Consider the following 51,392-nt stretch of genomic DNA (forward strand, 5'->3'; position numbering starts at 1 on the left):
TCCGGCCGGAACTGGAGTAGGGCATGCCGGGCCACGCCCTTATCCTAAACCCCGGCGGGGGCCAAACCGGGCTCCAGGTAAAGCTTGGGGTCGGCCTGGGGGAAGGGGTTGTCCTGCTCCTCCAAGGCCCTTAGCTCCTCGGGGGAAACCCCCTGGAGGAGGCGGAAGAAGCGCTCGGCGTGGGCGCGGTAGCGCTCCTCGGCGTAGGCCTTGGCCTGGCCGGTGTCGATCAGGAAGGGCCAGTCGGAGGCCTCGAGGAGGAGGAGTTCCCGCATGGCCTGCTGCAGCACCTTAGGGGGCAGGCTCCCCTGCCGGACCGCCTCCCGCATGGCCCCCTCCGCCCGGTAGACCAGGCGCCAGTAGTCCAGGGTGGCCGGGTTGAGCCAGACCCGGTGGTCCCCCCCCCGGCCCCAGGACCCCTCGGGCAGGGCGGTGCGCACCGCCTTACCCTGGACCGCCTCCTTGGCCGTCACCGCCTCCACCCCCGGGGTTCTGGCCAGGAGGCGGAGGACCTCCTCCAACCAGGCCATCCCCTCGTACCACCAGTGGCCGAAGAGCTCGGCATCGTAGGCGGAAAGGATCACCCCTTCCGGGTGGGCCCGGGAAAGCCCCTCCACCAAGGCGGCGAAATGGGCCGCGTGCTCCTTGGTCTTGGCAAAGGCCGCCTCGGGGTCGTAAGGGGCCTTTTGGGCAAGGTCGGCCTGGCGGTGGGTGACCCGCCAATGGTGCAGGCCGGAAAGGGGGTCCTTGCGGTGGAACTCCCGGTAAAGCCCCTCCCCCGGGTAGCCGTGGTCGGCGCTCCAGACCTGGAGGGCCGTTTCCTGGTTGCGGGCCAGGACCCTGAGGCCACTTTCCAGCTCGTGCACGTAATAGGTGGCCTCGGTGCTTTCCACCGGCCCCAAGGAGGCCTCCCCGTAAGGGGAAAGGGGCCTTCCGCCCTGGACCAGGTGGGCGTCCACGAAGGTGTAGCGGATCCCCGCCCGCATGAGGACCTCGTCCACCCCTGCCCGGAACCCTTCCGGCGCCCCCTCCACGGGAGGCTTCCAAGGGCCCCTAGGCCGGTAGGCCATCTCGGGGAGCCAGAAGCCCGTGGGGTCCTTGGCGAAGTGGCGGCGATAGGTGCTCATCCCCGTCTTCACCTGGGCCCACAGGGCCCCGTCGTGGCCCAGGAGGGGGGAGTAGCCGTGGGTGGCGTTGCTGGTAAGGAGCTCCACCTGGCCCCGGTCCTGGGCCCGCCGGAAGGCGGCGAGGAGGTCCCCCCCCAAGGCGTGGAAGTGGTCCAGGGTAAGCTCCCAAAAGGCCACCTGGTGGCGGGCGCTTTTCTCCAACTCCGTGCCGCCATAGCGCAGGTAGTCGCTTTGGGCCCGCTCCAGGCGGTCCTTGGCGTAGGCCAGGAAGCCGGCCTTCACCCTCGCATCCGCCAGCTGCTCGGCCAGGATGGGGGTGATGCCCAGGGTGAGGCGGGCCTCCACCCCCTCCTGCCAAAGCCTTTCCAGGGCCCGGAGGAGGGGGAGGTAGGTTTCGGCCATGGCCTCGTACAGGGTCTCCTCCCCAAAGGGCCACATCCCGTGGGCCCGCACGTAGGGGAGGTGGGCGTGGAGGACCAGGGCGAGGCGCGCCATGGGCCTAGCGTACCACGGTGCCCTCCCCCGCCAGGGCCCGCTGGATGGGGGCCTCCACCCGGCCATCGGCGAAGACCACCCGCCTCACCCCTCCCCTCACGGCCTCCACCGCCCCCATGACCTTGCGCTTCATCCGCCCTTGGGCCAGGGCCAGGTAGGCGGGCTCCTCCACCCTCTCCACCGGGATCTCCCGCACCAGGCTTCCCTCATCGGGGTAGTGGGCCAGGAGCCCGGGCACGTTGGAGAGGTAGACCAGGGCCTCGGCCCCGTAAGCGGTGGCCAGGAGGGCCGCCACCTGGTCCCCGTCGGTGTTGATGGCCTCGCCCTCGTAGCTGATGGCCGGGGGGGTGATCACCGGCAGGTAGCCGGCCTCGAGGAGGAGGTCCAAAAGGGCCCGGTTCACCCGCTCCACCGTGCCGGTGTAGTCCCCGCGGTGGATCTTCACCTTGCCGTCCTCCACGTACTTCACCGCGGTTTTGCGCCGCCCCTCCAGAAGCCTGCCGTCCAGGCCGGAAAGGCCTATGGCGTTCACCCCCTCCTTCTGCAGGAGCTCCACCAGGCGCTTGTTCCTCAGGCCGCAGTAGACCATGAGGAAGATGTCCAGGGTCTTGGGGTCGGTCAGGCGGCTCACCTGCCCCCCGGGATGGGTGAGGAACCGGGGCGGGTGGCCCAGGGCCTCGGCCACCCTGTTGGTCTCGGCGCTTCCCCCGTGGACCAGGAGGAGGCGCACCCCCTCCTTCCAGAGGGCGGCGGCGTCCTGGGCCACGGCCTGGTAGTCAATCCCCTCCGCACCCCCCACCTTCACCACGATCATGGGCACCTCCTAAGGGTGCAGGCCCGGGAAGTCCAGGCCCAGGGTTTCCGGCCAGCCCATGCGGACGTTGAGGGCCTGGAGGGCGTGGCCGGCGGTGCCCTTCACCAGGTTGTCAATGGCCGCCATCACCACCAGCCGCCCGGTGTCCTCCTCCAACTCAAAGCCGATGTCCGCGTAGTTGGTCCCCTGGACGAAGCGGGGGTCGGGGTAGCGGTGCACGCCCTTCTTCTGCTTGACCAGGCGGACGAAGGGCTCGCCCCCGTAGGCCTCGCGGTAGGCCTGCCACACGTCCCGCTCGCTCCAGCCGTCCAGGAGAAAGGCCTGGGCGGTCATGAGGATGCCCCGCACCCGGTCGGTGGCGATGGCCGTGAGGTGGACCTCGGGCCTCCCGGGGAGGTTTTCCACCACCTCGGCGGTGTGGCGGTGGCCCGTGGGCTTGTAGACCCTAAAGGAGCCTGCCCGCTCGGGGTGGTGGCTCGCTGGGCTGGGCTCGGCCCCGGCGGCGGAGGTGGAGATGAGGAGGGTGACGAAGATGGGACCTGGCTTCAGCACCCCGGCCCGCAGGAGGGGATGGAGGCCGAGAAGGGTGGCGGTGGCATTGCACCCGGCCCCCGCCATCCAGTTGGCCTCCTTCAGGGCCTGGCGGTGGAGCTCGGGGAGGGCGTAGACGAAGCGGCCCAGGAGCTCGGGCCGGGGGTGCTCCCCGTAGTACTTGCGGTAAAGCTCCGGATCCTTGAGGCGGAAGTCGGCGGAGAGGTCTATGAGGATGGGGGCCAGGGCCGCGTAGCGATCAAACTCACGGGCCAAGACCCCGTGGGGCAGGGCCAGGATCAGGATGTCCGCGGGCTCCAGGGCCTCCGGGGGGATGAACTTGAGGCTGGTTCTCCCCCGCAGGTTGGGGTGGACCAGGGCCACGGGCTCCCCGGCGAAGCGCCTCGAGGTCACCTGCTTGACCTCCAGGTAGGGGTGGGCCAGGGCCAGGCGCAAAAACTCCCCCCCCGCGTACCCCGAGGCCCCCACGATGGCCAGGGTCTTCCTATCCACGGGCCACCTCCCAGGCGTAGCGCAGGATCTCCCCGGGGATGTCCACCCCGGTGGTGTGCACGGAGTTCTTGAACTCCATGGTGTGGTTCACCTCGTTGACCAGAAGCCCCCTTTCGGACTCAAAGAGGTCAATGGCCACCACCCCACCCCCCACGGCCCGGGCCGCCTTCACGGAAAGCTCGGCGATCCCTTCCGTGAGGGGGCAGGCCTCCGCCTGGCCGCCCCGGGCGGTGTTGGTGATCCAGTGCCCGCTCCTGCGGTAGATGGCGGCGATGGCCCTCTCCCCCACCACGAAAACCCGGATGTCCCGCCCGGGTTTCCTCACGTACTCCTGCAGGTAGAGGAGCTGGTGCTGGAAGCCCCCCAGGACCTCCTTGTGCTCCAGGATGGCCTCCGCCGCTTCCCGGTCGGTGATCTTGGCCAGAAGCCGCCCCCAGCTGCCGATCACGGGCTTCAGGACCACGGGGTAGCCCCAGGCTTCCATGAGGGCCAAGGCGGCCCCGGCCTCGGTGAGGAGGGCCGTCTTGGGCTGGGGCAGGCCCGCCCGTTCCAGGGCCACGCTGGTGGCCCACTTGTCCCCGCAGGTCTCGATCACCTCGGGGCGGTTGACCACGGGGATGCCCAAGGCGGTAAGGTAGCGGGCCACCGCCAGGCCCCGGGACTGGCTCACGCACCGCTCCAGGGCCACCGTGACCCCCTCCAGCTCTTTGGGCTTTTCCCCCAAGACCATGGGCAGGGCCGGGGCGTAGACCTTTTTGTGGGGGATGCCCAGGGCCTCGGCCCGTTCAAAGAGCATCTTCTCGTCGGGGCGGATGCGGTCGTAGAGGATGGCCAGCATGGCGCTTTCCCCCTTTAGGGCTCCCCGACCGGGTTTTCCCGGTCGGGGTCCCTGAGGGAGGCTAGGCGGGGCTCACTCCCCCCAGTCCTCCGCCTCCTCGGGGGCGGCCTCGAGGCGCAAGGGGTCCAGCCCCACCACCTCCAGCTCCGCCCCGCAGTCCTCGCAGACCAGAAGTTCTCCCAGCTCCGGGTTTTCCAGGGTCAACTCCGCTCCGCACTCCGGGCAAGTGGCTACCATTCCTCGTCCTCCCCTTCTACCTCGCTCCAGTCAGGGACAAAGCTGAAGCCGCACTCCGGGCACTGCACCTCCTGGCCCTCGTCCTCCTCGGACACCTCAAAGGTGTACCCGCAACGGGGGCAGTCCACGAAGAAGCCCTCCAGGCCCTCCTCCGTCACCTCCACCTCCAGGGGGTCCAAGGAGGTCACCTCCAGAAAGGCCCCGCAGGCCTCGCACTCCAGCACGTCCCCCACCTCGAGGGTTTCCAGGTCCTCCGCCAGCACCACGCTGGCCTCGCCGCACACCGGACAGGTGATCTCCAGGTCCTCCATGGGTCCAGTCTACTCCCCCGGGAAGCGCCCGTGCTTCTTGTAGTAGTCCAGGAGGGAGCCCTCCTTGAGCGCCTCCAGGAGGAAGGGGGGTGGGGGGCGGAGGGCGAAACGCTCCCCGCCCCGCACCAGCACCCCCCGCTCCAGGTCCAGCTCCACCAGGTCGCCGTCCTCTAGCGCATCCACCACCTCCTCCGAAACGAAGGGCACGATGCCCAGGTTCACCAGGTTGCGGAAGAAGATGCGGGCGTAGCTCTTGGCGATCACCGCCCGCACGCCCAGGCGCTTCAGGGCCTCGGGGGCGTACTCCCGGCTGGAGCCCAGCCCCGCGTTGCGGCCAAAGACCAGGATGTCCCCGGGGCGCACCTCCTGGGCGAACCCGGGGCGCAGGTGGGCAAAGGCAAACTGGTGGAAGCGGTCCTCCCCCACCATGAAGGGGGCGTACTTCCCCGGCAGGATGTCGTCCGTGTTGATCTGGTCGCCGAACTTCCAAACCCTAGGCATGGACCTCCTCCAGATCCTCCGGGGTGGTCAGGTAGCCGGCCACGGCGCTGGCCGCCGCCACCCGGGGGCTTGCCAGGTAGATCTCCGCATCGGGGGCCCCCATCCGCCCGCGGAAGTTGCGGTTGGAGGTGGAGACGCACACCTCCCCCGGGGCCAGGACCCCCATGTGCCGCCCCATGCAGGGGCCGCACCCCGGGGTGCCGAGGGTAGCCCCCGCCTCCAGGAGGGTGAGGAGGGTACCGTCCTTGGCCGCCTCCTCCAGCACCTGGCTGGAGGCGGGCACCACCAGCAGCCGCACCCAGGGGGCCACCCGCCTTCCCTTAAGCACCTCCGCCGCCGCGCGCAGGTCCTCAATCCGCCCGTTGGTGCAGGTGCCGATGAAGACCTGGTCCACCCGCTTGCCCTTCACCGCGGCCACCTCGTGGACGTTGTCCACGTAAAAGGGCACGGAAACCCTGGGGGTGAGGGCAAAAAGGTCAATCTCCACCTCCCGGACGTAGTGGGCATCGGGATCGGGGTAGAGCCAGTCCGGCACCCGGTAGGTCTCCAGGATCTCCCCCGAGGGGACCACGAGCCCCGCCTTGGCCCCCGCCTCCACGGTGAGGTTGGCCAGGGTCATGCGCTCCCCGCGGGTTAGGGCCTCCGCCCCGTCTAGGAGGTGGATCTCCACCGCCATGTAGGTGGCCCCCTCGGCGGTGAGGAGGCGGACCATCTCCAAGGCGGCATCCTTGGCCGTAACCCCCTGGGGAAGCCGGCCCCGGAAGACCACCTTTACGCTTTCCGGCACCCTTAGCCAGGTGCGGCCGCTGGCCGCGGCCAGGGCGATGTCCGTGGCCCCCATCCCCGTGCCGAAGGCCCCCACCGCCCCGTAGGTGGTGGAGTGGGAGTCCGAGCCCACCACGATCCAGCCGGGCTGGGCCAGGCCCTCCTCCACCAGGACCTGGTGGCACACCCCCCGGCCCACGTCAAAGACCCGGATCCCGTGCCGCCTCCCCCACTCCCGGATCTCCTTCTGGGCCTTGGCCACCTCCAGGTTGGCCGCGGGGGCCACGTGGTCGATGACGACGGAAACCCGCTCCGGGTACCGGGGGGTGGCCTCCAGGTACTCCAGCCGCTTGAAGAAGCTCCCGGCGATGGAGTCCACCACCATCACCTGGTCCACCTCCACCACCACCAGCTCCCCCGCCCGAACCTCCCTTCCCGCCTTATGGGAAAGGATCTTTTCCGCCAAGGTCAGGCCCATCCCCACCTCCTTCACGCGGTGATCCACTCCCTCAGGATCCGGTCCAGCTCCTCGAGGGTAAGCTGCCCCCGGTCGGCCAGGGCCTTGATGTGCTGGGTGATGCGGGCCAGCTCCTCCTCCCCGTAGTGCAGGCCCAGCTCCTCGGCCCGGGCCCGGATGGCGTGGCGGCCCGTGAGCTTGGAGGCGATGATGAGCTTCCGCCTCACCCCGAAGACCTCCGGCGGGTAGGGCTCGTAGGACTCGGGGTTGATGTAGATGGCCTTGAGGTGCATCCCCGCCTTGTGGCTGAAGGCCGTCTCCCCGGTGATGTAGTTGTTGAAGGGGATCTCTACCCCCACCATCCTGGCCACCATCCGGTCCAGCTCGGGGAGCATCTCCAGCTTGTACTTGCCCCGCACGTACTCGGGCTGCAGGGTGTACATCCGGGCCAGGAAGCCCCCTAGGGGCGTGATCCCGTTCCGCTCGCCGATCCCCAAGACCGTGGTGTCCACGTGGGTAGCCCCGGCCTCAATGGCCTCAAAGGCGTTGGCGATGGCGCAGCCGGTGTCGTTGTGGCCGTGGAACTCGATGTCCACCTCGGGGCCAACCACCCGCCTCACCTCCCGCACCAGGGCGTAGACCTGCCGGGGGGTGGCGATGCCCACGGTGTCCGCCAGGCCCACCCGGTCCACGTAGGGGGCGATGGCCCCGTAGATCTCCAAGAGGTCGTGCTCGTCCGAGCGGAAGGTATCCTCGGCGGAGAAGCGCACCTCCACGTGGGGGGCCTTCTCGCGGATGTACTGGATCACCTCCCGGGCCTCCTCAATGATCCGGGGGATGTCCCGGCCATGGGCGGCCCGCAGGTACTTGCTGGTGCCAAAGAGGAGGTCAATCCCCTGCACCCCGGTCTCCACCGCCACCTCCGCCGCGTCCAGGCGGGTCTGGATGTGGGTCACCACCTTGGCCTTGAGGCCCAAGGAGGCCAGGGTCTCCGCGTCCTTGCGGGACTGGGGGGAGGCCATGGGGGTGGTGACCTCAATGTACTCAATCCCGAACTCGTCCAGGGCCTGGGCGATCAGGACCTTGTCCTGGGTGGTGAAGTTGGCCCGCTCAAACTGCTCCCCTTCCCGCAGCGTGGAGTCTATGATCCGCCATTCCCGCATGCGCCCCTCCCCAAAAGAAAACCGGCCCGAACTCGGGCCGGGGGATAAGGAACCCTACGAGGGCTATCCTACCCCCCGGCGGCCGAGTTTTTTCTCTAGGGCCAGCATCTTGCCTGTAAGGGTATACGAAGACCCCGTATTTTGTCAACGGCCAAACCGCCGCTCCCGGGCCTGGTAGCTCCTCAGGGCCCTGAGGAAGTCGATCTTCCGGAACTCGGGCCAGAGGACATCGGCGAAGTAGAACTCCGAGTAGGCGGACTGCCAGAGGAGGAAGCCGGAAAGCCGGATCTCCCCCGAGGTGCGGATGATGAAGTCAGGGTCAGGCAGGCCGGCGGTGTAGAGGCGCTGGGCGATGGCCTCGGGGGTCAGGGCCTCGGCCACCTGGCCGGGGGTGAGGCCCTGGGCCTCGGCCTCGAGGAGGAGCCGCTTCACCGCGTCCACGATCTCCTCCCGTCCCCCGTAGCCCATGGCGATGTTGAGGACCATGCCCCGGTGGTGGCGGGTCCCCTCCTCCAGGCGCTCCAAGGCCTTAAGCACCTCCGGGGAAAACCCCTCCCGCCGGCCAATGACCCGCACCTGCACCTGGTGCTCCAGGATGCGGTGGTCCTCGGCCATCCGCTCCGCCTCCCGCACGAAGAGGCGCATGAGCTCCTCCACCTCTTCCGGGGAGCGGTTGAAGTTGTCGGTGGAGAAGACCCAGACCGTCACCGTGGTGATGCCGAGCTCCAGACACCACTCCAGGACCTCGTAGGCCTTGTGCACGCCAAACTCGTGCCCCTTGGTGGGGGAAAGGCCCAGGGCCCGGGCGAAGCGGCGGTTCCCGTCCAGGATAAGGCCCAGGTGCCGGGGCATGGGCCCCCCCTTCACCTCCTCCTGGAGGCGCCGCTCATAGAGCCAGTAAAGGGGGCGGGAAAGGGAGAGGAGGCGGCGGAGCATACCCTATCCACCCTAAGGCGGTTGGGTGAGAAAGGGAAGGACCCCCTAGCGGTAAAGCTCCCGGGCGATGATGTGCCGCTGGATCTCCGAGGTCCCCTCGTAGATCTCCGTCACCTTGGCGTCCCGGTAGTACCGCTCCACCCGGTAGTCCCGGTGGTAGCCGTACCCCCCCAGGACCTGGACCGCCTCCCGGGTCACCTCCACCGCCACCTGGCTGGCGAAGAGCTTGGCGGCGCTGGCCTCGAGGGTGAACCGCTCCCCCAGGTCCTTCTTCCGCGCGGCCTCCAGGACCAGGGCCCGGGCGGCGGCGATCTTCACGTGCATGTCGGCCAGCTTGAAGGCGATGGCCTGGTGCTCGCGGAGCTTCTTGCCAAACTGCTCCCGCTGGTCGGCGTAGGCCTTGGCGATCTCGTAGGCCCCGCGGGCGATCCCCACCGCCTGGGCCGCCACCCCGATGCGGCCCGAGTCCAGCCCCGCCAGGGCGTAGGCCAGGCCCCTCCCCTCCTCCCCCAGGAGGTTCTCCTGGGGGACGAAGACCCCCTCGAGGCGGACCTCAGCGGTGTGGGCCGCGTGCAGGCCCATCTTCTCCTCAGGAAGGCCGAAGGAAAGCCCCTTAGCCCCCTTCTCCACCAAGAAGGCGCCGATGCCCCGCTCCGTGCGGGCCATGACCACGTAGAGGTGGGCCTGCCCCGCGGAAGTGATCCAGCTCTTCACCCCGTGAAGCTCGTACCCCCCCGGCACCCGGCGGGCCTCGGTGCGGAGGCTCGCGGCGTCGGAACCCGCGTGGGGCTCGGTGAGGCAGAAGGCCCCGATCCACTCCCCCCGGGCCAGGGGGAGGAGGTACCTCCGCTTTTGCGCCTCGGTGCCGAAGCGGAGGAGCATGTACTGGGGCAGGCCGCTGGTGACGGAAAGGATCACCGCCACGCTGGGGTCGGCGGCGGCGATCTCCTCCAGGGCCAGGGCCCAGGTGACGGAGTCCAGGCCCACACCGCCCCACTCCTCCGGGGTGGTCATGCCCAAAAAGCCCAGCTCCGCCAGGGCCCTAAGCTGGGGCCACGGGTACTTGCCCTCCCGGTCGTACTCCGGGGCCAGGGGGTAGAGGACCTCCCTGGCCACCTTGCGCACCGTGTCCAGAACCAGCCGCTGCTCCTGGGTCAGGGTCATCGGAACCATCGTATCACCGCAAGGCGGCAAAAAAGCGTCATTCCTCGCCGGGCAGGGCCTCCTCCCCCCAGCGGGGGGCCCGGCGGACCGGAAGGCCCAGGTGGTCCAGGATGCGCTGGGTGATGAAGCCCAAAAGATCCCCGATTTCCTTGGGGCGATGGTAGAACCCTGGGCTGGCCGGCAGGACCACCGCCCCGGCCTCCGCCGCCTGGACCATGGCCTTGAGGGTGGGAAGGGGCAGGGGGGTTTCCCGGGGGACCAGGACCAGGGGGCGGCGCTCCTTGAGGTGGACGTAGGCCGCCCGGGTGAGGAGGGTGTCCGCCAGGCCGTAGGCGATCTTGCCCAGGGTGGTGGCGGAGCAGGGCACCACCACCATCCCCCGGGTGGGGAAGGAGCCGGAGGCGATGGGAGCCCCCAGGTCCGTGTCCCGGTAGACCCGCTGGGCCAGGGCCTCGAGGTCCTTGGGGTGTAGGCCCATCTCCTCCCACAGGACCCTTTTGGCCCCTTGGGACACCACCAGGTGCACCTCGGCCTGCCCCTCTAGGGTCCTGAGGAGGTCCAGGGCGTAGGGCATGCCGCTCGCCCCGGAAAGGCCCACCACGATGCGGGGAGGTAGCGCCATCCTTCCCATCCTACCCGCCCCCCCTCGAGGCGCCCGTGGCCCAGCCCCCGAACCCGGCCCGTTTCCCCAAGGGAAAACCCCGGACCCCTTGGGCCCGGGGGGCACCCCGTGGGGCGGGGGCTTACTTCAGCTCCACCACCGCGCCCACGGCCTCCAGCTTCTTCTTGATCTCCTCGGCCTCGGCCTTGGGGATCCCCTCCTTGATGGGGCCGCCCTTCTCGGCCAGGTCCTTGGCCTCCTTGAGGCCCAGGCCGGTGATGGCGCGGAGCTCCTTGATCACCTCCAGCTTCTTGGCCCCCGCATCCTTGAGGATCACGTCAAACTCGGTCTTCTCCTCCACGGGGGCCGCGGCAGCCGCAGCCGCAGGGGCCGCGGCCACGGCCACGGGGGCCGCGGCGGTCACACCCCAGGTCTCCTTAAGCACGTCGATGAGCTGCTTGAGTTCCAGAACCGTCGCCTGAGAAAGCTCTTCCTTGATGCGTTCAATGTCCAAAGCCATCTTCTACCTCCTACGCCGCCTTCTTTTCCGCGTACGCTTCCAAGATGCCTACCAGTTCGCGGGCCACGCCGCCCAGGACCCCCACAAGCTCTGCCATGGGCGCCTGCAGGACCCCAAGAAGCTCCGCCCGGAGCTCGTCCATGGTGGGAAGCTCCGCCAGGGCCACCAGGTCCTTGGCCGTGAGCACCTGGCCCTGCAGGAGTCCACCCTTGGCCTCGGGGATGCCCTTGGGGTTCTTCTTGGAGAAGTCCACCAGGGCCTTGGCCGCGGCCACCGGGTCCTGGTAGAAGACCACGGCGCTGGGCCCCTGCAGGCCATCCAGCTCGGGTAGGCCAAGTTCCTTGAGGGCGATGCGGATCAGGGTGTTCTTGGCTACAAAGAGCCGGGCCCCCTTCTCCTTAAGGGCCTGGCGCAGGGCGTGGGTTTCCTTGGCGGAAAGCCCCTGGTAGTTCACCAGGAAGAAGGAGCCACGGGCCTGCTCAAGGTTCTCCTTGAGGGCGGCAAGAAGCTCAACGTTGCGCTTGTTTGGCACGCCTTCCTCCCTTTTCGGGGCAGGGGAACCCCGGCCGACTTTTTAGGGCTTTTGCGAAACGCTCCCCCTCAAGCGCCTCGGCGGGATGTTTAAGGCCTTTGCCCCCCGCTGTCTTGGGCCTGGGCGCCATCGCGCCCGGGGTGCCATATAGGAGTCTAAAAGGCCCGGGGCCTGGCGTCAAGGCCAGGCCCCAGGGCGCGCTTCCTTAGGAATGGGGGTTGATGCGCAGGCTCGGCCCCATGGTGGTGGTCACGTAGACCGAGCGCAGGAAAGTACCCTTGGCCGCCTCGGGCTTGCTGGCCTCGAGGGCCTTCAGGAAAGCGCGGATGTTCTCGGCGATCTTCTCCGGGGGGAAGCTGGCCTTGCCCACGGGGGCGTGGATGGCCCCGGTCTTGTCGTTGCGGAACTCAATCCGCCCGGCCTTGATCTCCCGGATGATCTCCCCGATGTTGAAGCCCACCGTGCCCGCCTTGGGGTTGGGCAGGAGGCCCCTGGGACCCAGGATCCGGCCCAGCTTGGAGCCCACCGCCCCCATCACGTCGGGGGTGGCCACCACGGCGTCAAAGTCCATCCAGCCATCCAGGATCTTCTGGATGATCTCCTCCCCGCCCACGTAGTCGGCCCCCGCCTCCTCGGCCTCCTTGATCTTCTCCCCCTTGGCGATGGCCAGCACGCGCACCTGGCGGCCTAGGCCGTGGGGAAGGGAAACGGTGCCCCGCACGTTCTGGTCGGACTTCCTGGGGTCAATGCCCAGCTTGGCATGGACCTCCACGGTCTCGTCAAACTTGGCCGTGGCCAGCTCCTTGAGAAGCCTGGCCGCCTCGTCAATGGAGTAGACCTTGTTGGGGTCCACCTTCTCCAGGAGGGCCCGGTAACGCTTGCCCGGCTTAGGCATCCTTCACCTCCGGCGCGCCCACCACCTCCACCCCCATGGACCGGGCCGAGCCGGCGATCATGCGGGCCGCGGCCTCGAGGTCGGTGGTGTTCATGTCGGGGAGCTTCTGCTTGGCGATCTCCACCACCTGCTGCCAGGTGATCCGCCCCACCTTCTCCCGGCCCGGCTTGTGGGCCCCCTTCTCCAGCCCCGCGGCCTTGCGGATCAGGTAGCTGGCAGGCGGGGTCTTGGTGACGAAGGTGAAGGAGCGGTCGGCGTAAATGGTGATCTCCACCGGGACGATGGCGTCCCCCATGTTGGCGGTGGCCGCGTTGAAGGCCTTGACGAACTCCATGATGTTGGCCCCGTGCTGGCCCAAGGCCGGGCCCACCGGGGGCGCAGGCGTGGCCTTGCCCGCGGGCAGCTGCAGCTTGACTACGGCAACAACTTTCTTCATTTTTCCCTCCTAGGCTCCCCCCAAGTTGGGGGTGCAGACGCCTTTAGGCCTTGACCACCTGGGAAAAGTCCAGCTCCACAGGGGTCTCGCGCCCGAAGATGGTGACCATGACCTTGACCTTGCCCTTTTCCGGGCTGATCTCGGTCACGGTGCCGGTGAAGTCCGCAAAGGGTCCGGAAACCACCCGCACCTGGTCCCCCTCCCGGAAGGCCACCTGGGCCTTGGGGGCCTCCTTCTTGCCCAAGAGGCCGGAGACCTCCAGGATGTGGCGCACCTCGTCCGGGGAAAGGGGTACCGGCCGGTTGCCCGCCCCCACGAAGCCGGTGATGCCCGGGGTTCCCCGGACCACCTCCCAGGCCTCGTTGGGTTCCTCCTCGTCCCCCAGGTCCATCTGGACGAAGAGGTACCCGGGGAAGAGCTTCCGCTTGACGACCTCCTTCTTCCCCCCCTCGCGGAGTTCCACCACCTCCTCCGTGGGGATAAGGACCTGGAAGACCTTGTCCCCTAGGCCGAAGGCCCTAACCCGCTTTTCCAGGTTAGCCTTGGCCTTCTCCTCCTGCCCCACGTAGGTGTGGACCGCGTACCATTCAATGCTCATCGCAAGAGCCCTATGAGGAAGCGGAAGACCAGGTCGTAAAGCCCCAGGACCACCATGGCCACCAGGGTGAAGACCAGGATGGCCTGGGTACCCTCCACCACCTGCTCCCGCGTGGGCCAGGTAACCCGGGCGAGCTCGGCCCGGGCCTCCTGGAAGTAACGGACAATCCGGGCGAACATCAGACCTTCACTTCCCGGTGGGCGGTGTGCTTATCGCACCAGGGGCAGTACTTCTTCAGCTCCAGCTTGGAGGTGGTGTTGCGCTTGTTCTTCTCGGTGGCGTAGTTGCGGCGTTTGCACTCCGTGCACTCCAAGAGGATTTTGATGCGGACCTCGCTGGCCATGCCTCACCTCACAAAGGGGGGAGGAAGCCCTCCCCCCAGGGCTTACTCCAGGATCTTGGTGACCACGCCGGCGCCCACGGTCCGCCCACCCTCCCGGATGGCAAACCGCAAACCCTCCTCCAACGCCACCGGCTTGATCAGCTCCACCACAAACGTCACGTTGTCCCCAGGCATCACCATCTCCACCCCCTGGGGCAACTCCACCACCCCCGTCACATCCGTCGTCCTAAAGTAAAACTGCGGACGGTACCCCGTGAAAAAACCCGTGTGCCGCCCACCCTCCTCCTTCTTCAAGATGTACACCGAAGCCTCAAACTTCGTGTGCGGCGTAATGCTCCCAGGCTTCGCTAAAACCTGCCCCCGCTCCACCTCGTCCCGCCCTACACCCCGCAGGAGCAAACCTACATTGTCCCCAGCTATCCCCTCCTGCAAAGTCTTCCGGTGCATCTCTACACCGGTCACCACCGTCTTCCGCGTCTCCGGAGCAAGGCCCACAATCTCCACCTCGTCCCCAACCTTCACCTTGCCCCGCTCAATCCGCCCCGTGGCTACCGTCCCACGACCCGTGATGGTAAACACGTCCTCCACCGGCATCAAGAACGGCTTGTCCACGTCCCGCTGCGGCGTGGGAATGTACCTGTCAATGGCGTCCAACAGCTCCCAAATCCGGTCCACCCACTCGTTCTCCCCTCGCTTCGTCTGGGGGTTCTTGTGCATCTGCTCCAGCGCCAAAAGCGCACTCCCGCGAATCACCGGAACCTCATCCCCAGGAAACTCGTACTGGTTCAAAAGGTCCCTCACCTCCATCTCCACCAGGTCCAAAAGCTCGGGGTCGTCCACCATGTCCACCTTGTTCATGAACACCACGATGTACGGAACCCCCACCTGCCGCGCCAACAAAATGTGCTCCCGCGTCTGCGGCATCGGCCCGTCCGCCGCCGACACCACAAGAATCGCCCCGTCCATCTGGGCCGCACCCGTAATCATGTTCTTGATGTAGTCCGCGTGCCCAGGACAATCCACGTGGGAGTAGTGCCGCGCCGCCGTCTCGTACTCCACGTGCGCCGTGTTGATGGTAATCCCCCGCGCACGCTCCTCCGGCGCCTTGTCAATCTCCCCGTAGTCCTTCACCTCCACATTGGGGTTCTCCGCCGCCGCTACAAACGTCAGCGCCGCCGTCAGCGTCGTCTTCCCGTGGTCCACGTGCCCAATCGTCCCCACGTTCACGTGGGGCTTCGTGCGGATAAACTCGCCCTTGGCCATGGTTCCTCCTTCTTGCTTGCACGCAAAGGCCGCCCTGGGAGCCTGAGGCCCAGGGCAGACAAAAAGATGGAGCTCGCGGCCGGGCTCGAACCGGCGACCTCACCCTTACCAAGGGTGTGCTCTACCTGCTGAGCTACGCGAGCTCGTGGAGCGGGAGACGGGACTCGAACCCGCGACCCTCGGCTTGGGAAGCCGATGCTCTACCAACTGAGCTACTCCCGCATGGGGGTGTGCTGGGCACACCTGGTGGGCAGGGCTGGATTCGAACCAGCGTAGGCATACGCCAACGGTTTTACAGACCGTCCCCTTTGGCCGCTCGGGCACCTGCCCACGCACCACCTCTTGCTGGAGCCACCCAGGGGAGTTGAACCCCCAACCCCCCGATTACAAGTCGGGTGCTCTGCCAGTTGAGCTAGGGTGGCAGGACGGGGGATAGGACCCTGTCCGAGGGATTAGGCTAACACACCAAGGGGAAAGTGTCAAGATAAAGGCATGCGCATCGTACCTTTTGGCGCCGCCCGGGAGGTGACGGGCAGCTGCCACCTCCTCCTGGCCGAGGGGCGGCAGGTCCTCTTGGACTGCGGCATGTTCCAAGGACGGGAGGAGGGGAAGAACCAGGAGCCCTTTGGCTTCCAGCCTTCCCGCTTGGCCGCGGTGGTCCTGAGCCACGCCCACCTGGACCACGTGGGCCGCCTGCCCAAGCTCTTCCGCGAAGGGTACCGGGGACCGGTCTACGCCACCCGGGCCACGGCCCTCCTCATGCGCATCGTGCTGGAGGATGCCCTCAAGGTGATGGAGGAGCCTTTTTTTGACGAGGAGGACCTGGAAACCCTCTTTCGGCACCTAAAGCCCCTGGAGTACGGAGAGTGGCTGCGCCTGGGCGACCTCACCCTCTCCTTGGGCCAGGCAGGCCACCTGCCGGGAAGCGCCTTCGTGGTGGTCCATGGGGAGGGGAAGACCCTGGTCTACAGCGGGGACCTGGGGAACCGGCAAAAGCAGGTCCTTCCTGACCCTTCCCTTCCCCCCAAGGCGGACCTGGTCCTCTCGGAAGGCACGTACGGGGACCGGCCCCACCGGCCTTTCCCGGAAACGGTGGCCGAGTTCCTAGGGATCCTGGGGCACACCTTGGCCCAGGGGGGGAAGGCCTTCATCCCCACCTTTGCCGTGGAAAGGGCCCAGGAAATCCTGTACGTGCTCTACCAGCATGGCCACCGCCTGCCCCGGGCCCCCATCTACCTGGACTCCCCCATGGCCGAGCGGGTCCTGGAGCTCTACCCCCACCTGGTGCGTTACTTCAGCGAGGAGGTACAGCTTTACTTCCTCCAGGGGAAAAACCCCTTCCGCCCCCCGGGCCTTCAGGTGGTGGAGAGCGCGGAGGTTTCCCGGGCCCTGACCCGGGAGGAGGGGCCCATGGTGGTCCTGGCCGGCAGCGGCATGCTCACCGGGGGACGGATCCTGCACCACCTCAAGCACGGCCTGGCCGACCCCAAAAACGCCTTGATCTTCGTGGGCTACCAGCCTCGAGGGGGGCTGGGGGCGGAGATCATCGCCAGGCCGGAAAGGGTGCGTCTCCTGGGCCAGGAGGTGCCCTTGAGGGCCAGCGTCCACACCCTGGGCGGTTTCTCGGGGCATGCCGGCCAGGACGAGCTTTTGGCCTGGCTGGAAGGCCAGCCCCGGGTGGTCCTGGTCCACGGGGAGGAGGAGAAGCTCCAGGGGCTGGGCGCCCTTCTGGCCTCGCGGGGCCAGGAGGCCAGCCTGGCCACCTTTGGGGAAGGGGTGGAGGTGTAGGCCTAGGGGGCGGCGCGGAAGCCCAGGCGCTCCAAGACCATGCGGGTGGCAGGGCTTTTGTTGAGGGTGTAGAAATGCACCCCCTCCACCCCCGCTTGCAAGAGCTCGGCCACCTGGCGGGCGGCGTGTTCCACGCCGATCTCCAGGATGACCTGGGGGTCGTTCTGGTGGCGCTCCAGCTGGGAGAGGAGGGGCCCGGGGATGCTGGCCCCGCAGACCTCGGTGAAGCGGCGGAGCTGGGGGTAACTGGTGATGGGCATGATGCCGGGGAGGATGGGAATGCCGATCCCTACCCGCCGGGCCCGCTCTAGAAAGCCAAAGTAGTGGGCGTTGTTGAAGAAGAGCTGGGTGATGGCGAAGTCCAGCCCTGCCTCCACCTTGGCCTTGAAGTGGCGCAGGTCGGCCTCGAGGCTTTCGCTTTCCGGGTGGCCCTCGGGGTACGCCGCCCCCCCCACGGAAACCCCTTCCCCGTAGCGCTGACGGATGAAGGCCACCAGCTCAGCCGCGTAGCGGAAGCCCTGGGGATGGGGCCGGAAGACCCTCTCCCCTTGGGGGGGGTCGCCGCGGAGGGCCAGGAGGTTTTCCACCCCCACGGCCACGAACCGCTCCAACACCCCCTCCACCTCCTTCCGGCTCTGGCCGGCCACGGTGAGGTGGGCCAGGGGCAGAAGGCCCAGGCGGCGGATGCGCTCCGCCCAGGCCACGCTCCTTTCCCGGGTGCTCCCCATGGCCCCATAGGTGATGGAGACAAAGGCTGGACGGAAGGCCTTCAGTTCCCCCATGGTGCGGAAAAGCGCCTCCTCCCCTTCCGGGGTCTTGGGGGGGAAGAACTCAAAGGAAAAGAGGGGCCCCCTGCCCGCCCTAAGGAGGTCCCGGATTTTCATGCGACCGAGTGTAGCCCCTCCCCCACCCCCGGTCAAGGGTGGCAGAATGGGGCCATGGTGGAGGTTCCCGAGATCCCCAAGGCGGCCAGCCTGGAGCTTCCCGCCAAGGAGACGGCCCTCATCGTGGTGGACATGCAAAACGACTTCGCCCACCCCCAAGGGGCCCTCTTTGTGCCCGAGGCTCCCAAAAGCGTCCCCGCCATCAGGCTCCTCCTGGAAAGGGCCCGGGGGGCGGGGGTGCGGGTGGTCTACACCCAGGACTGGCACCGCGAGGACGACCCCGAGTTCCAGATCTGGCCCCGGCACGCGGTGGCCGGCACCTGGGGGGCAGAGATCCTGGAAGAACTCCGCCCGGAGCCGGGGGACCTGGTGGTGCAGAAGGTGCGCTACGACGCCTTCTACGGCACCCCCCTGGACCACTACCTGCACCTTTGGGGGGTGAAGCACCTGGTGGTCACGGGTACGGTGGCCAACATCTGCGTGCTGCACACCGCGGGATCGGCTGCCCTCCGCTGGTACAGCGTGGTCCTCCCCGAGGACGCCACCAGCGCCCTGACCCCCTTTGACCTCCAGGCCGCCCTACGGCAGATCACCTTCCTCTACCAGGGGAAGGTGACGCGGGCCGAAGGGGTGCGGTTTGTTTGAGCGCCCTGTCCTGCACGGCCTTCCGGAAGGCTTGGACCCCGCCCCCTTCCCCCAGCAGGATCCTTTCTGGGTGCTGGCGGAAAGCCTCCCGGCCGAGGCCCCAGACCCCGAAGGGGTCCGGGGGCTAAAGCGGGCGCGGGGGATGGGACCCTGGAGGGGGAGGATGCCTTGGGCCTTCGGCCTGGGATGGCCCGAGGCCTGGCCCGTGGACGACCTGGGGGCAAAGCGGGCGGCCTGGGCCCCCTTGGGGGTGGGAAAGGCCGGGCCTTTCGCCCCTGGCGAGGCCTTCCCCCCCTACCGCAGCCACCTATGGCCGAGCCGGGTCTAATCCCCTTGGCCATGGCGGCCCCCCTAGGGGAGGTGGGCCTCCTCCAGCGGGCCCAAGTCCTGGGCTTTCCCCTGGCGGAGACCTGGGTGGAGGGGCTTTGGGAAGAGTTCAGCCGCCTCAACAACCTGCCCGACCGCCTGGGGCGGCTCTTCCAGGGGGTGTTCGGGGTCCGGGTGGACGAGGAACGCCTTCTCCTGGCCGCGGAGGAGGCGCAAAGGGCGGTGCGGGAGAGCTACCTCCTCCCCGAGCGGGCGGAAGCCTTCCTCCGCACCCTGGGCCCTGGAGGCTTCCTCCTGCGCCGGGCGGGAGAGGAAGGCTTCCACAAGGCCTCCGGAGCCCAGGAGGCCCTCTTCGCCCTCAAGCGCCTGTGGGCGGAAGCCTTCCGGGTGGAGGCCATCCTGGCGCGCTCCCCGGACCTCCTGGCCCAGCCCGCCCCGGTCCTGGTGCAACGGGCGGGAGGGGCCGAGGAGGACCCCTTCCTCTCCCTGGACCTGAGCCGGGCCCTGGGCCAGCCTGTGGTGGCCTACGCCTGGGAGGGACACCTGGTGCGGATAGAATCCTCCCATGGTGGATAGCCACGTCCACACCCCCCTGTGCGGCCACGCGGAAGGGGCCCCGGGGGAGTACCTGTTCCAGGCGCAAAAGCAGGGGCTAAAGGGCCTGGTCTTCACCGACCACAGCCCCATGCCCCCCTGGTACGACCCGGGAAGCCGCATGGGCCTGGCCGAGCTTCCCTTCTACCTATTGGCCCTGGAACGGGTGCGGGAAACCCATCCGGAGGTCTACGTGGGGATTGGCCTCGAGGCCGACTTCCACCCCGGCACCGAGGACTTCGTGCGCACCCTCCTCCGGAGCTACCCCTTGGACTACGTGATCGGGAGCGTCCACTACCTGGGGGCCTGGCCCCTGGACCATCCCGACCACCAGGGGGAGTACGCCTGGCGGGACCTCAAGGAGGTCTACCGCGCCTACTTCCGCGAGGTGGCCAAGGCGGCGCAAAGCGGCCTCTTCCACGCCATCGGCCACCTGGACCTACCCAAGAAGTTCGGCCACCGCCTGGAGGAGGAAGCCCTTCTGGAACTGGCCGAGCCTGCCCTCCAGGCGGTGGCCGAGGCGGGGCTCTTTCTGGACGTGAACACCGCCGGCCTACGGAACCCGGCCCAGGAGGTCTACCCCGCCCCCGTCCTCCTCCAGCGGGCCCGGGAGCTGGGCATTGGGGTGGTCCTGGGCTCGGATGCCCACCGCCCGGAACAGGTGGGCTTCGCCTTCAGGGAGGCCTCGGCCCTCCTCCGCCGGCTGGGCTACAGGGAGGCCCACTATTTCCAGGAAGGTAAGCCCCGGGCCTACCCCTTGTCCAGGGCCCCGTAAACCCGCTCCCCTTCAGGCCCCAGATCCAGGTGGGAACGCTCGCCCCCAGCCGCCTCGTAGGCCCGTACCGCCGCCACCAGGCGGGCAAAGGCCTCGGCGCAGGGGTCAGGGGCCGGGGCTTCGTACTCCATGTAGGTCACCCGTTCGTACTCGGGGCCATACTCCTGGGCCTCCTCCTCCACGCAGGCACGGTAGCGGCGAAGGGCCTCCTCCACCCGTTGGCGCGCCTCTTCCACGGGGGTCATACCCATCCCCTCCTTAGCCTGATTATATTAGGTTTTCTTACTGCGAAATCTAAGGCTAGCCGCGGGAATGGGCCCTTCCTGGAAGCGCTCCTCCCGCCAAGGATCCCCCCGCCAGTGGTAGCCCAGCCTCTCCCAAAACCCCAGCTCCAGGTGGTCCAGAAGCTCTATGGCCTGCACCCACTTGGCGCTCTTCCAGGCATAGAGGTGGGGGACGAGCAGGCGCACCGGCCCTCCCCGCTCAGGGGGAAGGGGCCGGCCGAAAAGGGTGTGGGCCAAAAGGACATCCTCCCGCAGGAGGTCCTCCAGGAGGAGGTTGGTGGTGTAGCCCCCGTAGCTGTGGACCAGGACCGCCACCGCCTCCGGCCTGGGCCTGGCCCGTTCCAGGAGAACCCGGGCCTGTACCCCCTTCCAGGCCACGTCCAGGCGGCTCCAGCGGGTTACGCAGTGGAAATCCCGCACCACCTCCACCTGGGGTAGGGCCAGGAGGTCGGCGTAGCCGAGGACCAGGGGGGCCTCCACCAACCCGCGCACCTCCAGCCGCCAGGTTTCGGGGGAAACCCTAGGCTCTTCCCCATAGGTGAGGATGGGGAAGCGCTGGGTGAGGATCTGCCCCGGGGGTACCCTGTCCATACGCCTTTAGGATAGGCCGGGTACCTGCAGGCAAAAGCGCCCTAGCTCACCGGCTCTGGTAACGGATTACCCGCACCCTTTCCAGGGTGATGAGCCCCTCCCGCACCATCCCCTCCAGCACGGGCAAGAAGGCCTGGATCTTCTCTTCGGTATCCACGATCTCCACCAGCACCGGAAGGTCTTGGGAAAGCTGCAGGATCTTGGCGGTGTGGATGCGGGAATGGGCCCCAAAGCCCATGAAGCCCTTGAGCACCGTGGCCCCGGCCAGGCCCGAGCGTTTGGCCTCCAGCACAATGGCCTCGTGGAGGGGCCGCCCCTCGTGGCGGTCGGACTCGCCGATAAACACCCGGAGGAGAAGGGCCTCGCCTTCCAGCTTCATGCCCCTAGGCTACCAGCGCCCCCCCGAGCCGGTAGCCCAGGAGGACCAGGAAGAGGCCCAGGGCCAGGCTGGCCCCCACGTAGAAAAGGGCCTGGACCACCTCCCCTTCCTGCAGAAGGGCGAGGGTTTCGTAGCTGAAGGTGGAGAAGGTGGTAAACCCTCCCAGGAGCCCCACGGCCAGGAAAAGCCGGGCCTCGCCGGAAAGGGCCCCCTCGAGGGAAAGGCGGACCACCACCCCGATGAGGAAACTCCCCAGGGCGTTGACGAGAAGGGTGCTGTAGGGGAAACCGGGTCCGGTCAGGCCCTGCACCCAGGCCCCTAGGCCATAGCGCAATAGGGAGCCCAAAGCCCCGCCCAAGGCCACCAGGAGGTAGCGTTCCACCCCCAAAGTATAGTGAGGCCATGAAACCCAAGACCTTCTCCCCCATCCTCACGGCCAAGGGGGTGCGCCTGGCCATCGCCGTGGGCCGCTTCAACGAGCGGGTGACCAAGCTCCTTTTGGAGGGGGCCCTCGAGGCCTACGCCCGGCTGGGGGGGGACCCTGCCGAGGTCCTGGTGGCCTGGGTGCCGGGTTCCTTTGAGCTCCCCCTTATCGCCAAGCGCTTGGCCCAGAGGGCCGACGTGGATGCGGTGGTGGCCCTGGGGGCCGTGGTCCGGGGGGAAACCCCCCACTTTGAACACGTGGCGGGGCAGGCAGCCAGCGGCCTCATGCAGGCCATGCTGCAGACGGAAAAGCCCATCGTCTTCGGGGTTCTCACCACCAACACCCCGGAGGAAGCCCAGGAAAGGGCCGGGGGCAAGGCGGGGAACAAGGGGGCGGAGGCGGTCTTCACCGCCATTGAGATGGTGCGCCTCTTGGAGGCTATTTCCCGGTGAAAAAGGCCCGGGCGTAGCGCAGGTGCAGGTAGAGGAAGCACCCCAAACAGAAGCCGAAGGCCAGGTTGACCAAGGCCAGGAGGGCCACCAGCAGGGCCAGGCCGTAGCCCAGACCCTTTAGGCCGAGCAGGAGGCAAAGGGAGGCCAACCCCAGGAAAACCGCCCCCAGGCTCCGGGCGAAGCGGTGGGGCCTTGGGTCCTCTTCGGCCAGCCTTGGGGGTACCTGGAGGAGCCGCTTCAGGGCCACCATCAGGTCCCAAGGGGTGTGCTGGCTCAGCATGAGGAGGAAGAGCAGGTAGACGAGAAGGGGAAGGTCCAGAAGGGCCGCCAGGGGGAGAAGAAGGGTCAGGAGGGCCTGGTTGAAGCGGAGCTGGTTCCGGTCCGTCCTCATGGCCCCACTATACATATGAGCCTATGAAGCATAGGGGTAAGGTGCACACTCGGGCCAGGACAGGGGAGAATGAGGGCATGGTCCCCCTGCTCACCACCCCCCTTCCCGTCCCCCACGGCTTCACCACCCGGGAGGGTGGGGTTTCCCAAGGGCCCTTCGCCAGCCTGAACCTCTCCCCGGCCACCGGGGATGACCCCGAACGGGTAGCGGAGAACCAGCGCCGGGTCCTGGAGGCCTTCGGCCACCCTCCGGTGGCCGCCTTGAAGCAGGTGCACGGCACCCAGGTGCACCGGGTGACGGGCCCGGGGACCTGGGAGGGGGATGGCCTCCTCACCCAGACCCCAGGCCTCCTCCTCCGGGTAGGGGTGGCGGACTGCTACCCCGTGCTCCTCTACCATCCCCAAGGGGCCGTGGCCGCCCTCCACGCGGGCTGGCGGGGGGTGGTGGGGGGGATCCTGCCCCGGGCCCTGGAACTGCTGGCCGGGCTGGGCCTGGACCCCCAGGAGGCCCACCTGGCCCTGGGCCCGGGCATCGGGGGGTGCTGCTACCAGGTGGGGGAGGAGGTGGCGGCCCGCTTCGCCGAGGCGGGCCTTTCCACCTTCGCCCAAGACCCTAAGGCCCCGGGCAGGTACCTCCTGGACCTAGAAGGGGCCCTCCTCCTCCAGGCGCAAAGGTGGGGGATCCCCAGGGAACGGATCCACCGGGTGGGCCTTTGCACCCGCTGCACCCCCACCCTCTTCTCCCACCGCCGCGATCGGGGGCGGACGGGGCGGATGTGGGGGCTGGTCATGCTCCCCCCGCGTTAAGGGAGGGTTCACCCCGGCGTGGCACAATGAGGCCATGCTCTTCCCCCGGGCCGTCCTTCCCTCCCTCCTCCACCTCACCCCAGCCTGGCTGCGGGCGCGGGGCCTCCAAGGGGTGATCCTGGACCTGGACAACACCCTCCTCCCTTACGGGGAGGAAGACCCCCCTCCCCCCTACCGGGCCTGGCTGGAGGACCTCAAGGCCGAGGTGCCCATCTACCTCCTCTCCAACGCCCTCCCCGAGCGCTTCGCCCGGGTGCAGGGAAGGCTTGGCCTCCCGGGCCACGCCCCGGCCCTCAAGCCGTGGCTGGGCTTCCGCAAGGCCCTGAGGGCCCTGGGCCTCCCCGCCCGGGAGGTGGCGGTGGTGGGGGACCAGGTCTTCACCGACGTCCTGGGGGGCAACCTGGTGGGGGCCTACACCGTGCTGGTGCCGCCCTTGCGGGAAAAGGAATTCTTTTACACGCGTTTCATACGGATGCTGGAGACTCCGTTTAGGAAACCCTGGGGAGGGTCGGCATGAGCGTGCTCACCATTGGCGACAAACGGCTGGGGGCCATCCTTTTGGACGCCGGGCTCCTCACGGACGAGGAGCTGCAGATGGCCCTGGAGAAGCACCGGGAAGTGGGGGGAAGCCTGGCCGAGGTGATCGTGGACTCGGGCCTCCTTTCGGAAAGGCGCATCGCCCAGGCCATTGAGGACCACTTCGGCATCCCCCTGGTGGAGCTGCACACCCTGGAGATCCCCCCCAAGGTCAAGGCCCTGCTTCCGGCGGAGAAGGCCAAGGAGCTCCAGGCCATCCCCTTCGCCCTGGACGAGGAGGCCGGGGTGGTGCGGGTGGCCTTCGTCAACCCCTTGGACACCCTGAGCCTCGAGGAGGTGGAGGACCTCACCGGGTTGGTGGTGGAGCCCTACCAGGCCACCCGCAGCTCCTTCCTCTACGCCCTGGCCAAGGGGTACCCGGAGCTCAACCTCCCCCTGCCCCCCTTACCCACAGGCCCCACGCAAGGGGAGCTGAAACTGGGCGAGCTCCTTCTGGAAAAGGGCCTCCTGGACCGGGCCACCCTGGAAGAGGCCCTGGTGGAGCAGGAGAAGACGGGGGACCTCCTGGGGCGGATCCTGGTGAAGAAAGGCCTGCCCGAGGGAGCCCTCTACCAGACCCTGGCCGAACAGAAGGGCCTGGAGTTCCTCCCCTCCACCGAAGGGATCTCCCCCGACCCCGCAGCCACCGCCCTCCTCCTCCGCTCCGACGCCCTGCGCTTTAGCGCCGTTCCCGTGGCCTTCCGCGAGGGCAAGGTGGAGGTGGTCCTGGCCGACCCCCGGCACAAGGAGGCGGTGGAGGAGCTCCTGGGGCGGCCGGGCCGCTTTTACCTCACCCTGCCCAAGGAGTGGGAGGCCCTGTTCCACCGGGCCTACCCGGAGAAGGGCCGCTTGGGGGAGGTCCTGGTGCAGGAGGGCCGCCTGAGCCGGGAGCACCTGCGGGAAGCTTTGGAGGTGCAAAAGCGCCTTCCCAAGGCCAAACCCCTGGGGGAGATCCTGGTGGAGCTGGGCCTGGCCCGGCCCGAAGACGTGGAAGAGGCCCTGAAGAAGCAGCGCCAGGGCGGGGGGCGTCTGGAGGACACCCTGGTCCAGTCGGGCAAGCTCAAGCCCGAGGCCCTGGCCCAGGCCGTGGCCGCCCAGCTGGGCTACGCCTACATCGACCCCGCGGAGAACCCCCCTGACCCCGGGGCGGCCCTCCTCATCCCCGAGGACCTGGCCCGCCGCTACGGCATCTTCCCCCACCACCTGGAAGGGAGGAACCTGGTCCTCCTGATGAAAGACCCCAGGAACATCCTGGCCCTGGACGACGTGCGCCTGGCCCTCAAGCGCAAGGGGCAAACCTACGAGCTGGTGCCGGCGGTGGCCACCGAGGCCGCCATCACCAAGCTCATCGAGCGCTTCTACGGCAAGGAGGAGCTGGGGGAGCTGGCCAAGGAGCTCTCCAAGGGGTACCAGGAGGAGGAGGCCACCCCCACCGAGCTGGACGAAAGCGCCGCCCAGAAGTTCGTCAAGCAGGTGATCCGGGAGGCCTACCTGCAGGACGCCTCGGACATCCACGTGGAACCCCGGCAGGCCGACGTCCTGGTGCGCCTCCGCATCGATGGGGCCCTGCGCCAGTACACCACCTTGCCCAAGGGGGCCCTGAACGCCATCATCAGCGTCATCAAGATCATGGGCGGGCTCAACATCGCCGAAAAGCGCCTGCCCCAGGACGGGCGGGTGCGGTACCGCGAGGGCTCCATTGACCTGGACCTGCGCCTTTCCACCCTGCCCACGGTGTATGGGGAGAAGGCGGTGATGCGCCTCCTCAAAAAGGCCAGCGACATCCCGGAGATCGAGGGCCTGGGCTTTGCCCCCGGGGTCTTTGAGCGCTTCCAGGAGGTGATCTCCAAGCCCTACGGGATCTTCCTCATCACCGGGCCCACGGGAAGCGGCAAGAGCTTCACCACCTTCTCCATCCTGAAGCGGATCGCCACCCCCGATAAAAACACCCAGACCATCGAAGACCCCGTGGAGTACGAGATCCCCGGGATCAACCAGACCCAGGTAAACCCCCAGGCTGGCCTCACCTTCGCCCGGGCCCTTAGGGCCTTCCTGCGCCAGGACCCGGACATCATCATGGTGGGGGAGATCCGGGACTCGGAAACGGCCAAGATCGCCACCGAGGCCGCCCTCACCGGCCACCTGGTCATCGCCACCCTGCACACCAACGACGCCGCCCAGGCCGTGACCCGCCTGGACGAGATGGGGGTGGAGCTTTTCAACATCTCCGCCGCCCTCATCGGCGTTCTCTCCCAGCGCCTGGTGCGGCGGATCTGCGACCACTGCAAGGTGGAGGTCAAACCAGACCCCGAGGTCCTGCGCCGCCTGGGCCTCACGGAAGGGGAGATCGCGGGGGCCAAGCTCTACAAGGGCATGGGGTGCGAGCGATGCAGCGGCACCGGGTACAAGGGCCGCTACGCCATCCACGAGCTCCTGGTGGTGGACGACGAGATCCGCCACGCCATCGTGGCGGGAAAGTCGGCCACGGAGATCAAGGAGATCGCCCGCAAAAAGGGCATGAAAACCCTGCGGGAGGACGGGATCTACAAGGCCCTCCTGGGGATTACCACCCTCGAGGAGGTCCTGGCGCGTACCATTGAGTGAAGGAGGCACGCATGCCCAAAACCCCCGATATCGTAGACCTTTTGACCCTGGCCGTGGAGCGGGGAGCCAGCGACCTGGTGATCACCGTGGGCCTTCCCCCCATGATCAAGGTGGACGGGGAGTTCCACCCCACGGAGTACGAGCCCCTCTCCCCCCAGGACACCCGCCGCCTCATGTACGCCCTCATGGACGAGAAGCAGCAGCGGATCTTTGAGGAGGAGAAGGAGCTGGACTTCTCCTTCAGCCTCCCGGGCAAGGGCCGCTACCGGGTGAACGTCTTCCTGCAACGGGGGAGCGTGGGCGGGGTCCTGCGGGTGGTGCCGGCGTCCATCAAAAGCTTTGAGGAGCTGGGCCTGCCCAAGGCCATCGCCGAGATCGCCATGGCCCCCCGGGGCCTGGTCCTGGTCACCGGGCCCACGGGAAGTGGCAAGAGCACCACCCTGGCCTCCATGATCGACTACATCAACGAGCGCAAGCCGGTGCACATCGTGACCATCGAGGACCCCATTGAGTTCTTCCACCGGCACAAGAAGGCCATCATCAACCAACGGGAGATCGGGGCCGACACCCACGGGTTCCACAAGGCCTTGCGGAGCGTCTTGCGCCAGGCTCCCGACGTGATCCTGGTGGGGGAGATGCGGGACTACGAGACCATCGCCGCCGCCATCACCGCCGCCGAGACCGGCCACCTGGTCATGGGTACCCTGCACACCAACTCCGCCCCGGAGACGATTGACCGGATCATCGACGTCTTCCCCGAGGTCCAGCAGGAACAGGTCCGGGTCCAGCTCTCCAACAACCTGGTGGCCGTCCTCACCCAGCAGCTCCTGCCCAAGGCCTTTGGAGGCGGGCGGGTCCTGGCCTATGAGCTCATGATCGCCACCCCGGCGGTGCGGGCCCTGATCCGGGAGGGCAAAAGCCACCAGCTCCGAAGCGTAATCCAGACGGGAGGCCAGTTCGGCATGATCACCATGGACGCCTGCCTGGCCGACCTGTACAAGCGCAAGCTCATCACCTACGAGATGGGCCTGGCCCGGGCCGTGGACCCCAAGGAGTTCATGCGCCTGGCGGGGGTGGAGGAGGGCACCCGGCGCTAGAGCCCCTGGTAGACTGGAGGTCATGTACGAAGCCGTCATCGGCCTCGAGGTCCACCTCCACCTCAAGACCCGGACCAAGGCCTTTTGCGGCTGCGAGGCGGAGTACTTTGGCCAGGCGCCCAACACCCACACCTGCCCGGTCTGCCTGGGCCTCCCGGGAAGCCTGCCCGTACCCAACCGCAAGGCGGTGGAGTTCGGCCTGAAGCTGGCCCTAGCCCTGGGAAGCCGGGTTCCGGAAAGGCTCCTCTTCCACCGCAAAAACTACTTCTACCCCGACCTGCCCAAGAACTACCAGATCAGCCAGTACGACCTGCCCCTGGGCCAGGGGGGGAGCCTGCCCTTGGGGGGACGGGCGGTGCGCATCAAGCGCCTGCACCTGGAGGAGGATGCGGGCAAAAGCCTCCACCTGGAGGGGCGGACCCTCTTGGACCTCAACCGGGCCGGTAGCCCCCTCATCGAGCTGGTCACCGAGCCGGACCTCCATACCCCCGAGGAGGCCCGGCTTTTCCTGCAACGCATCCAGGCCCTGGTCCAGACCCTGGGCATCTCCGAGGCCAGCCCCGAGGAGGGGAAGCTAAGGGCCGACGTCAACGTGTCCCTGCGCCGCCCCGGGGAGGGCTTGGGCACCAAGGTGGAGATCAAGAACCTCAACTCCTTCAAGAGCGTCCAGCGGGCCCTGGAGTACGAGATCCGCCGCCAGACCGAGATCCTGCGGCGGGGGGAAAGGGTCAAGCAGGCCACCTTGGGCTTTGAGGAGGGGAGCGGCAAGACCTACCCCATGCGCACCAAGGAGGAGGAGGCCGATTACCGCTACTTCCCCGAGCCCGACCTCCCCCCAGTACCCCTCCCCCGGGCCTGGCTGCAGGAGATACGGGCCAGCCTGCCCGAACTCCCGTGGGAAAAGGAGGCCCGCTACCAGGGCCTCGGCATCAAGCCCCAGGACGCCGAGGTGCTGGCCTACACCCCGGCCCTGGCCCGCTTCCTGGACCAGGCCCTGGCCCTAGGGGAAGCCTCCCCCCAGGCCCTGGCCAACTGGCTCCTGGCCGACGTGGCCGGGCTTCTCCGCGAGCGGGGGCTTGCCCTGGAGGAAACCCGCCTTACGCCCAAGGCCCTGGCCCGGCTGGTGGCCCTCTTTGAGCGGGGGGAGGTCACCAGCCGCGTGGCCAAAACCCTCCTGCCCGAACTCCTGGAAGGCCAAGACCCCGAGGCCCTGGTGCGGGAGCGAGGCCTAAGGGTGGTGGCCGACGAAGGGGCCCTGCGCCGCGTGGTGGCCGAGGTCCTGGCCGCCATGCCCGAGGCGGCAGAGAGCGTCCGCCAGGGGAAGCTCAAGGCCCTGGAGGCCCTCCTTGGCCAGGTGATGCGGCGGACCCGGGGCCAGGCCAAGCCCGAGGTGGTGCGCCGCCTCCTCCTGGAGGCCCTTGGGGTAGGATAGGGCCGATGCGCTACGAGGAGGCCGGGGTCAACATCGAGGCCAAGGCCGAGGCCCTGAAGCGGGCCAAGGAGGCCATCGCCGCCACCTATACCCCCTCGGTCCTTAGGGGCCTGGGGGCCTTTGGGGGGCTTTTCGACGCCATGGTCTTGAAGGGAATGGCCCATCCCGTGCTGGTGGCCACCACGGACGGGGTGGGGACCAAAACCCTCTTGGCCCTCGAGGCGGGAGAGGTTTCCGGCCTGGGGTTTGACCTGGTCCACCACTCGGTCAACGACCTCCTGGCCCAGGGGGCTACCCCCCTCTTCTTCCTGGACTACCTGGCGGCAAGCCGCCTGGAGGAGGGGGTGCTCTCCGCCCTCCTCACCTCCTTGGCCGAGGCCTGCAAGGCCCTTTCCATCCCCCTCCTGGGCGGAGAGACCGCGGAGATGCCCGGGGTCTACCGGGAAGGGGCCTGGGACATCGCGGGCACCTTGGTGGGCGTGGTGGAGAAGGGGGAGATCCTGGGGCCGGAACGGGTGCGGGAAGGGGACGTGCTCCTGGCCCTTCCCTCCTCCGGACCCCACACCAACGGCTACTCCCTGATCCGCAAGGTGGTGGCCGGCCAGGACCTGGAGGCCTTCATCCCCGAGCTTGGGGAAAGCCTAAAGGCCGCCCTCCTCCGGCCCCACCGGGCCTACCTGGCGGAGTTTCTCCGCCTGAAGGAGGCCGGGGTGGAGATCCACGCCATCGCCCACATCACCGGGGGTGGGCTTCCGGAAAACCTGCCCCGGGCCCTCCCCCCGGGCCTGGGGGCCGAGGTCTACCGGGGAAGCTGGCCCGTGCCCCCCGTCTTCCCCTACCTGCAGGGCCTGGGGAATATCCCGGAAGAGGAGATGTACCGCGTCTTCAACATGGGCCTGGGCCTCCTCCTCATCCTCCCCGAAGGGGAGGCGCAACGGGCCCTTACCCTGGTGGAGGGGTTCTTGGTGGGGAAGGTGGTCCGAGGCGCGGGCGTGGTTCTGCTATGAAGGAAATCTGGCTCATCCGCCACGGTGAGACGGATTGGAACGTACAACGGCGCTTCCAAGGCCACCTGGACGTGCCCCTATCCCCGGTGGGCATCGGCCAGGCCTTCCGCCTGGCCCAGCGCCTGGGCAAAAGCCAACTGGCCTTCCAGGGGCTTTTCTCCTCGGACCTACGCCGGGCCAAGGAAACCGCGGAGCCCCTGGCAAGCCTCTTGGGCCTCCCCCTATCCCCCACCCCCCTCCTGCGGGAGATCGACGTGGGGGCCTTGGCCGGGCTTAGCCGGGCGGAGGCGGAGGCTAGGTACCCGGAGTTTTTCCAGAAGGCACAGGAAGACCCCTGGCACACCCCAAGGCCAGGGGGGGAGAGCATGGCCCAGGTAGCCCGGCGCCTGGAAACCTTTTGGGAAAGCCTCCCCCCGGGGCGCCACCTGGTGGTGACCCACGGGGGGATCGTCCGTGCCGCCCTCAAGCTGGTCTTGAACCTCGAGGGCCAGGCCTGGCGGCGCTTCCACATCCCCAACACCTCCATCACCCGCATCCTCCTGCCGGCAGGGGAGGTGCTGACGGTTTCCGACACCGCCCACCTGGAAACCTGGGCCGACTGGCTTTCCGACGAGAGCCTAAAATAAAACCCCCCGGCATGGTGCCGGGGGGCCAGGTTGGAGCGGGAGACGGGACTTGAACCCGCGACCCCGACCTTGGCAAGGTCGTGCTCTACCGACTGAGCTACTCCCGCAAGGAAAAATCCCCCGCACCGACCTACTCTCCCAGGACCCTGCGGTCCCAGTACCATCGGCGCTGGCGCGTTTCACTTCCGTGTTCGGAATGGGAACGGGTGGTTCCACGCCGCTATGGGCACGGGGGATTCTCGTGTTTTGCTTTTCAAAATCCCCGCACCGCCCTTGGGGGCGGGGGATCCCGGCTGGGGTGGCACCATCAGGGCCATAAGGGTCAAGACCTCGGACGATTGGGACCGGTCGGCTCAACGCCTCGCGGCGCTTACACCCCCGGCCCATCCACCGGGTGGTCTTCCCGGGTCCTTACCGGCTTTACACCGTGGGAGGCCTCATCTTGGGGCAGGTTTCCCGCTTAGATGCTTTCAGCGGTTATCCCTCCCGCACATGGCTACCCAGCCTATGCCCCTGGAGGGACAGCTGGGAAACCAGAGGTGCGTCCCTTCCGGTCCTCTCGTACTAGGAAGAGCCCCCCTCAAGCCTCCTGCGCCCGTGGCGGATAGAGACCGAACTGTCTCACGACGTTCTGAACCCAGCTCGCGTGCCGCTTTAATGGGCGAACAGCCCAACCCTTGGGACCTTCTTCAGCCCCAGGATGCGACGAGCCGACATCGAGGTGCCAAACCTCCCCGCCGCTGTGGACGCTCGGGGGAGATCAGCCTGTTATCCCCGGGGTAACTTTTATCCGTTGATCGATGGCCCTTCCACACGGAACCACCGGTTCACTAGGCCCGGCTTTCGCCCCTGCTCGGCTTGCAGGCCTCACAGTCAGGCTCCCTTCTACCCTTGCGCTCTCCGGCGGATTTCCGTCCCGCCTGAGGGAACCTTTGGGCGCCTCCGTTACCCTTTAGGAGGCGACCGCCCCAGTCAAACTGCCCGCCAAGCGCTGTCCCCAATCCCTTGGGTTAGGCCCCCAGCCGCATCAGGGTGGTATTTCACCGGCGCCTCCACCGCCCCCGAAAGGGCGGCTTCACAGGCTCCCACCTATCCTACGCAGACGCGACCAAGAGCCAACACCAGGCTGCAGTAAAGCTCCACGGGGTCTTTTCGTCCTGCCACGGGTAGGCCGCATCTTCACGGCCAGTTCAATTTCACCGGGTCCCTCGCCGAGACAGCGCTCCGGTCGTTACGCTTTTCGTGCAGGTCGGAACTTACCCGACAAGGAATTTCGCTACCTTAGGACCGTTATAGTTACGGCCGCCGTTCACCGGGGCTTCGGTTCAGGGCTTGCACCCCTCCCCTTGACCTTCCGGCACCGGGCAAGCGTCGCTCCCTATACCTCCTCTTACGAGTTCGCAGAGAGCTGTGTTTTTGGTAAACAGTCGCCAGAGCCTGTTCACTGCGGCTCCCCTAGGGCGCCCAAAGGACGCCCCGAAGAGCACCCCTTCTCCCGAAGTTACGGGGCTAACTTGCAGAGTTCCTTGGCGAGGGTTCTCCCGCGCGCCTTAGTGCTCTCGCACCCGCCCACCTGTGTCGGTTTCCGGTACGGGTTCCCGTGGGTTGTGCTTAGAGGCTTTTCTTGGCTCCCTGGCTTCGGAGGGTTGTCACCCTTACGGGCTTCCCCACCACGCAGAGCTTCTGGGAAGCGGATTTGCCTACCTCCCACCCTGCGCTTCTGGCCGGGCTCAGCCATGGCTCCGGTCCCCCTAGCCTAGAGCGTCCCCCCATCGCACCCACGGGAAGGGCCGGAATATTAACCGGCTGCCCTTCGGCTACGCCTCTCGGCCTCACCTTAGGTCCCGCCTAACCCTACGCTGACGACCATTGCGTAGGAACCCTTGGGCTTACGGCGACAGGGATTCTCACCCTGTTTATCGTTACTCATGCCGGCATTCGCACTTCCCTTACCTCCAGCCGCCCTCACGGGTCGGCCTTCATCGGCATCGGGAACGCTCCCCTACCGCCTGAGGGTTGCCCCCCAGACCCGCAGCTTCGGCGCTGGGCTTAAGCCCCGATCATTTTCGGCGCAGCGTCACTCGACCAGTGAGCTATTACGCACTCTTTAAAGGATGGCTGCTTCTAAGCCAACCTCCTGGCTGTCTCAGCGACGCCACATCCTTTCCCACTTAGCCCAGACTTCGGGACCTTAGCTGGCGGTCTCGGTTGTTCCCGCGCTTGGACGCGGACGTTATCGCTCGCGCCCTCACTCCCAGGCTCCACCTGGGACCCTTCGGAGTTTGACAGGGTTTGGTAGGCTGGTGGGCCCCCTAGCCCTATCAGTGCTCTACAGGCCCCAGTCAGCACCTGAGGCTGACCCTAAAGTCATTTCGGGGAGAACCAGCTATCTCCGGGTTCGGTTAGCTTTTCACTCCTAACCCCAGCTCATCCGAGGGGTTTGCATCCCCCACCGGTTCGGGCCTCCACTGGGTTTCACCCCAGCTTCACCCTGGCCAGGGCTAGCTCACCCGGTTTCGGGTCCACGGCCGCGGACTGCGCGGGCCGCACGCGGCCCGCCTCCGCCCTCTTCGGACTCGGTTTCCCTACGCCTCCGCCTCCTCGGCTTAAGCTCGCCCACGACCGTGAGTCGCCGGCTCATGCTTCAATAGGCACGCCGCAACCCGCAAAGGGGCCGCGACTGCTTGTAAGCCCACGGTTTCAGGCTCTATTTCACTCCCCTCCCGGGGTTCTTTTCACCTTTCCCTCACGGTACTGGTTCACTATCGGTCACCCGGAGTACTTAGCCTTAGGCGGTGGTCCGCCCAGATTCCCCCATGGCTCCACGAACCACAGGGTACTCGGGTACCCTCACCTATCCCTTAAGCCTTTCGCCTACAGGGCTTTCACCTTCTCTGGCGCTGCTTCCCAGCAGCTTCGGCTAGACCAGGGATTCGGTATCCGAGGGCCCCACAACCCCGCCCGGACAAGCCGGACGGTTTAGGCTCTTCCCCTTTCGCTCGCCGCTACTCAGGGAGTCGCTTTCGCTTTCCTCTCCTCTGGGTACTGAGATGTTTCAGTTCCCCAGGTTCCCCCCGCCAAACGGCGGTGACCTGTGTTCCCACAGGCCGGGTTCCCCCATTCGGACATCCAGGGATCTGTGCCCGCTACCGGCTCCCCCTGGCTTATCGCAGGTAGCCACGTCCTTCATCGGCTCGGGTGCCAAGGCATCCACCGTGGGCCCTTAGCATCTTGACCCTACAAAGCCGCACTGCCGTACGGCTTACAACCGCATCACTCGCCACCCCAGCTTTCAAGATCCCCCGCCGCCTCCCAGGCAGCGCAAAGAAAAAACTACCAGACCTAAAGACCCCTGTCAAGGGGGGAGGGTAGAATGGGGTTAGCCGGGTATGGAATGACCCTCCAGGCCACCTTGCGGGAAGCGGATCTGGTGCGCCCTTTGCCCAAGGGCTACGTGCAGTGCCGGGCCTGCGCCCACTACTGTGCCCTTCCCCCAGAAGGGGTGGGCAAGTGCGGGGTGCGGCGCCACCTAGGGGGCAGGCTTTACCTGGTGACCTATGGCAAGGCCGCCGCGGTCCACCTGGATCCGGTGGAGAAGAAGCCCCTTTACCATTTCCACCCGGGGGAAGGCATCCTTTCCGTGGGCACCGTGGGGTGCAACCTCTTCTGCGCCTTCTGCCAGAACTGGCGCATCTCCCAGTTGCGCGGGTTCCGGGTGGATGCCGAAGGGCACCTGGACCGGCCCATCGGGGAGGACTGGCCTCCGGAAAGGATCGTGGCCCAGGCAGAGGCCTTGGGGGTGCGGCTTCTGGCCTACACCTACAACGAGCCCGCCGTCTGGATCGAGTACGTCCGGGACACCGCCCAGCTGGCCAAGGAACGGGGCATGCAAAACGTCTTGGTGACCAGTGGGTTTGAGACCCGGGAAGCCTGGAGCTACATCCGCCCTTATCTGGACGCCGCCAACGTGGACCTGAAGGGGTTTAGCGAGAGGTTTTACCGGGAGATCTGCGGGGCCCGGCTGAAGCCCGTTCTGGAAACCCTCGAGCACCTGGTGGCCCAGGGGGTCTGGGTGGAGGTGACCACCCTCCTCCTGGAGGGGTACAACACCCAGGAGGAAGAGGTGCGGGCCATGGCCCGCTTCCTCCGGGGGCTTTCCCCCGAGATCCCTTGGCACCTCTCCGCCGCCCATCCCGATTACCGCATGCTGGACCTAGAGCCCACCCGGCATGCCACCCTGGTACGGGCCTACGAGATCGCCAAGGAGGAGGGCTTGCGCTTCGTCTACCTGGGAAACGTGCTGGACGAGGCCCGAAGCTCCACCTTCTGCCCGGGGTGTGGCGCCCTCCTCATCCGGCGGCGGGGCTATTGGGTGGAGCCCCGTTGGGAAACCCCGGGCCTCTGCCCAGGGTGCGGCAGGAGGATCCCCGGCGTATGGACCTGGTAAGGCCTCCAGCGGTAGCCGGCTACTTCTACCCCCAGGAGGGCAGGGCCTTGGAGCAGGAGGTGGCAAGGCTCCTCGGCGAAGCCGCCAGCCCCCCCGGGCCCAGGATCCGCGGGCTTCTCCTGCCCCACGCCGGCTACCGCTACTCGGGGCGGGTGGCGGCCAAGGGGTTTGCGGCCCTCCTCCCCTGGCGGGGAAGGGCAAGGCGGGCCATCCTCCTCGGGCCCAGCCACTTCCTGGCCTTTCGGGGCGTGGCCTTCTACCCCTACCGGGCCTGGGCCACGCCCTTAGGGGAGGTGGCCGTGGACCTGGAAGGGGGAAGGCGGCTTCTCCGGCTGGGCCCCCCCTTCCGCGAGTACCAGGAGCCCTTCCTGGAGGAGCACAGCCTCGAGGTCCTCCTCCCCTTCCTGCAGGCGGTCCTCCCCCACACCCCCATCCTCCCCCTCCTGTTCGGGGAGGTGGACCCCGGGGAGGCTGCCCGGGGCCTTTTGGAAACGCTGGGCCCCGAGGACCTGGTGCTGGCTTCCAGCGACCTCTCCCACTACCACCCCGACCCCATGGCCCGCACCCTGGACGCCAAGACCCTGGAAAGGGCCCTGGCCCTGGACGCCCAAGGGGTGGCGGGGGCCGAGGCCTGCGGCCGCCTTCCTTGGGCTACCCTCACCCTCCTGGCCCGAGCCCAGGGCTGGCGGGCCCAGCTTTTGGCCTACGCCACCAGCGCCGAGGCCTCCGGGGATGCGGGGCGGGTGGTGGGGTATGCGGCGGTGGCCTACCTGGCCTAAAGGCGTAGGAGGGGCCGGAACCAGGGGATGGAGAGGAGAAGGAGGAGAAGGGCCAGGGCGAAGAGGAGCCGGGCCCGGGGCTTGCCCTTCCGGGCCTGGCCTAAGCCGGCATGGGCCAGGCCCAGGGCCACAAGCCCCCCCACCCAGTGTTCGGCCACGAAGTAACGGGCCTCCCCCGGGGTCTGCAGGGTAGCCTCCAGGGCGGCCAAGGCCCCTTGGAAGAGCGGGCTAGCGAAGGCCAGGAGCACCCCCAGGACCACCTGCAGGGTGAGGGCGTGGGCGAAGAAAGCGCCTGGCCGGGGCTCGGGGCGGACCAAGGCCCAAAGGCCGAAGGCCAGGACCAGCCAGCGCACCAGGTTGTGGAGGAAAAGCAGGGCCTCGTGCATGGCAAAAGCCTACCCCAGCCCCCCGCGGGACCTGGGGAAGGAACACACAAAAAGCAGGCCGGAAAGGATAAAGGGCAGCCCGGTCAGGAAGAAGGCCACCCCAGGGGCCCGGCCAGGGCTGCAGAGACGAGGCCAAAGGCTATGCCTCCAGCCAGGAGAAACCATCCCCCAAGGCGGGGCCGCCGCCAGGCCAGGAGGAAAATCCGCGCCTCCTTTCCCCTGACCCCAGGGCCCCGGCAAAGAGGAGAAGGAGCCAAAAGGCTGCGGCCAGACCGGAAAGAAGGCGGGCCACAAGGCGCACTACCCCTCCAGCAGGGCCAGGGCCTGGCGGAGGTCCTGGACCTCGAGGTGGGCGGGGTAGCGGGGGTCCCGGGGCCGGTGGCCCCGGTCCACCCACACCGCCTTAAGGCCTGCGAGCAGGGCCCCCTGCACGTCCCGCTCGGGATTGTCCCCCACCATCACCGCCTCCTCCGGGGCCACCCCGAAGGCGCAAAGGGCCATGCGGAAGAGCCTAGGGTCGGGCTTGCCCAGGCCCACCTCCCCGGAGATCAGGGTGAGGGAAAAAGCTTCCCCCAGGCCCGCCCCAAAGAGCTTCTCCCGCTGTAGGTCCGGCACCCCGTTGGTGAGGAGGAGCAGGCCTGCCCCCTTGGCCCGTAGGGCCTCGAGGAAGCCCGGCACCTCGGGAAAAAGGGGGTAGCGGCGCCTTTCGTGGAAGAAGGCCTCGGCCAACTCCCGCGCCCGCTCCACCGGCCCGCCCAGGAGCCCAAGGGCCTCGCGGAAGACCCGCTCGCGAAAGGGCCAGGCCCAGGCGGCCAGGGCCTCGAGGCCCGGGGTGGTGTAGCGGGCCCAAAGGGCCTCCAGGGCCGAGTGGCCGATGCGCTCCGCCCAGGGGTAGAAGGGGGCTTGGCGGAAGAGGGCCTCGGCCCGGGCCTTCACCGCGGGGAAAAACCCCTTTACCCCCACCTCCTGCCCCAAGGCCTCCAGTACCCCTTGGCTCACCCCGTGGTCCTGGAGAAGGGTATCGTCCAGGTCCAGAAGCCAGAGCCTCATGCCCCCTCCTGGACCAAAAGGGGGTTCTCCCCGGGGTCAAAGAGCAGGAGGTGGTCCCCGGCCTCGCGGAAGGCCAGGCCGTACTTGGCCAGGCGGAGCTTCTCATGCTCCAGGCTTTCCACCAGGAAGACCAGCCGGCCTTCCCAGAAGCGGAGGCGGGCGAAGCCCTCCCCCTCGGGCCGGGGACGCTGGGGCCCCCGCTCCACCCCCCCGGGGCCGGGGCGGAGGAGGAGCAGGGGCCCCTCCTTGGGCACCAAAAGGGCCTCCTTCTCCGGAACCAGCTCCTCCAGGGCCAGGCCCAAGGCCTGGTAGAAGCTCACCCCCTGGCCCAGCTCGGGCACGTACAGCAAAAGGGTTTCGCTCATAGGCTTCGCAGGAAGCGGCGCAGGTCCTCCTCGTCCTCCACCACCTGGAGGAGGGCCAGGTCCTCGGGGGCGATCTCCCCCTGGGCCCGGAGGAAGGCCAGCCAGTAGGGGTCCACGGCCAGGGGCCGCCCCAGGCCCCGCCGCAGGTAGAGGAGGTTCCAGGCCAGGGTGAGCTCCGCCAGGGTGCCCACCCCCCCGGGCAGGGCCAGGTACCCCGCCCCCAGGTCCAGAAGCCGCCCGATGCGCTCGGGCAAGGTGGCCGCCGGGAGCTCCAGGTCCACGTGGGGGTTGGGGCCCGTGCGGTCGGGGAAGAGGGCTGGGGCGGTAACCCCCACCACCACCCCGCCCTTGGCCTTCACCCCCCGGGCCAGGGCCTCCATCCCCCCCTTGTACCCGCCGCAGGCCAGGCCAAACCCCTCCTCGGCCAGGACCTCCCCGTAGCGGACCAGCCTGGGGTAGAGGGGGTCGGCTGGGGAGAGGCGGGAGGAGACAAAAACGGCAAGAAGGCGCATCTAGCGGCAGCGCACCACCAAGACCGGCACGGAAACCCGGTGGAGGACCCCCTCGGTCACCGAGCCCAAGAGGAGCTTGTCCAGGCCCGTCCGCCCGTGGGTGCCCATCACCAGGAGGTCAAAGCCCTTGGCCGCCTCCACGATGGCGGGCACCGGCACCCCCTCCTTCACCTCCCCCGTGGCCTCCACCCCCTTGGCCTGGGCCAGGGAGAGGGCCTTGGCGATGGCCTCCTCCCCCGCCTTCCTGAGGTCCTCTAGGAGCTCCAGGCCGTAGGGGACGCTTTCTGGGGCAATCCAGATGGCCTGGGCCGGGTTCTCCAGCACGTAGAGGAAGTGGACCTTGGCGGAGAGGGCCTGGGCCAGCCCAAGGCCATGCTCAATGGCCTGGAAGCTGCAGGGGCTCCCGTCCGTGGGCATAAGGATGGTTTTGTACATAAGGCCTCCTTCGTTTTCATCATACCCTGGGGCGTAGACTAGGGGCGTGTGGATCTACGGGCGGAACCCGGTCCTCGAGGCCCTGAAAACCGGCCAGGCCCGGCGGGTCCTGGTGGCCCGGGGGGTGGAGGGCTGGTTCCTAAGGGAACTGGAACGCCTGGGGGCGGAGTACACCCTGGTGCCCCGGATTGAGCTGGACACCCTGCTCCGCACCACCCACCACCAGGGGGTGGCGGCGGAGGTGGAAGAACCCCGGTACGCTCCCCTGGAGGAAGCCTTCCGCCTGGCGGAGGCCCGGGGGGAGCCTCCCCTTTTGGTCTTCCTGGACGGCATCACCGACCCCCGGAACTACGGGGCCATGATCCGCAGCGCCCTGGCCCTGGGGGCCCACGGGGTGGTTTCCGAGGCCCGCCGAAGCGCCCCTCTTTCCCCCCTAGCCCTGAAGGCCAGCGCCGGTGCGGCCCTAAAGCTCCCCGTGGTCAAGGTGACCAACCTACCCCGGGCCCTGGAGGAGGTGAAGGCCCGGGGGCTTTGGGTCTACGGCCTGGACCTCCGGGGGGAGAAGACCCCAAGGGAGCTGGACTTTAAGCGGCCCCTGGCCCTGGTGGTGGGCTCGGAAGGGGAAGGGATGCGGCGGCTGGTGCGCGAGGGATGCGACGAGCTTTTCCGCATCCCCATCCGCCCCGAGGCCGAGTCCCTGAACGCCTCCGTGGCCTTGGCCATCGCCCTCTATGCCGCCCGGGAGGCCCGGGGTGCCCGGGGTGTAGGATAGGGGCGTGGACTGGGTCCGGCTCCTCTCCCGCCTCCTCCAGGCGGAAAGCCTCCCCGGGCAGGAAGGGGAGGCGGCGGCCCTGCTCCTCGAGGCCCTGAAGGGCATGGGCCTCCCCGCCTGGTTGGACGAGGCGGGCAACGTGGAGGCCCTCCTGGGGGAGGAGGAGCCCGAGGTGGTCCTGGCGGGACACCTGGACGTGGTGCCCGTGGGGGACCCTGGGCGCTGGCCCTACCCCCAAGGGGCCGTGGCGGAAGGGGCCCTCTGGGGCCGGGGGGCGGTGGACATGAAAGGCCCCCTGGTGGCCATGCTCCTGGCCCTGGAGAACCTTGCCCAAAGGCCCCTTCGGGGAAGGGTGCGCCTTTTGGCCGCCGTGCAGGAGGAGGTGGGGGGGTTGGGAAGCCGCCACGCCGCGCCAAGGCTTTCCCCCCGGGCCTTCATCCTGGGGGAGCCCTCGGGACGGCGGCTCATGCGGGGGCACCGGGGCCGGGCCGAGGTATGGGTGGACCTGGAGGGAGAGGAACGGCACGCCGCCCTGGCGGGCGAGGAAAACCCCCTTTACGAGCTGGCGGAATACCTCCTGGCCCTGCGCGACCTCCCTCCCCTTCCCGGCCTCCACCTCACCCCCACCCGGGTGGACACCTACCCCGGGGCCAAGAACCAGACCCCGGGGGTGGTGCGGCTTTACCTGGACGTGCGCTACGAGCCTGAAGCAGACCCGGAGAGGCTTTTGGAAAGGCTGCGGGCCCTAGGGGGGGCCTCGGTCTACATCCCCGAGGAGGAACGGGGCTCAGGGGAGGTGCGGATGCGGCTTTCCGCCCTCTGGCCCCCCTACCGCCTGGGGGAAGACCACCCCCTCCTCCTCGAGGCCCTCAAGGCCTTGGGCCAGGAAAGGGCTGGGCTCTGGCCCTTCACCACCGATGCCCCCTACCTGGGGGCCAAGGCCCCGGTGCTGGGCTTCGGCCCTGGGGACCCCGCCCTGGCCCACACCCCCAAGGAGCACATCCCCCTGGCCGAGGTGGAAGCCGCGGCCAGGGACTACGTCCGCCTGGTGGAGGCCCTATGGAGCGCCGCACCCTAGCCGGAACCCCTTACCGCAAGCTCCTCACCGCCCCCCGCCCCGTGGCCGAGGGGCTCAAGGCCAGGCTGGAGGCCAAAGGCATCCCCGTCTTTCTGGAAACCCCCTTTTCCGGCCTCCCCGAGGCGGCCCTGGGCACCTACATGGGGGACGTGGGCCTCTGGGTGCCGGAAGCCCTCTTGGGGGAGGCCGAGGCCTTGCTGGAGGAGGAGATCCCATGAGGGTGGTGGGCCTGGACCTGGGAGGCACCAAGATCGCCGCCGGGGTGTTTGACGGGGAGGGCCTGCGTTCCCGGGTGGTCCTCCCCACCCCCAAGGAAGGGGGGGAGAAGGTGGTGGCCGCCCTGGCCGAGGCCGCCCTCCAAGCGGAGGCCCAGGCCGGGGCAAAGGCCCAGGCCATCGGCCTCGGTACCCCCGGCCCCTTGGATTTCCAGCGGGGGATCATCCGCTTCACCCCCAACATCCCTGGCCTGCAGGACTTCCCCATCCGCCGCCTCCTGGAGGAGGCCACGGGCCGGCCCGTCTACCTGGAAAACGACGCCAACGCCGCCGCCTTGGCCGAGCACCACCTGGGGGCCGCACGGGGGGAGGAGAGTTCCCTTTTCCTCACGGTCTCCACCGGGATCGGGGGTGGGGTGGTCCTTAAGGGCAGGGTGCTCCGGGGGGAGCGGGGCCAGGGCGGGGAGCTGGGGCACACCACCCTCCTCCCCGGGGGGCCGGTGTGCGGCTGCGGCCTGGAGGGGTGCCTCGAGGCCCTGGCCGCCGGCAGGGCCCTGGAACGGGAGGCCAGCTACGCCTACGGGCGCCCCGTGGACACCAAGGAGCTCTTCCGCCTCTTCGGGGCGGGGGAGGCCAAGGCCAGGCGTCTGGTGCTCCAGGCGGCCCGGTACGTGGGCATCGGCCTGGCTAGCCTGGTCAAGGCCTTTGACCCCAGCGTGGTGGTGGTGGGCGGGGGCCTGGCCCTGAACGCCCCCATGGGGTACTGGCAGGCCCTGGAAGAGGCCTACCGCCACTACCTGGCCGGCTGGGAGGTCCCCCCCCTGCGCCGGGCCCTTCTGGGGAGCGAGGCTGGGCTTCTGGGGGCAGCCCTCACCGCCTACCTGGAGGTGCAAGGTGGCGGCGGGTAAGGTTCTGGTCCTGCTGGGGCTTGTCCTGGTGGCCCTAGGCCTTCTGCTCCTTTATGCCCCCAAGCTCTTCGCCTGGTTCGGCCACCTGCCCGGGGATATCCGAATCGAACGGGAGGGGTTCCGGCTTTACCTGCCCCTCACCTCCTCCTTGCTGCTCTCCCTGCTCTTGAGCCTGGTCTTGGCCCTGGTGCGGCGCTAGGAGGAAAACCCGCTCCTTGCCTGCCCTGGGGCGGTACAGGCGCAGGGAAAAGGCCACCACCCCCAGGCCGCTCACGGAAACCCGCCAGGGCCCTGGGGGCAGGAGGGCCAGGTAGCGGAAGGGTTGGCTACGGGCAAAGCCCAGGGTCAGGGCGCCTCGAGGGGTACCTAGGGTCAAGAAGGGCCCCTCCCCTGGCCCCGGGCTGTAGGCCTCCCCCTTCACCTCCAGCACCAGGCTCTCCTCCAGGGGGGCAAAGTCCAAAAAGGCCTCCTCCCCCGGCTCCAGCAAGGCGGCGGCAAACCCCTCGGGTGCCGCCTCCAAGCCCCTGCCCTCCCCGGGGAGCAGGGCCTGCTCCCGGCCCAGGCCCAGGAAGCGGTAGGGAAAGGCCTCGGGGGAAAAGGCCTGCCGCAAGGGGGTAGGAAGGAGGGACCACGCCTCCTCCCCCATGGCCAGGCGCATGAGGGCCTCCTCCCGGGCAAGCCCTGCCAGGGCCAAGGCCGCCGCCGCCCGTTCCTGGAGCTCGCGGCGCCAGCCTGGGGGCAGGGCCTGGGAAAGGAGGCGGCGCTCCGCTTCCTTGGCGAAACGGTAACCCTCCCGGTACACCAGCCACCCCTTGCGCTCCAGCTCCCCCAGGTAAGGGTAGGCCTCCAAAGCCTCCAGCACCGGCTCCGGCAGGGAACCCCCCACCACGGAAAGCCGCTCTAGGGCCATGCGGGCCGGCTCGCTCAGCCAGCGGGCCTGGAGGCGCAGCTGGGCCAAGGGCCGCTGGGGTAGGTCGGCGCAGGCCAGCCAGTCGGCCATCCATTCCGGCTGCCCCCCGGAAAGGAAGTAGATCCGGGCCGCCTCGAGCAAGGGAAGGCCCGCCAGGGGCCCACGCCGGGCTTCAGACCAGGTAAGGGGCGGAAGGTCCACCACCCGAAGCCGCTCCGGCGGGTAGTGGGCCCGAAGCTCCAGGAAAGCCCGGGGTTCCTCCCCGGGCTCCAGGTTGAGGACCACGAGCCCGCGGTGGGCCAGGACCTCGCGGAGAAGGGAAGGGGGAAAGGGCCCTTCCAGGTAGGAAAGCCCCTGGGGGCGAAGCCCTTCGTGGAAGGGCAGGCCCAGGGCCTGGGCCAGGGCCTGGGCCAGGTCCCGCTTGCCCGCACCCGCCCGCCCTTTCAGGACCAGGACGAGGGGAAGGGGGAGGGTGGCCAGCTCCCGCACCAAGGCCTCCCGGATGGGCACGGGGGGCCTCCGCTCCCAGCGCAGGCGCACTTCCTGGACCCAGTCCCAGAGTCCCTCCACCGCCTCCAGGCCTTCCAGGACCTCCCCCTGCCCGGTGGCCTCCAGCTGGATCCAGGGGGGGAGCGCCAAGGGGTCCTGCCCCGGGGGGAAGGGCCGCTCCCCCAGGGCCCGGGCCAGGCGGTGCAGCTCCACCCGCAGGTTTTGCAAACCGGCCCCGTGCCCGTAGAGGAGGTCGGCCAGGCGGGCCCTGGGAGTAGGCCCCTCCAAGGCCAGGTAGTAGAGGAGGGCCAGGCCCTTGCGGGAAAGGCGCACCTCCTCCAGGCCGGATAGGAGGCGGGGCCGGCCAAAAAGGGGAAGGGTGTAACGGGGGGGGTTACCCGAGCGTTTCAACGCGTTACCACCCTGGCTTTTATTCTACCACCTTCCCCAACCCGCCTGGCCTCCAAGGGCACCTTTTCCCAGGAAACGCCAGGGAAACGCGCCCTCGCCTAACCTTAGAGCGTCCTGAGAGGCTCAAGCCTCCCGGGACGGATTAAGGAGGGATGTATGCGCAAAGGGATGTTGGTAGCAGTCTATGTACACGTCAAAACCTCCATAGGGCATAACCCCAAGGGACTTCCGCGCCTTCCTCCCCCTGCACCCCAGAGGGCAAGCGCCCAAAGGGTGAGCAGGTCCAGCCCCGCCCGGAAGAGGCTCTGTCCCAGCCTCCCGTGCTTCTTGGGCCTCACCGGACGCACCCGGTGCAGCACAAGCCCCGTCCGAAACGCCCACACGAAGGCCAGGCTCAAGGGGACCAAAAGCCGCGAAAGCCTCTCCCCCCGCGTCACGTGCGTGGCCTCCAGGTCAAATCCCCGCCCCTTCAGGGCCCCAAAGAGCCGCTCTATCCCCCACCTGAGCCCGTACACCTCCAGCACCCGGTGAGGGTCCAGGTCCGTAGCCACAATCAGCCACTCCCGGACCCCAAGGCGCAACCCCACCACCCACATGCGCCGCCCGTAGACCCAGTACCGCCGCCTGGGCACCCGGCTCTCTCCCACCTTCAGGGAGGCAAAGAGCTCCCAGGCCCGAGGGCCCGAGCCCAACCGCCACATCCGGGTGTTGGCCTTGATTCGGATGCACCGGGGGATGCCCTTCTCCTCCAGGTACCGGAACCACGCCTCCCCTATGAACTCCCGATCCGCCAGGAACCCCTCCACCCGGAGGTGGGGGAAGTGGGCCCTCAGGAAAGCCAAGGCCCTCTCCATCAGGGCGATGCGTTCGGGGGTGGAGGAGTTGCCGTCGTGGGGAAGGAAGCTCCAGAACAGGGGGACGGCCAGGCCTTGGTACAGGAAGGCCAGCATCAGGAGGTTGACCTTGCTCTTCCCCAGCTCCCACTCGGTCCGGTCCATGACCAGGAGGAGCCCTTGGGGTCGGAGGAGGGCGAAGATGAAGCGGGCATAGCCCTCCCCGTCCAGCCCCGGCCAGGCCAAGAACCGCTGGAACCTTCGGTAGGCGGAGCGGGGGTCAGGGCTGGCTATGGAGCCGAGGGAAAGAGCGAGTCTGGGGCCGCTTGTGGTGCGGGCGGTGACCAGAGCCATCACCAGGGCGGCCAGGAAGGTGAGGCGCCTGAGGTCGGCCTTCCAGTATCGCTTCAAGGCGTTGATGAGTGGGGTAAGCTGTTCCATGGGGACCACCTCCTATGGGTACCTGCCCATCCACGTGGGCGCAGGTCCATCCTAAAGGGGTGGTCCCACGTTTTGACGTGTACTGAGGGTAGCAGTATTGGCCCTGGCCCCCTTGGCCCTGGCCCAGATCGTGGCCCCCACCACGGGTAACGGCCCGGACGCCGTGGCCAAGGGGGTAAACTCGGCCTCGGTGAACCAGACCATCCAGCTCATCCTGCCCAAGGCCACCGCCTTGCACCTGGACGTGACCACCCTGACCTTCGACCTCACCGCCTTGGATGGCCCCAACTGGCCCAACTCCGGGGCCGATTTCGGCAACCAGATGGTCTGCGTCTACGGGCTCCAGGAAGACGATGTGAGCACCAAGCTGGGGGACAACTTCTACAACCAGATCCAGACCCTGCCCCTGGGTACCTACTACGAAGTGGCAAACTGGCCCAACATCCGCATCGTAGGGGGCGGCCAGGTCACCGCTTACCCGCCCATCAAGCTGGACAAAAACGGGGAGCTGGTCCCGGGGAGCAAGAACCACTTCGTCTGCTACCGCTCCTTCATCCTGCAGAAGTTCTCCAACGGCAAGCGGTGGGAGCTGACCGTAAGCCGCAACGACCCGCAAGGCGCCCAGAGCATCCAGCATCTCTACATCCAGGACAACCCCTGCGACACCTTCGGCGCCGCCACCGGCCTCTACGCCCTGCCCAACGGGGCCACCCTGCAGCTCGTGCCCAAGAACCTGCAGGCCGGCCCCACGGGGAGCCGTTCCAACAATAACCCCAAGCAATGCGGCTACAAGAGCTGGCTGGATGACCTGGTGGTGGTGGCCGTAAAGGTCAACGCGGACCTCTGGGGCACCAGCACGGCCAACCTCACCTACACCCTCGCCACCACCGCCTGGTAAGCGGCCAGGGGCCCAAGCCCCCAAAGGGGCTTGGGCCCCGTTCCCCTAAGGAACGCATGAAGCGCCTCGTCCCCCTCCTCCTCTTCCTGGCCCTAGGCGGCCTGGCCCAAAGCACCCTGGGGGTAGAGCCCCCGGTCCTCCTCAAGGAGGCCAAGCCGGGGGACACCCTCACCCACACCCTCCTGGTCCACAACGTGGGCACCCGGCCGGTGCGGGTTCGGGTGAGCCTGGGGGACTGGACCTACGACCCCATGGGGAGGATCCAGTTCCTGCCCGTGGGCGCCCTGAAGGAAAGCGCCAGCCCCTGGGCCACCTTCAGCCCAGCGGAGTTCACCCTGGAACCCAAGCAGTCCCGCCCCGTCACCTACACCCTCACCGTGCCCCGGGACGCCACCCCCGGAAGCCACTGGGGCATCCTCTTCCTGGAGGCAGAAGACCCCAACCCCCCTCCCGGCATCCCCCTCGCCACCTTCCGGGTGCGCATGGCCCACGTGTTCTACGTGAACATCCCCCCCTTGCGCACCGCCGGGCGCATCACCGGCATCGTGCCCAGCGCCCCCAAGGGCCCCCAGGATCCTTTCCGCTTCGCCATCCAGTACCAAAACACCGGCAACACCGCCCAGAAGCTTTCCGGCCGTTTTGAGGTGCGGGACCCTTCCGGACGCAAGGTGGCCGAGGTGGCCATCGAGGAAGAGGTGGTCCTGCCCGGACAGGTGCGGATCCTGCCCGTAAGCCTGGTGGGCCCCCTGCCCGCGGGCAACTACACCGCCTTGGTGGTCCTCAACTACGGCGATCCCGAAAGGGACGTGGCCGCGGACCTGCCCTTCACCCTGCGCGCCCCCCTGGCCGCTCCCCCAGCCCCCCCCACGCCCCCTGAGGGGGAGAAAGGAGGCACCCCATGAGACCCTGGCTGGCCAGCCTGGCCCTCCTCTTGGCCCCCGCCCTGGCCCAGGCCACCTGGATCGTCCAGACCCTGATCCCTGAGACCATCGCCCTGCGCACCCCCACCACGGAGATCGCCTTTGACCTCAAGGATTACCCTCCCAAGAGCTTTCCCGCCATCTATCCCGCCACCAACCTCGAGGGGGGGGTCCTGCCGGTGCAGGTCTTCTCCAACGCCCCGGGGGTCTGGAGCCTCCTCCTGCAGATCCCCGACCTCAAAGATCCCGGCGGGGCCCTCCTCCTCCCCGCCCGCCAGGTCCTCTACCGGGTGAACGGGGGGCTCTGGCTCCGGGCCGACGGCACCCCCCAGATCGTCTACACCCAGGCCGGCCCCACGGCGGGGTGGCTGGAGATCCGCCTGGAGTTCGCCCTCGAGCTTCTGGGCAACGAGCGGGCGGGCAGCTACGTGGTCCAGGCCCTGGTCACCGCCCTGAGGCAGCCTTGAGATGAAGCCCCTTTGGGCCCTTCTACCCCTCCTGGCGGGCCTGAGCCTGGCCCAGGTCCGCCTCACCCTCCCCTCCCCCCTCGCCGGGGTCCCCGGGGAGTACCTGACCCTGAGCCTGCGGGTGGAAGGGCGGGGGGCGGTGCGCTTCCGCCTTTTTCCCCCGGAAGGCTGGCAGGCCCTCTCCTCGGAACGCCAGGCGGTGCTGGAGGGGAAGGAGGAAACCCTAAGCTTCACCCTCCGCGTCCCCCCCCTGCCGGCGGGGACCCGGGGGAAGGCCGTGGTGGTGGCCTACGTGGGGGAGCAGGAGGCCGCCCGGGCGGAGGCGGAACTGGCCGTCCTGCCCCTGATCCAGATCGCCCTTTCGGTTCCCCCCACCCTCGAGGCCGAGCTGGGAGGCCCCTTTGAGTTCCCCGCCTATATCACCAACCGCTCCAACCAGCGGGTGGAGGTCCTCCTGGAAGCCGAGGCCGCCATGTTCCAGGTCTTCCTGAACCCCCCGGGCCTGGGCCTGGCCCCTGGGGAAACGGGGGCGGTGCGGGTGCTGGTGAGCCCCGAGGGGCAGATCTCCGCCGGCTACCGCTTCTACATGAAGCTCCGGGCCACCCCCAGGGGCCTGCCCGAGGCCCGGAAGGAAGCCGGGGTCATCGTCCTCTTCCGCGACCCCCTGGTGGGGGGCCGGAAGGGCAAAGACCCCGAGCTAAGCCTGGGCCTAGGCGTGGGTTTCAGCCTAGGGGCCACCTGGGAAAGGGGCCAGCTCCGGGGCCAGGTGGGCTACCAGCTCCTCCCCACCCTTTCCGGGGCCCTTTCCGACTACGTCACCGCCACCGCCAGCCCAGGCCCCGTCAGCGGGGACCTGGAAAACCCCCTGCGCCTCCCCCAGACCCTCACCCTAAGCCTCCGAGGGGAGGGCTGGGAGGCCCGGGCCCAAGGGGGCCCAGGGAGCTTTAGCCTGGCCACCGCCTTCCGCTTAGACCCCGTGCGCCTGGGGGTGGAGGGGGGCTACCGTCCCCAGGGGCTGGCCTTCCGGCTGAGCGGGGTCAGCCTGGACAAGGCCCTGGACCTGCAGGGCAGCCTCAGCACCCAGGCCACCCCCACCGGGCGCCAGGACAGCCTCAGCCTCCGCTACCGCCTGCCCCTGGAGGGAGGGCTCAGCCTAGGCCTGGGCACGGACCTGGCCGGGCAGGCCGGGGAGGGGTACCGGGTTTCCTTCGGCCTGAGCCAAAGCCTTACCTGGCAGACCCAGGGGCTGGAACTGGTGCAAACCTATAGCGGCGTGCCCCTGGCGGGCCTCCACGCCCTGGGCCTGGCGGGGGGCACGCGAAGCCTTTACCCTTGGGGCCTCCGGGGGAGCACCAGCCTGCAGCTGGGCCCCAACCTGGGCCTCTGGCAGAGCCGGCTCAGCCTCTACTACCAGCCCCTTCCCGGCCTCCTCCTCACCCTCACAGGAAGCTACCGCCAGCAAGGGGAGGAGCGGGGCTTTGGCCTGGCCCCAAGCCTCACCGCCAGCTTCGGCGCGCCCGGGGTGGTCTGGGGAAGCCTCAGCCTGGGCTACGGCACCGAGCAGACCCTTTCCGGGCAGGCCCCCGAACGCCAAACCTACCAGGGAAGCCTCAGCCTGGGCACCCGCGAGTTCAGCCTCTCCGGCTACCTGCGCTACCTGGCCCAGGAAACCCCCTACCTGGAAGGCAACCTCCTCCTGCGCTATGCCTTTCCTGGGGGGAGCCTCGAGGGGGTCTACCTGGTCAAGCAAGGAGGAGCCCAGGACCAAAGCCTCTATGGGGTTAGCTGGAGCCACCTCTGGCCAGGAAGCCTGCAAAGCCGCCTCTTTTACGAATACCGCCAGCAACAAGAGGCCAGCCAGCGCCTGGGCCTCACCCTCTCCCAGCGGAACTTCCTGGAACCGGGCCTCTCCCTGGGGGCCACCTACGCCCTCACCCTCCAGGGGGGCGAGGCCCGGCACGACTTTGGGCTGAGCCTGGCCTACGCCCAGGCCCTCGCCTTCGCCACCCCCAAGGAGGTGGTGGACCTGTTTGGCGGGCGCAAGGGGGGGGAGGTGGCCGGCCGGGCCTTCCGCGACACGAACCTGAATGGCCGCCTGGACCCCGGGGAGGAAGCCCTGTCCGGGCTACGGGTCTGCCTGGGCAACACCTGCGAAACCACCGACGCCGAAGGGCGCTACCGCCTGGTGGTGGCCCCTGGGGAGGGGAGTTTGCTCTTCGGCAACCTGCCCGCCACCCTGGCCCTGGTGGGGGAGGAACGGGTTTCCGTAAGCCTAAACGCCCGCCTGGAAAAGGACCTGCCCTTCGCCCCCGCCACCAGCTTGCCGGTCGTGGTCCTGGATACCGACACCGGCCAAGGCCTGGCCTTCGCCGGGGTCTGCGCCGAAGGGCCGGTCAAGCGCTGCACCCGGGCCGACGCCAACGGACAGGCCCTGCTGGGAGGCCTCTTCCGCGGAACCTACCGGGTCTACCCCGACCCCCGTTTCCTCCCCCAGGGGTACCGGGAGGAAAAGGCAGCCCAGGTCCAGGTGGAGCCCGGAACCCCCCTTGCCGGCGTCCAGGTGAGGGTGGCCCCCCCCAAGCGGGAGATCGTGGTCACCTACACGGCCGACCGCCTCAGCCTGGTGGCCACCGCCGACCCTCCGAGCCCCCTCGCCGGGGCGGAGGTGGAGGTGAAGGCCCTGGTCCAAGGGGAGGCTGAGGCGGTATGGCTGGAACTGCCCACGGGGCGGATCCCCTTACAGCCCCAGGGGGAGAACTACTATGCCGCCCGGATACGCCTCACCTTGCCCCCTGGCTTCCACAGCCTAAGGGTCCTGGCCCAGGGGCGGGAAGAGGCGGAAGCCCCGCTCTTCCTCCAGGTCCTTCAGGGGGCCCTCTTCGACCCCCGGGTCCTGGAAGGCCCCAAGGTCCGCCTCACCCTGCGCTTCCGGGCGCGCCAGGTGGCCTTGAGCAAAGGGGGGGAGAGCTTTCCCCTAAGGAGCGAAAACGGTTACACCTGGACCGGGGAGGTGCCCCTCGGCCCCGGTCAGCACACCCTCTTGGTGCTGGCCGATGGGGAGATGCTGGGGCAGGTGGCCCTCAGCATCCCCGCGGAGAGCGCAACGCATTAGAGGATTGGGAAAGGAGGAATTGGGTATGCGGTATTGGTACGGCATTCTTTTGGCGGTGGGGCTTCTGGCGGCCTGCTCGCAAAGCCCCCAAGGGGTGAACCCCCAGGCGGTGGTGGTGCCGGCTTCGGTGACCGTGGAGAAGACCGCGGTCCCCAAGTTCAAGCGCACCTACCGCTGGACCATCGCAAAGCAGGTAACCGACCCCGCGAGCGGTACCCTCACCCTGGCCACCGGCCAGGCCTACACCTTGAAGTACGCGGTGAACCTTCTGGGAACCCCCACGGATTCGGACTTTAGGGTGGAGGGCAGGGTGACCATTCGGAACACGGGCAGCGTGCCGGTGGAACTGCAAGCCCCCACGGACACCATCACCCCGGGCGGGATCGGCGTGACCCTGAACTGCGGGGTCACCTTCCCCTATACCCTTTCGCCCGGAAGCAGCTTGGTCTGCGACTACAGCCAAGCTCTGCCCGATGGGCAAAGCCGCACCAACAGCGTGGCGGTGAGCTGGTCCGGCGGGGGGCAAAGCGGCACCGCCACCGCCCAGGCGGGCTTCAGCTTCACCAACCCCACGGAGGTGGTGGACGGCAGCGTCACCGTGAGCGACCCCTCGGCCACCTTGGTGAGCAGCATCAGCGGCATCGACCCCCAGGGAGTCATCTCCCAGACGCACTTCTTCGAACGCACGGTAAGCTTTGACCGCTGCGGGGAGTACCGGGTGGAGAACACCGCCACCTTCACCACCAACACCACCGGCACCCAGGGCTCCGCCTCGGCCACGGTCCAGGTGAACGTGCCCTGCGTAGGCGGCTGTACCCTGACCCAGGGCTACTGGAAGACCCACTCCCGGTATGGCCCCGCCCCCTACGACGACACCTGGGCCCAGATCGGGGAGGACACCCCCTTCTACCTCTCGGGCAAGGGCTACTACCAGGTCCTCTGGACCCCGCCCTCCGGGGGCAACGCCTACTACATCCTGGCCCACCAGTTCATCGCCGCCAGGCTGAACATCCTGAACGGGGCCGCCACCACCCCTGCCGTGGATGCCGCTTTGGCCTGGGCCCACACCTTCTTCCAGACCTATAGGCCCACGGATAGCCTGAGCAAGGCCCTGGCCAACCAGGCCAAGGGGTACGCCGCCACCCTGGACAGCTACAACAACGGCTACATCGGCCCCGGACACTGCTCCGAGTAGGAGGAGAGGATGAAAAAACTTGGCCTTCTCCTCCTGGCCCTGGCCGC

At 68.2% G+C, this 51,392-nt stretch carries 60 protein-coding genes, 5 tRNA genes and 2 rRNA genes (2 of these 67 only partly in view); 26 read left to right on the forward strand and 41 right to left on the reverse strand.

What is annotated here, in order from left to right:
- The 25 genes from TCCBUS3UF1_RS10495 to TCCBUS3UF1_RS10615 form a co-directional block, all read right to left on the reverse strand.
- Positions 1–35, reverse strand: partial view of a nitrilase-related carbon-nitrogen hydrolase gene (locus tag TCCBUS3UF1_RS10495; RefSeq protein WP_014516486.1) — the start only. The gene continues 847 nt to the left of window position 1, outside the view; only the first 35 of its 882 coding nucleotides appear in the window; its start codon is at positions 33–35; its stop codon lies off the left edge, out of view.
- Positions 36–44: 9 nt separating this feature from the next.
- The gene (locus TCCBUS3UF1_RS10500) at positions 45–1,622 is read right to left on the reverse strand and encodes a 1,4-alpha-glucan branching protein (RefSeq protein WP_014516487.1); all 1,578 of its coding nucleotides are present in this window, start codon (positions 1,620–1,622) and stop codon (positions 45–47) included.
- A gap of 4 nt (positions 1,623–1,626) precedes the next feature.
- Positions 1,627–2,436, reverse strand: coding sequence for a [LysW]-aminoadipate kinase (locus TCCBUS3UF1_RS10505; RefSeq protein WP_014516488.1), 810 nt, complete (start codon positions 2,434–2,436; stop codon positions 1,627–1,629).
- Between the two features lie 9 nt (positions 2,437–2,445).
- Complete coding sequence (gene argC, locus TCCBUS3UF1_RS10510; protein WP_014516489.1) at positions 2,446–3,480, reverse strand: N-acetyl-gamma-glutamyl-phosphate reductase; 1,035 nt, start codon at positions 3,478–3,480, stop codon at positions 2,446–2,448.
- Complete coding sequence (gene lysX / locus TCCBUS3UF1_RS10515) at positions 3,473–4,318, reverse strand: lysine biosynthesis protein LysX (RefSeq protein WP_014516490.1); 846 nt, start codon at positions 4,316–4,318, stop codon at positions 3,473–3,475. The genes argC and lysX overlap by 8 nt, the downstream gene beginning before the upstream one ends.
- A gap of 72 nt (positions 4,319–4,390) precedes the next feature.
- On the reverse strand, positions 4,391–4,555 hold the full coding sequence (gene lysW / locus TCCBUS3UF1_RS10520) for a lysine biosynthesis protein LysW (RefSeq protein ID WP_041433894.1): 165 nt from the start codon (positions 4,553–4,555) through the stop codon (positions 4,391–4,393).
- The gene (locus tag TCCBUS3UF1_RS10525) at positions 4,549–4,866 is read right to left on the reverse strand and encodes a hypothetical protein (protein ID WP_014516492.1); all 318 of its coding nucleotides are present in this window, start codon (positions 4,864–4,866) and stop codon (positions 4,549–4,551) included. Before TCCBUS3UF1_RS10525 ends, lysW begins: the two co-directional genes overlap by 7 nt.
- Before the next feature lie 9 nt (positions 4,867–4,875).
- Positions 4,876–5,367 (reverse strand): 3-isopropylmalate dehydratase small subunit, encoded by a 492-nt coding sequence (locus tag TCCBUS3UF1_RS10530; protein WP_014516493.1) that lies wholly within the window; start codon positions 5,365–5,367, stop codon positions 4,876–4,878.
- A complete protein-coding gene (locus TCCBUS3UF1_RS10535; RefSeq protein WP_014516494.1) occupies positions 5,360–6,610 on the reverse strand; it encodes a 3-isopropylmalate dehydratase large subunit in 1,251 nt (416 codons plus the stop codon). Before TCCBUS3UF1_RS10535 ends, TCCBUS3UF1_RS10530 begins: the two co-directional genes overlap by 8 nt.
- 11 nt (positions 6,611–6,621) lie before the next feature.
- Entirely contained in the window at positions 6,622–7,752 is a 1,131-nt protein-coding gene (lysS, locus tag TCCBUS3UF1_RS10540) for a homocitrate synthase (protein ID WP_014516495.1), read from the reverse strand.
- A 144-nt stretch (positions 7,753–7,896) separates the two neighbouring features.
- Complete coding sequence (locus tag TCCBUS3UF1_RS10545) at positions 7,897–8,688, reverse strand: isoprenyl transferase (RefSeq protein WP_014516496.1); 792 nt, start codon at positions 8,686–8,688, stop codon at positions 7,897–7,899.
- A gap of 45 nt (positions 8,689–8,733) precedes the next feature.
- A complete protein-coding gene (locus tag TCCBUS3UF1_RS10550; RefSeq protein ID WP_014516497.1) occupies positions 8,734–9,852 on the reverse strand; it encodes an acyl-CoA dehydrogenase family protein in 1,119 nt (372 codons plus the stop codon).
- 37 nt (positions 9,853–9,889) lie between these two features.
- On the reverse strand, positions 9,890–10,474 hold the full coding sequence (locus TCCBUS3UF1_RS10555; protein ID WP_041433895.1) for a UbiX family flavin prenyltransferase: 585 nt from the start codon (positions 10,472–10,474) through the stop codon (positions 9,890–9,892).
- A gap of 121 nt (positions 10,475–10,595) precedes the next feature.
- On the reverse strand, positions 10,596–10,973 hold the full coding sequence (gene rplL / locus TCCBUS3UF1_RS10560) for a 50S ribosomal protein L7/L12 (protein ID WP_014516499.1): 378 nt from the start codon (positions 10,971–10,973) through the stop codon (positions 10,596–10,598).
- Positions 10,974–10,983: 10 nt separating this feature from the next.
- Complete coding sequence (rplJ, locus tag TCCBUS3UF1_RS10565; protein ID WP_014516500.1) at positions 10,984–11,505, reverse strand: 50S ribosomal protein L10; 522 nt, start codon at positions 11,503–11,505, stop codon at positions 10,984–10,986.
- 205 nt (positions 11,506–11,710) lie between these two features.
- A complete protein-coding gene (gene rplA, locus TCCBUS3UF1_RS10570; RefSeq protein WP_014516501.1) occupies positions 11,711–12,400 on the reverse strand; it encodes a 50S ribosomal protein L1 in 690 nt (229 codons plus the stop codon).
- Entirely contained in the window at positions 12,393–12,836 is a 444-nt protein-coding gene (gene rplK / locus TCCBUS3UF1_RS10575) for a 50S ribosomal protein L11 (protein WP_014516502.1), read from the reverse strand. The genes rplA and rplK overlap by 8 nt, the downstream gene beginning before the upstream one ends.
- A 43-nt stretch (positions 12,837–12,879) precedes the next feature.
- A complete protein-coding gene (gene nusG / locus TCCBUS3UF1_RS10580; RefSeq protein ID WP_014516503.1) occupies positions 12,880–13,434 on the reverse strand; it encodes a transcription termination/antitermination protein NusG in 555 nt (184 codons plus the stop codon).
- On the reverse strand, positions 13,431–13,613 hold the full coding sequence (gene secE, locus TCCBUS3UF1_RS10585; RefSeq protein WP_014516504.1) for a preprotein translocase subunit SecE: 183 nt from the start codon (positions 13,611–13,613) through the stop codon (positions 13,431–13,433). Before secE ends, nusG begins: the two co-directional genes overlap by 4 nt.
- Entirely contained in the window at positions 13,613–13,777 is a 165-nt protein-coding gene (gene rpmG / locus TCCBUS3UF1_RS10590) for a 50S ribosomal protein L33 (protein ID WP_014516505.1), read from the reverse strand. Before rpmG ends, secE begins: the two co-directional genes overlap by 1 nt.
- Before the next feature lie 42 nt (positions 13,778–13,819).
- A complete protein-coding gene (tuf, locus tag TCCBUS3UF1_RS10595) occupies positions 13,820–15,040 on the reverse strand; it encodes an elongation factor Tu (protein WP_014514872.1) in 1,221 nt (406 codons plus the stop codon).
- A 67-nt stretch (positions 15,041–15,107) separates the two neighbouring features.
- Positions 15,108–15,183 (reverse strand) — tRNA-Thr (locus TCCBUS3UF1_RS10600).
- Positions 15,184–15,186: 3 nt separating this feature from the next.
- A tRNA-Gly gene (locus TCCBUS3UF1_RS10605) sits at positions 15,187–15,262 on the reverse strand.
- 22 nt (positions 15,263–15,284) lie between these two features.
- A tRNA-Tyr gene (locus tag TCCBUS3UF1_RS10610) sits at positions 15,285–15,370 on the reverse strand.
- Between the two features lie 16 nt (positions 15,371–15,386).
- Positions 15,387–15,462 (reverse strand) — tRNA-Thr (locus TCCBUS3UF1_RS10615).
- Positions 15,463–15,532: 70 nt separating this feature from the next.
- Here TCCBUS3UF1_RS10615 and TCCBUS3UF1_RS10620 point away from each other — a divergent pair.
- A complete protein-coding gene (locus TCCBUS3UF1_RS10620) occupies positions 15,533–16,828 on the forward strand; it encodes an MBL fold metallo-hydrolase (RefSeq protein ID WP_014516506.1) in 1,296 nt (431 codons plus the stop codon).
- 2 nt (positions 16,829–16,830) lie between these two features.
- Here TCCBUS3UF1_RS10620 and metF read toward each other — a convergent pair whose 3' ends face one another.
- A complete protein-coding gene (gene metF, locus TCCBUS3UF1_RS10625) occupies positions 16,831–17,712 on the reverse strand; it encodes a methylenetetrahydrofolate reductase [NAD(P)H] (protein WP_014516507.1) in 882 nt (293 codons plus the stop codon).
- A 54-nt stretch (positions 17,713–17,766) separates the two neighbouring features.
- Here metF and TCCBUS3UF1_RS10630 point away from each other — a divergent pair, with 54 nt between their 5' ends.
- From TCCBUS3UF1_RS10630 to TCCBUS3UF1_RS10645, 4 genes are read left to right on the forward strand one after another with little or no spacing between them, the layout of a single operon-like run.
- Positions 17,767–18,357 (forward strand): nicotinamidase, encoded by a 591-nt coding sequence (locus TCCBUS3UF1_RS10630; protein WP_014516508.1) that lies wholly within the window; start codon positions 17,767–17,769, stop codon positions 18,355–18,357.
- Complete coding sequence (locus TCCBUS3UF1_RS11510; RefSeq protein WP_014516509.1) at positions 18,350–18,685, forward strand: hypothetical protein; 336 nt, start codon at positions 18,350–18,352, stop codon at positions 18,683–18,685. Before TCCBUS3UF1_RS10630 ends, TCCBUS3UF1_RS11510 begins: the two co-directional genes overlap by 8 nt.
- Positions 18,667–19,260: a hypothetical protein gene (locus TCCBUS3UF1_RS10640; protein WP_014516510.1), complete on the forward strand. Its 594-nt coding sequence runs from the start codon at positions 18,667–18,669 to the stop codon at positions 19,258–19,260. Before TCCBUS3UF1_RS11510 ends, TCCBUS3UF1_RS10640 begins: the two co-directional genes overlap by 19 nt.
- Entirely contained in the window at positions 19,250–20,053 is an 804-nt protein-coding gene (locus TCCBUS3UF1_RS10645; protein WP_014516511.1) for a histidinol-phosphatase HisJ family protein, read from the forward strand. The genes TCCBUS3UF1_RS10640 and TCCBUS3UF1_RS10645 overlap by 11 nt, the downstream gene beginning before the upstream one ends.
- On the opposite strand, the gene TCCBUS3UF1_RS10650 is transcribed toward TCCBUS3UF1_RS10645, so the two are convergent.
- Genes TCCBUS3UF1_RS10650 through crcB form a run of 4 tightly spaced genes read right to left on the reverse strand, consistent with a single transcriptional unit; the run spans position 20,029 to position 21,689 of the window.
- Complete coding sequence (locus tag TCCBUS3UF1_RS10650; protein WP_014516512.1) at positions 20,029–20,298, reverse strand: hypothetical protein; 270 nt, start codon at positions 20,296–20,298, stop codon at positions 20,029–20,031. The genes TCCBUS3UF1_RS10645 and TCCBUS3UF1_RS10650 overlap by 25 nt on opposite strands.
- Positions 20,299–20,325: 27 nt before the next feature.
- The gene (locus TCCBUS3UF1_RS10655; protein ID WP_014516513.1) at positions 20,326–20,928 is read right to left on the reverse strand and encodes a sulfite oxidase-like oxidoreductase; all 603 of its coding nucleotides are present in this window, start codon (positions 20,926–20,928) and stop codon (positions 20,326–20,328) included.
- 46 nt (positions 20,929–20,974) lie between these two features.
- The gene (locus tag TCCBUS3UF1_RS10660) at positions 20,975–21,307 is read right to left on the reverse strand and encodes a DUF190 domain-containing protein (protein WP_014516514.1); all 333 of its coding nucleotides are present in this window, start codon (positions 21,305–21,307) and stop codon (positions 20,975–20,977) included.
- 4 nt (positions 21,308–21,311) lie between these two features.
- Complete coding sequence (gene crcB, locus TCCBUS3UF1_RS10665; RefSeq protein WP_041434054.1) at positions 21,312–21,689, reverse strand: fluoride efflux transporter CrcB; 378 nt, start codon at positions 21,687–21,689, stop codon at positions 21,312–21,314.
- Between the two features lie 20 nt (positions 21,690–21,709).
- On the opposite strand from crcB, the gene ribH reads away from it, so the two are divergent.
- Entirely contained in the window at positions 21,710–22,183 is a 474-nt protein-coding gene (ribH, locus tag TCCBUS3UF1_RS10670; protein ID WP_014516516.1) for a 6,7-dimethyl-8-ribityllumazine synthase, read from the forward strand.
- On the opposite strand, the gene TCCBUS3UF1_RS10675 is transcribed toward ribH, so the two are convergent.
- Positions 22,170–22,574, reverse strand: coding sequence for a DUF4395 family protein (locus TCCBUS3UF1_RS10675; RefSeq protein ID WP_014516517.1), 405 nt, complete (start codon positions 22,572–22,574; stop codon positions 22,170–22,172). The two genes, ribH and TCCBUS3UF1_RS10675, sit on opposite strands and share 14 nt — an antisense overlap.
- Before the next feature lie 77 nt (positions 22,575–22,651).
- Between TCCBUS3UF1_RS10675 and pgeF the strand changes: the two genes are divergently transcribed.
- Genes pgeF through TCCBUS3UF1_RS10710 form a run of 7 tightly spaced genes read left to right on the forward strand, consistent with a single transcriptional unit; the run spans position 22,652 to position 30,722 of the window.
- Complete coding sequence (gene pgeF, locus TCCBUS3UF1_RS10680) at positions 22,652–23,380, forward strand: peptidoglycan editing factor PgeF (protein WP_014516518.1); 729 nt, start codon at positions 22,652–22,654, stop codon at positions 23,378–23,380.
- A gap of 34 nt (positions 23,381–23,414) precedes the next feature.
- A complete protein-coding gene (locus TCCBUS3UF1_RS10685) occupies positions 23,415–23,897 on the forward strand; it encodes a YqeG family HAD IIIA-type phosphatase (protein WP_014516519.1) in 483 nt (160 codons plus the stop codon).
- On the forward strand, positions 23,894–26,560 hold the full coding sequence (gene pilB / locus TCCBUS3UF1_RS10690; protein ID WP_014516520.1) for a type IV pilus assembly ATPase PilB: 2,667 nt from the start codon (positions 23,894–23,896) through the stop codon (positions 26,558–26,560). Before TCCBUS3UF1_RS10685 ends, pilB begins: the two co-directional genes overlap by 4 nt.
- A gap of 11 nt (positions 26,561–26,571) precedes the next feature.
- Positions 26,572–27,657, forward strand: coding sequence for a type IV pilus twitching motility protein PilT (locus TCCBUS3UF1_RS10695; protein WP_014516521.1), 1,086 nt, complete (start codon positions 26,572–26,574; stop codon positions 27,655–27,657).
- Between the two features lie 22 nt (positions 27,658–27,679).
- On the forward strand, positions 27,680–29,089 hold the full coding sequence (gene gatB / locus TCCBUS3UF1_RS10700; RefSeq protein ID WP_014516522.1) for an Asp-tRNA(Asn)/Glu-tRNA(Gln) amidotransferase subunit GatB: 1,410 nt from the start codon (positions 27,680–27,682) through the stop codon (positions 29,087–29,089).
- Positions 29,090–29,094: 5 nt separating this feature from the next.
- Entirely contained in the window at positions 29,095–30,096 is a 1,002-nt protein-coding gene (purM, locus tag TCCBUS3UF1_RS10705; protein WP_014516523.1) for a phosphoribosylformylglycinamidine cyclo-ligase, read from the forward strand.
- Positions 30,093–30,722 (forward strand): histidine phosphatase family protein, encoded by a 630-nt coding sequence (locus TCCBUS3UF1_RS10710; RefSeq protein WP_014516524.1) that lies wholly within the window; start codon positions 30,093–30,095, stop codon positions 30,720–30,722. The genes purM and TCCBUS3UF1_RS10710 overlap by 4 nt, the downstream gene beginning before the upstream one ends.
- A gap of 31 nt (positions 30,723–30,753) precedes the next feature.
- Here the strand turns inward: TCCBUS3UF1_RS10710 and TCCBUS3UF1_RS10715 are convergent.
- From TCCBUS3UF1_RS10715 to TCCBUS3UF1_RS10725, 3 genes are all read right to left on the reverse strand, one after another.
- A tRNA-Gly gene (locus TCCBUS3UF1_RS10715) sits at positions 30,754–30,829 on the reverse strand.
- A gap of 10 nt (positions 30,830–30,839) precedes the next feature.
- Positions 30,840–30,956: ribosomal RNA gene (gene rrf, locus TCCBUS3UF1_RS10720) — 5S ribosomal RNA — on the reverse strand.
- An 84-nt stretch (positions 30,957–31,040) separates the two neighbouring features.
- Positions 31,041–33,959, reverse strand: a 23S ribosomal RNA gene (locus tag TCCBUS3UF1_RS10725).
- Between the two features lie 157 nt (positions 33,960–34,116).
- Here TCCBUS3UF1_RS10725 and amrS point away from each other — a divergent pair.
- Together amrS and amrB are read left to right on the forward strand one after the other, a co-directional pair.
- Complete coding sequence (gene amrS / locus TCCBUS3UF1_RS10730; RefSeq protein WP_014516525.1) at positions 34,117–35,169, forward strand: AmmeMemoRadiSam system radical SAM enzyme; 1,053 nt, start codon at positions 34,117–34,119, stop codon at positions 35,167–35,169.
- Positions 35,157–35,948, forward strand: a complete 792-nt coding sequence (gene amrB, locus TCCBUS3UF1_RS10735; protein ID WP_014516526.1) for an AmmeMemoRadiSam system protein B — start codon at positions 35,157–35,159, stop codon at positions 35,946–35,948. Before amrS ends, amrB begins: the two co-directional genes overlap by 13 nt.
- Here the strand turns inward: amrB and TCCBUS3UF1_RS10740 are convergent.
- From TCCBUS3UF1_RS10740 to TCCBUS3UF1_RS10760, 6 genes are all read right to left on the reverse strand, one after another.
- Positions 35,945–36,334, reverse strand: coding sequence for a hypothetical protein (locus TCCBUS3UF1_RS10740; RefSeq protein ID WP_014516527.1), 390 nt, complete (start codon positions 36,332–36,334; stop codon positions 35,945–35,947). The genes amrB and TCCBUS3UF1_RS10740 overlap by 4 nt on opposite strands.
- Positions 36,335–36,473: 139 nt before the next feature.
- The gene (locus TCCBUS3UF1_RS11840) at positions 36,474–36,635 is read right to left on the reverse strand and encodes a hypothetical protein (protein WP_155983297.1); all 162 of its coding nucleotides are present in this window, start codon (positions 36,633–36,635) and stop codon (positions 36,474–36,476) included.
- Positions 36,635–37,384: an HAD family hydrolase gene (locus tag TCCBUS3UF1_RS10745; protein WP_014516529.1), complete on the reverse strand. Its 750-nt coding sequence runs from the start codon at positions 37,382–37,384 to the stop codon at positions 36,635–36,637. The genes TCCBUS3UF1_RS11840 and TCCBUS3UF1_RS10745 overlap by 1 nt, the downstream gene beginning before the upstream one ends.
- On the reverse strand, positions 37,381–37,749 hold the full coding sequence (locus TCCBUS3UF1_RS10750; protein WP_014516530.1) for a hypothetical protein: 369 nt from the start codon (positions 37,747–37,749) through the stop codon (positions 37,381–37,383). Before TCCBUS3UF1_RS10750 ends, TCCBUS3UF1_RS10745 begins: the two co-directional genes overlap by 4 nt.
- Positions 37,746–38,261, reverse strand: a complete 516-nt coding sequence (locus TCCBUS3UF1_RS10755; RefSeq protein ID WP_014516531.1) for an LOG family protein — start codon at positions 38,259–38,261, stop codon at positions 37,746–37,748. Before TCCBUS3UF1_RS10755 ends, TCCBUS3UF1_RS10750 begins: the two co-directional genes overlap by 4 nt.
- Positions 38,262–38,696 (reverse strand): universal stress protein, encoded by a 435-nt coding sequence (locus TCCBUS3UF1_RS10760; RefSeq protein ID WP_014516532.1) that lies wholly within the window; start codon positions 38,694–38,696, stop codon positions 38,262–38,264. It abuts the gene before it with no gap.
- 46 nt (positions 38,697–38,742) lie between these two features.
- Here TCCBUS3UF1_RS10760 and rlmB point away from each other — a divergent pair, with 46 nt between their 5' ends.
- From rlmB to TCCBUS3UF1_RS11670, 5 genes are read left to right on the forward strand one after another with little or no spacing between them, the layout of a single operon-like run.
- The gene (gene rlmB, locus TCCBUS3UF1_RS10765) at positions 38,743–39,468 is read left to right on the forward strand and encodes a 23S rRNA (guanosine(2251)-2'-O)-methyltransferase RlmB (RefSeq protein ID WP_014516533.1); all 726 of its coding nucleotides are present in this window, start codon (positions 38,743–38,745) and stop codon (positions 39,466–39,468) included.
- Positions 39,469–39,472: 4 nt separating this feature from the next.
- The gene (locus TCCBUS3UF1_RS10770) at positions 39,473–40,546 is read left to right on the forward strand and encodes a M20 family metallopeptidase (RefSeq protein ID WP_014516534.1); all 1,074 of its coding nucleotides are present in this window, start codon (positions 39,473–39,475) and stop codon (positions 40,544–40,546) included.
- Entirely contained in the window at positions 40,528–40,764 is a 237-nt protein-coding gene (locus TCCBUS3UF1_RS10775) for a DUF2007 domain-containing protein (protein ID WP_014516535.1), read from the forward strand. The genes TCCBUS3UF1_RS10770 and TCCBUS3UF1_RS10775 overlap by 19 nt, the downstream gene beginning before the upstream one ends.
- Complete coding sequence (locus TCCBUS3UF1_RS10780; RefSeq protein WP_014516536.1) at positions 40,761–41,669, forward strand: glucokinase; 909 nt, start codon at positions 40,761–40,763, stop codon at positions 41,667–41,669. The genes TCCBUS3UF1_RS10775 and TCCBUS3UF1_RS10780 overlap by 4 nt, the downstream gene beginning before the upstream one ends.
- Positions 41,656–41,868: a DUF2905 family protein gene (locus TCCBUS3UF1_RS11670; protein WP_081477236.1), complete on the forward strand. Its 213-nt coding sequence runs from the start codon at positions 41,656–41,658 to the stop codon at positions 41,866–41,868. The genes TCCBUS3UF1_RS10780 and TCCBUS3UF1_RS11670 overlap by 14 nt, the downstream gene beginning before the upstream one ends.
- Positions 41,869–43,661: 1,793 nt before the next feature.
- Here TCCBUS3UF1_RS11670 and TCCBUS3UF1_RS10790 read toward each other — a convergent pair.
- A complete protein-coding gene (locus TCCBUS3UF1_RS10790; protein WP_014514485.1) occupies positions 43,662–44,753 on the reverse strand; it encodes an IS4 family transposase in 1,092 nt (363 codons plus the stop codon).
- Between the two features lie 97 nt (positions 44,754–44,850).
- Here TCCBUS3UF1_RS10790 and TCCBUS3UF1_RS10795 point away from each other — a divergent pair, with 97 nt between their 5' ends.
- The 6 genes in view from TCCBUS3UF1_RS10795 to TCCBUS3UF1_RS10820 are tightly spaced (at most 56 nt apart) and all read left to right on the forward strand, a layout consistent with a single transcriptional unit that may run on beyond the window.
- Positions 44,851–45,651, forward strand: coding sequence for a hypothetical protein (locus tag TCCBUS3UF1_RS10795; protein WP_014516538.1), 801 nt, complete (start codon positions 44,851–44,853; stop codon positions 45,649–45,651).
- Between the two features lie 56 nt (positions 45,652–45,707).
- Positions 45,708–46,553: a hypothetical protein gene (locus TCCBUS3UF1_RS10800; RefSeq protein WP_014516539.1), complete on the forward strand. Its 846-nt coding sequence runs from the start codon at positions 45,708–45,710 to the stop codon at positions 46,551–46,553.
- On the forward strand, positions 46,550–47,038 hold the full coding sequence (locus tag TCCBUS3UF1_RS10805) for a hypothetical protein (RefSeq protein WP_014516540.1): 489 nt from the start codon (positions 46,550–46,552) through the stop codon (positions 47,036–47,038). Before TCCBUS3UF1_RS10800 ends, TCCBUS3UF1_RS10805 begins: the two co-directional genes overlap by 4 nt.
- Before the next feature lies 1 nt (position 47,039).
- Entirely contained in the window at positions 47,040–50,150 is a 3,111-nt protein-coding gene (locus TCCBUS3UF1_RS10810; RefSeq protein WP_014516541.1) for a hypothetical protein, read from the forward strand.
- Between the two features lie 25 nt (positions 50,151–50,175).
- Positions 50,176–51,345, forward strand: a complete 1,170-nt coding sequence (locus tag TCCBUS3UF1_RS10815) for a hypothetical protein (RefSeq protein WP_014516542.1) — start codon at positions 50,176–50,178, stop codon at positions 51,343–51,345.
- A gap of 9 nt (positions 51,346–51,354) precedes the next feature.
- On the forward strand, positions 51,355–51,392 hold the 5' portion of the coding sequence (locus tag TCCBUS3UF1_RS10820; RefSeq protein ID WP_014516543.1) for a hypothetical protein. Its footprint extends 385 nt past the window's final position; the window shows 38 of its 423 coding nt (coding positions 1–38); its start codon is at positions 51,355–51,357; its stop codon lies off the right edge, out of view.

Source organism: Thermus sp. CCB_US3_UF1, assembly GCF_000236585.1.
Classification (GTDB): Bacteria; Deinococcota; Deinococci; order Deinococcales; family Thermaceae; genus Thermus.

Excerpts from the sequence above, each read along its gene's own strand:
- TCCBUS3UF1_RS10500 (WP_014516487.1), bottom strand. The coding sequence starts at position 1,622 with ATGGCGCGCCTCGCCCTGGTCCTCCACGCCCACCTCCCCTACGTGCGG.
- TCCBUS3UF1_RS10505 (WP_014516488.1), bottom strand. The coding sequence starts at position 2,436 with ATGATCGTGGTGAAGGTGGGGGGTGCGGAGGGGATTGACTACCAGGCC.
- lysX (WP_014516490.1), bottom strand. The coding sequence starts at position 4,318 with ATGCTGGCCATCCTCTACGACCGCATCCGCCCCGACGAGAAGATGCTC.
- lysW (WP_041433894.1), bottom strand. The coding sequence starts at position 4,555 with ATGGTAGCCACTTGCCCGGAGTGCGGAGCGGAGTTGACCCTGGAAAAC.
- TCCBUS3UF1_RS10525 (WP_014516492.1), bottom strand. The coding sequence starts at position 4,866 with ATGGAGGACCTGGAGATCACCTGTCCGGTGTGCGGCGAGGCCAGCGTG.
- TCCBUS3UF1_RS10530 (WP_014516493.1), bottom strand. The coding sequence starts at position 5,367 with ATGCCTAGGGTTTGGAAGTTCGGCGACCAGATCAACACGGACGACATC.
- TCCBUS3UF1_RS10535 (WP_014516494.1), bottom strand. The coding sequence starts at position 6,610 with ATGGGCCTGACCTTGGCGGAAAAGATCCTTTCCCATAAGGCGGGAAGG.
- lysS (WP_014516495.1), bottom strand. The coding sequence starts at position 7,752 with ATGCGGGAATGGCGGATCATAGACTCCACGCTGCGGGAAGGGGAGCAG.
- TCCBUS3UF1_RS10545 (WP_014516496.1), bottom strand. The coding sequence starts at position 8,688 with ATGCTCCGCCGCCTCCTCTCCCTTTCCCGCCCCCTTTACTGGCTCTAT.
- TCCBUS3UF1_RS10550 (WP_014516497.1), bottom strand. The coding sequence starts at position 9,852 with ATGACCCTGACCCAGGAGCAGCGGCTGGTTCTGGACACGGTGCGCAAG.
- TCCBUS3UF1_RS10555 (WP_041433895.1), bottom strand. The coding sequence starts at position 10,474 with ATGGCGCTACCTCCCCGCATCGTGGTGGGCCTTTCCGGGGCGAGCGGC.
- rplL (WP_014516499.1), bottom strand. The coding sequence starts at position 10,973 with ATGGCTTTGGACATTGAACGCATCAAGGAAGAGCTTTCTCAGGCGACG.
- rplA (WP_014516501.1), bottom strand. The coding sequence starts at position 12,400 with ATGCCTAAGCCGGGCAAGCGTTACCGGGCCCTCCTGGAGAAGGTGGAC.
- rplK (WP_014516502.1), bottom strand. The coding sequence starts at position 12,836 with ATGAAGAAAGTTGTTGCCGTAGTCAAGCTGCAGCTGCCCGCGGGCAAG.
- nusG (WP_014516503.1), bottom strand. The coding sequence starts at position 13,434 with ATGAGCATTGAATGGTACGCGGTCCACACCTACGTGGGGCAGGAGGAG.
- secE (WP_014516504.1), bottom strand. The coding sequence starts at position 13,613 with ATGTTCGCCCGGATTGTCCGTTACTTCCAGGAGGCCCGGGCCGAGCTC.
- rpmG (WP_014516505.1), bottom strand. The coding sequence starts at position 13,777 with ATGGCCAGCGAGGTCCGCATCAAAATCCTCTTGGAGTGCACGGAGTGC.
- tuf (WP_014514872.1), bottom strand. The coding sequence starts at position 15,040 with ATGGCCAAGGGCGAGTTTATCCGCACGAAGCCCCACGTGAACGTGGGG.
- TCCBUS3UF1_RS10620 (WP_014516506.1), top strand. The coding sequence starts at position 15,533 with ATGCGCATCGTACCTTTTGGCGCCGCCCGGGAGGTGACGGGCAGCTGC.
- metF (WP_014516507.1), bottom strand. The coding sequence starts at position 17,712 with ATGAAAATCCGGGACCTCCTTAGGGCGGGCAGGGGGCCCCTCTTTTCC.
- TCCBUS3UF1_RS10630 (WP_014516508.1), top strand. The coding sequence starts at position 17,767 with ATGGTGGAGGTTCCCGAGATCCCCAAGGCGGCCAGCCTGGAGCTTCCC.
- TCCBUS3UF1_RS10640 (WP_014516510.1), top strand. The coding sequence starts at position 18,667 with ATGGCCGAGCCGGGTCTAATCCCCTTGGCCATGGCGGCCCCCCTAGGG.
- TCCBUS3UF1_RS10645 (WP_014516511.1), top strand. The coding sequence starts at position 19,250 with ATGGTGGATAGCCACGTCCACACCCCCCTGTGCGGCCACGCGGAAGGG.
- TCCBUS3UF1_RS10650 (WP_014516512.1), bottom strand. The coding sequence starts at position 20,298 with ATGACCCCCGTGGAAGAGGCGCGCCAACGGGTGGAGGAGGCCCTTCGC.
- TCCBUS3UF1_RS10655 (WP_014516513.1), bottom strand. The coding sequence starts at position 20,928 with ATGGACAGGGTACCCCCGGGGCAGATCCTCACCCAGCGCTTCCCCATC.
- TCCBUS3UF1_RS10660 (WP_014516514.1), bottom strand. The coding sequence starts at position 21,307 with ATGAAGCTGGAAGGCGAGGCCCTTCTCCTCCGGGTGTTTATCGGCGAG.
- ribH (WP_014516516.1), top strand. The coding sequence starts at position 21,710 with ATGAAACCCAAGACCTTCTCCCCCATCCTCACGGCCAAGGGGGTGCGC.
- TCCBUS3UF1_RS10675 (WP_014516517.1), bottom strand. The coding sequence starts at position 22,574 with ATGAGGACGGACCGGAACCAGCTCCGCTTCAACCAGGCCCTCCTGACC.
- pgeF (WP_014516518.1), top strand. The coding sequence starts at position 22,652 with ATGGTCCCCCTGCTCACCACCCCCCTTCCCGTCCCCCACGGCTTCACC.
- TCCBUS3UF1_RS10685 (WP_014516519.1), top strand. The coding sequence starts at position 23,415 with ATGCTCTTCCCCCGGGCCGTCCTTCCCTCCCTCCTCCACCTCACCCCA.
- pilB (WP_014516520.1), top strand. The coding sequence starts at position 23,894 with ATGAGCGTGCTCACCATTGGCGACAAACGGCTGGGGGCCATCCTTTTG.
- TCCBUS3UF1_RS10695 (WP_014516521.1), top strand. The coding sequence starts at position 26,572 with ATGCCCAAAACCCCCGATATCGTAGACCTTTTGACCCTGGCCGTGGAG.
- gatB (WP_014516522.1), top strand. The coding sequence starts at position 27,680 with ATGTACGAAGCCGTCATCGGCCTCGAGGTCCACCTCCACCTCAAGACC.
- purM (WP_014516523.1), top strand. The coding sequence starts at position 29,095 with ATGCGCTACGAGGAGGCCGGGGTCAACATCGAGGCCAAGGCCGAGGCC.
- TCCBUS3UF1_RS10710 (WP_014516524.1), top strand. The coding sequence starts at position 30,093 with ATGAAGGAAATCTGGCTCATCCGCCACGGTGAGACGGATTGGAACGTA.
- amrS (WP_014516525.1), top strand. The coding sequence starts at position 34,117 with ATGACCCTCCAGGCCACCTTGCGGGAAGCGGATCTGGTGCGCCCTTTG.
- amrB (WP_014516526.1), top strand. The coding sequence starts at position 35,157 with ATGGACCTGGTAAGGCCTCCAGCGGTAGCCGGCTACTTCTACCCCCAG.
- TCCBUS3UF1_RS10740 (WP_014516527.1), bottom strand. The coding sequence starts at position 36,334 with ATGCACGAGGCCCTGCTTTTCCTCCACAACCTGGTGCGCTGGCTGGTC.
- TCCBUS3UF1_RS10745 (WP_014516529.1), bottom strand. The coding sequence starts at position 37,384 with ATGAGGCTCTGGCTTCTGGACCTGGACGATACCCTTCTCCAGGACCAC.
- TCCBUS3UF1_RS10750 (WP_014516530.1), bottom strand. The coding sequence starts at position 37,749 with ATGAGCGAAACCCTTTTGCTGTACGTGCCCGAGCTGGGCCAGGGGGTG.
- TCCBUS3UF1_RS10755 (WP_014516531.1), bottom strand. The coding sequence starts at position 38,261 with ATGCGCCTTCTTGCCGTTTTTGTCTCCTCCCGCCTCTCCCCAGCCGAC.
- TCCBUS3UF1_RS10760 (WP_014516532.1), bottom strand. The coding sequence starts at position 38,696 with ATGTACAAAACCATCCTTATGCCCACGGACGGGAGCCCCTGCAGCTTC.
- TCCBUS3UF1_RS10775 (WP_014516535.1), top strand. The coding sequence starts at position 40,528 with ATGGAGCGCCGCACCCTAGCCGGAACCCCTTACCGCAAGCTCCTCACC.
- TCCBUS3UF1_RS10780 (WP_014516536.1), top strand. The coding sequence starts at position 40,761 with ATGAGGGTGGTGGGCCTGGACCTGGGAGGCACCAAGATCGCCGCCGGG.
- TCCBUS3UF1_RS10790 (WP_014514485.1), bottom strand. The coding sequence starts at position 44,753 with ATGGAACAGCTTACCCCACTCATCAACGCCTTGAAGCGATACTGGAAG.
- TCCBUS3UF1_RS10800 (WP_014516539.1), top strand. The coding sequence starts at position 45,708 with ATGAAGCGCCTCGTCCCCCTCCTCCTCTTCCTGGCCCTAGGCGGCCTG.
- TCCBUS3UF1_RS10805 (WP_014516540.1), top strand. The coding sequence starts at position 46,550 with ATGAGACCCTGGCTGGCCAGCCTGGCCCTCCTCTTGGCCCCCGCCCTG.
- TCCBUS3UF1_RS10810 (WP_014516541.1), top strand. The coding sequence starts at position 47,040 with ATGAAGCCCCTTTGGGCCCTTCTACCCCTCCTGGCGGGCCTGAGCCTG.
- TCCBUS3UF1_RS10815 (WP_014516542.1), top strand. The coding sequence starts at position 50,176 with ATGCGGTATTGGTACGGCATTCTTTTGGCGGTGGGGCTTCTGGCGGCC.